Source organism: Vibrio sp. Vb1729 (genome assembly GCF_033338655.1).
GTDB lineage: Bacteria > Pseudomonadota > Gammaproteobacteria > Enterobacterales > Vibrionaceae > Vibrio > Vibrio alginolyticus.
Genome location: NZ_JAWOTB010000005.1, coordinates 57,672 through 111,376, shown reverse-complemented (window position 1 = coordinate 111,376; position 53,705 = coordinate 57,672). Strand labels below are relative to the sequence as shown.

The 53,705-nt window shown below is 44.9% G+C and carries 42 protein-coding genes and 1 other annotated feature (1 of these 43 only partly in view); of the genes, 23 read left to right on the top strand and 19 right to left on the bottom strand.

Translation table 11 applies throughout. The features are described 5' to 3' along the window. From R7E29_RS02735 to carB, 5 genes are all read left to right on the top strand, one after another. A partial coding sequence (locus R7E29_RS02735; protein ID WP_318082383.1) for an SEC-C metal-binding domain-containing protein occupies positions 1-1,413 on the top strand: 1,413 nt, incomplete at its 5' end. 155 nt (positions 1,414-1,568) lie between these two features. Next, positions 1,569-1,967 (top strand): 8-oxo-dGTP diphosphatase MutT, encoded by a 399-nt coding sequence (gene mutT / locus R7E29_RS02730; RefSeq protein ID WP_005387387.1) that lies wholly within the window; start codon positions 1,569-1,571, stop codon positions 1,965-1,967. Between the two features lie 110 nt (positions 1,968-2,077). Continuing rightward, the gene (gene dapB / locus R7E29_RS02725) at positions 2,078-2,887 is read left to right on the top strand and encodes a 4-hydroxy-tetrahydrodipicolinate reductase (RefSeq protein ID WP_005381860.1); all 810 of its coding nucleotides are present in this window, start codon (positions 2,078-2,080) and stop codon (positions 2,885-2,887) included. A 481-nt stretch (positions 2,888-3,368) separates the two neighbouring features. Further along, on the top strand, positions 3,369-4,508 hold the full coding sequence (gene carA, locus R7E29_RS02720; protein WP_017821483.1) for a glutamine-hydrolyzing carbamoyl-phosphate synthase small subunit: 1,140 nt from the start codon (positions 3,369-3,371) through the stop codon (positions 4,506-4,508). Between the two features lie 16 nt (positions 4,509-4,524). Continuing rightward, on the top strand, positions 4,525-7,758 hold the full coding sequence (gene carB, locus R7E29_RS02715) for a carbamoyl-phosphate synthase large subunit (protein ID WP_005381854.1): 3,234 nt from the start codon (positions 4,525-4,527) through the stop codon (positions 7,756-7,758). A gap of 322 nt (positions 7,759-8,080) precedes the next feature. Here carB and R7E29_RS02710 read toward each other — a convergent pair whose 3' ends face one another. Together R7E29_RS02710 and R7E29_RS02705 are read right to left on the bottom strand one after the other, a co-directional pair. Further along, positions 8,081-8,506: a hypothetical protein gene (locus R7E29_RS02710; protein ID WP_054576664.1), complete on the bottom strand. Its 426-nt coding sequence runs from the start codon at positions 8,504-8,506 to the stop codon at positions 8,081-8,083. Further along, on the bottom strand, positions 8,503-9,372 hold the full coding sequence (locus R7E29_RS02705; RefSeq protein ID WP_054576665.1) for a hypothetical protein: 870 nt from the start codon (positions 9,370-9,372) through the stop codon (positions 8,503-8,505). Before R7E29_RS02705 ends, R7E29_RS02710 begins: the two co-directional genes overlap by 4 nt. A gap of 304 nt (positions 9,373-9,676) precedes the next feature. Between R7E29_RS02705 and R7E29_RS02700 the strand changes: the two genes are divergently transcribed. Further along, positions 9,677-10,456: a TSUP family transporter gene (locus R7E29_RS02700; protein ID WP_017821480.1), complete on the top strand. Its 780-nt coding sequence runs from the start codon at positions 9,677-9,679 to the stop codon at positions 10,454-10,456. Here R7E29_RS02700 and R7E29_RS02695 read toward each other — a convergent pair. The 10 genes from R7E29_RS02695 to gltB (R7E29_RS02650) all read right to left on the bottom strand — a co-directional run bounded on the left by R7E29_RS02695 (position 10,398) and on the right by gltB (R7E29_RS02650) (position 27,500). Further along, the gene (locus R7E29_RS02695) at positions 10,398-11,252 is read right to left on the bottom strand and encodes a LysR family transcriptional regulator (protein ID WP_054576666.1); all 855 of its coding nucleotides are present in this window, start codon (positions 11,250-11,252) and stop codon (positions 10,398-10,400) included. The two genes, R7E29_RS02700 and R7E29_RS02695, sit on opposite strands and share 59 nt — an antisense overlap. Before the next feature lie 128 nt (positions 11,253-11,380). After that, on the bottom strand, positions 11,381-12,001 hold the full coding sequence (locus R7E29_RS02690) for a TRIC cation channel family protein (protein WP_005387377.1): 621 nt from the start codon (positions 11,999-12,001) through the stop codon (positions 11,381-11,383). A 69-nt stretch (positions 12,002-12,070) separates the two neighbouring features. After that, complete coding sequence (gene btuF, locus R7E29_RS02685) at positions 12,071-12,892, bottom strand: vitamin B12 ABC transporter substrate-binding protein BtuF (protein WP_017633625.1); 822 nt, start codon at positions 12,890-12,892, stop codon at positions 12,071-12,073. Then, positions 12,892-13,845, bottom strand: coding sequence for a cobalamin biosynthesis family protein (locus R7E29_RS02680; RefSeq protein WP_054576667.1), 954 nt, complete (start codon positions 13,843-13,845; stop codon positions 12,892-12,894). Before R7E29_RS02680 ends, btuF begins: the two co-directional genes overlap by 1 nt. An 11-nt stretch (positions 13,846-13,856) precedes the next feature. Continuing rightward, positions 13,857-14,552, bottom strand: a complete 696-nt coding sequence (gene mtnN, locus R7E29_RS02675; protein ID WP_005381837.1) for a 5'-methylthioadenosine/S-adenosylhomocysteine nucleosidase — start codon at positions 14,550-14,552, stop codon at positions 13,857-13,859. Positions 14,553-14,615: 63 nt separating this feature from the next. Next, complete coding sequence (locus R7E29_RS02670; protein WP_047102022.1) at positions 14,616-15,044, bottom strand: DUF1499 domain-containing protein; 429 nt, start codon at positions 15,042-15,044, stop codon at positions 14,616-14,618. 91 nt (positions 15,045-15,135) lie between these two features. After that, the gene (locus R7E29_RS02665) at positions 15,136-16,548 is read right to left on the bottom strand and encodes an FAD-dependent oxidoreductase (RefSeq protein ID WP_054576668.1); all 1,413 of its coding nucleotides are present in this window, start codon (positions 16,546-16,548) and stop codon (positions 15,136-15,138) included. Between the two features lie 20 nt (positions 16,549-16,568). Continuing rightward, positions 16,569-21,032, bottom strand: coding sequence for a glutamate synthase large subunit (gene gltB, locus R7E29_RS02660; RefSeq protein ID WP_033906097.1), 4,464 nt, complete (start codon positions 21,030-21,032; stop codon positions 16,569-16,571). A gap of 448 nt (positions 21,033-21,480) precedes the next feature. Beyond that, on the bottom strand, positions 21,481-22,950 hold the full coding sequence (locus tag R7E29_RS02655; protein ID WP_017633629.1) for a glutamate synthase subunit beta: 1,470 nt from the start codon (positions 22,948-22,950) through the stop codon (positions 21,481-21,483). Beyond that, on the bottom strand, positions 22,950-27,500 hold the full coding sequence (gltB, locus tag R7E29_RS02650) for a glutamate synthase large subunit (RefSeq protein ID WP_017633630.1): 4,551 nt from the start codon (positions 27,498-27,500) through the stop codon (positions 22,950-22,952). The genes R7E29_RS02655 and gltB (R7E29_RS02650) overlap by 1 nt, the downstream gene beginning before the upstream one ends. Before the next feature lie 551 nt (positions 27,501-28,051). Between gltB (R7E29_RS02650) and R7E29_RS02645 the strand changes: the two genes are divergently transcribed. The 4 genes from R7E29_RS02645 to R7E29_RS02630 all read left to right on the top strand — a co-directional run bounded on the left by R7E29_RS02645 (position 28,052) and on the right by R7E29_RS02630 (position 33,835). Then, on the top strand, positions 28,052-29,011 hold the full coding sequence (locus R7E29_RS02645; RefSeq protein ID WP_017633631.1) for a TIGR01212 family radical SAM protein: 960 nt from the start codon (positions 28,052-28,054) through the stop codon (positions 29,009-29,011). A gap of 35 nt (positions 29,012-29,046) precedes the next feature. Then, on the top strand, positions 29,047-30,792 hold the full coding sequence (locus R7E29_RS02640) for a GGDEF domain-containing protein (RefSeq protein WP_017633632.1): 1,746 nt from the start codon (positions 29,047-29,049) through the stop codon (positions 30,790-30,792). 237 nt (positions 30,793-31,029) lie between these two features. After that, positions 31,030-33,384: an aerobic respiration two-component sensor histidine kinase ArcB gene (gene arcB, locus R7E29_RS02635; protein WP_213906556.1), complete on the top strand. Its 2,355-nt coding sequence runs from the start codon at positions 31,030-31,032 to the stop codon at positions 33,382-33,384. 1 nt (position 33,385) lies between these two features. Next, a complete protein-coding gene (locus R7E29_RS02630) occupies positions 33,386-33,835 on the top strand; it encodes a hypothetical protein (protein ID WP_005381825.1) in 450 nt (149 codons plus the stop codon). An 85-nt stretch (positions 33,836-33,920) separates the two neighbouring features. Here R7E29_RS02630 and arcA read toward each other — a convergent pair whose 3' ends face one another. Continuing rightward, positions 33,921-34,637: a two-component system response regulator ArcA gene (arcA, locus tag R7E29_RS02625; RefSeq protein ID WP_005381824.1), complete on the bottom strand. Its 717-nt coding sequence runs from the start codon at positions 34,635-34,637 to the stop codon at positions 33,921-33,923. 361 nt (positions 34,638-34,998) lie between these two features. On the opposite strand from arcA, the gene R7E29_RS02620 reads away from it, so the two are divergent. Beyond that, positions 34,999-35,406 carry a DUF3293 domain-containing protein gene (locus R7E29_RS02620; RefSeq protein WP_005381823.1) on the top strand — a complete coding sequence of 136 codons (408 nt, stop codon included), beginning with the start codon at positions 34,999-35,001 and terminating at the stop codon, positions 35,404-35,406. A gap of 64 nt (positions 35,407-35,470) precedes the next feature. Beyond that, positions 35,471-35,953 carry a putative 4-hydroxy-4-methyl-2-oxoglutarate aldolase gene (locus R7E29_RS02615; protein ID WP_005381822.1) on the top strand — a complete coding sequence of 161 codons (483 nt, stop codon included), beginning with the start codon at positions 35,471-35,473 and terminating at the stop codon, positions 35,951-35,953. Here R7E29_RS02615 and R7E29_RS02610 read toward each other — a convergent pair. Further along, positions 35,950-36,420, bottom strand: a complete 471-nt coding sequence (locus R7E29_RS02610) for a hypothetical protein (protein ID WP_047102035.1) — start codon at positions 36,418-36,420, stop codon at positions 35,950-35,952. The genes R7E29_RS02615 and R7E29_RS02610 overlap by 4 nt on opposite strands. Before the next feature lie 423 nt (positions 36,421-36,843). Here R7E29_RS02610 and thrL point away from each other — a divergent pair, with 423 nt between their 5' ends. The 5 genes from thrL (at position 36,844) to R7E29_RS02585 (ending at position 42,543) form a co-directional block, all read left to right on the top strand. Next, a complete protein-coding gene (thrL, locus tag R7E29_RS02605; protein WP_074192076.1) occupies positions 36,844-36,921 on the top strand; it encodes a thr operon leader peptide in 78 nt (25 codons plus the stop codon). Further along, positions 36,857-36,976: a sequence feature (Thr leader region), on the top strand. (Overlaps the previous gene by 65 nt.) Positions 36,977-37,029: 53 nt before the next feature. Further along, the gene (gene thrA / locus R7E29_RS02600; protein WP_054576669.1) at positions 37,030-39,489 is read left to right on the top strand and encodes a bifunctional aspartate kinase/homoserine dehydrogenase I; all 2,460 of its coding nucleotides are present in this window, start codon (positions 37,030-37,032) and stop codon (positions 39,487-39,489) included. Between the two features lie 20 nt (positions 39,490-39,509). Continuing rightward, positions 39,510-40,466, top strand: coding sequence for a homoserine kinase (thrB, locus tag R7E29_RS02595; RefSeq protein ID WP_017635074.1), 957 nt, complete (start codon positions 39,510-39,512; stop codon positions 40,464-40,466). Next, positions 40,463-41,743 carry a threonine synthase gene (thrC, locus tag R7E29_RS02590; protein WP_054576670.1) on the top strand — a complete coding sequence of 427 codons (1,281 nt, stop codon included), beginning with the start codon at positions 40,463-40,465 and terminating at the stop codon, positions 41,741-41,743. Before thrB ends, thrC begins: the two co-directional genes overlap by 4 nt. A gap of 140 nt (positions 41,744-41,883) precedes the next feature. After that, entirely contained in the window at positions 41,884-42,543 is a 660-nt protein-coding gene (locus R7E29_RS02585; RefSeq protein WP_054576671.1) for an NADPH-dependent FMN reductase, read from the top strand. A 111-nt stretch (positions 42,544-42,654) separates the two neighbouring features. On the opposite strand, the gene grcA is transcribed toward R7E29_RS02585, so the two are convergent. Next, entirely contained in the window at positions 42,655-43,032 is a 378-nt protein-coding gene (grcA, locus tag R7E29_RS02580; RefSeq protein WP_005381814.1) for an autonomous glycyl radical cofactor GrcA, read from the bottom strand. Positions 43,033-43,358: 326 nt separating this feature from the next. On the opposite strand from grcA, the gene nfo reads away from it, so the two are divergent. The 3 genes from nfo to R7E29_RS02565 all read left to right on the top strand — a co-directional run bounded on the left by nfo (position 43,359) and on the right by R7E29_RS02565 (position 45,878). After that, entirely contained in the window at positions 43,359-44,243 is an 885-nt protein-coding gene (gene nfo, locus R7E29_RS02575) for a deoxyribonuclease IV (RefSeq protein WP_017821508.1), read from the top strand. Positions 44,244-44,532: 289 nt separating this feature from the next. Continuing rightward, positions 44,533-45,213 carry a uracil-DNA glycosylase gene (ung, locus tag R7E29_RS02570; protein ID WP_005382846.1) on the top strand — a complete coding sequence of 227 codons (681 nt, stop codon included), beginning with the start codon at positions 44,533-44,535 and terminating at the stop codon, positions 45,211-45,213. A gap of 113 nt (positions 45,214-45,326) precedes the next feature. Then, on the top strand, positions 45,327-45,878 hold the full coding sequence (locus tag R7E29_RS02565) for a hemerythrin domain-containing protein (RefSeq protein WP_017821507.1): 552 nt from the start codon (positions 45,327-45,329) through the stop codon (positions 45,876-45,878). A 236-nt stretch (positions 45,879-46,114) separates the two neighbouring features. Here R7E29_RS02565 and R7E29_RS02560 read toward each other — a convergent pair whose 3' ends face one another. Further along, complete coding sequence (locus tag R7E29_RS02560; protein ID WP_005381805.1) at positions 46,115-46,300, bottom strand: DUF3545 family protein; 186 nt, start codon at positions 46,298-46,300, stop codon at positions 46,115-46,117. Between the two features lie 721 nt (positions 46,301-47,021). Between R7E29_RS02560 and R7E29_RS02555 the strand changes: the two genes are divergently transcribed. Together R7E29_RS02555 and yaaA are read left to right on the top strand one after the other, a co-directional pair. Further along, positions 47,022-48,455, top strand: a complete 1,434-nt coding sequence (locus tag R7E29_RS02555; protein ID WP_005381800.1) for an alanine/glycine:cation symporter family protein — start codon at positions 47,022-47,024, stop codon at positions 48,453-48,455. 110 nt (positions 48,456-48,565) lie between these two features. Next, positions 48,566-49,342, top strand: a complete 777-nt coding sequence (yaaA, locus tag R7E29_RS02550; protein WP_005382848.1) for a peroxide stress protein YaaA — start codon at positions 48,566-48,568, stop codon at positions 49,340-49,342. A gap of 109 nt (positions 49,343-49,451) precedes the next feature. Here yaaA and srmB read toward each other — a convergent pair whose 3' ends face one another. Beyond that, the gene (srmB, locus tag R7E29_RS02545) at positions 49,452-50,675 is read right to left on the bottom strand and encodes an ATP-dependent RNA helicase SrmB (protein ID WP_005381797.1); all 1,224 of its coding nucleotides are present in this window, start codon (positions 50,673-50,675) and stop codon (positions 49,452-49,454) included. A gap of 107 nt (positions 50,676-50,782) precedes the next feature. Next, positions 50,783-51,502: a tRNA1(Val) (adenine(37)-N6)-methyltransferase gene (locus R7E29_RS02540; protein WP_017635070.1), complete on the bottom strand. Its 720-nt coding sequence runs from the start codon at positions 51,500-51,502 to the stop codon at positions 50,783-50,785. Between the two features lie 330 nt (positions 51,503-51,832). Between R7E29_RS02540 and brnQ the strand changes: the two genes are divergently transcribed. After that, on the top strand, positions 51,833-53,143 hold the full coding sequence (gene brnQ / locus R7E29_RS02535) for a branched-chain amino acid transport system II carrier protein (protein WP_005381792.1): 1,311 nt from the start codon (positions 51,833-51,835) through the stop codon (positions 53,141-53,143). Between the two features lie 85 nt (positions 53,144-53,228). Here the strand turns inward: brnQ and fldB are convergent, their stop codons facing one another. After that, a protein-coding gene (gene fldB, locus R7E29_RS02530; protein WP_005381790.1) for a flavodoxin FldB crosses the window boundary here: on the bottom strand, positions 53,229-53,705 show its 3' portion. It continues 42 nt past the right edge of the window; the window shows 477 of its 519 coding nt (coding positions 43-519); its start codon lies beyond the right edge, outside the window; the stop codon is at positions 53,229-53,231.

Sequence of the window (53,705 nt, the reverse complement as noted above, 5' to 3'; positions counted from 1 at the left end):
ATTGAAGATATCAAAGAGCGCGTTGCGAAAGGTCAGCCAACATTGGTTGGTACAGTATCGATTGAAAAATCAGAACTTCTTTCTAACGCATTGAAGAAAGCGAAGATCAAACACAACGTATTGAATGCGAAATTCCATGAAAAGGAAGCGGAAATTGTTGCTGAAGCGGGTATGCCTGGTGCGGTAACTATCGCGACCAACATGGCCGGTCGTGGTACGGACATTGTGCTTGGCGGTAGTTGGCAATCAAAAGTGGAAGCTTTGGAGAACCCAACTCAAGAACAAATCGATGTGATTAAAGCAGAGTGGAAAGTGGTACATGATCAAGTACTAGATGCTGGTGGTCTACACATCATTGGTACTGAGCGCCACGAATCTCGCCGTATTGATAACCAGCTACGTGGTCGTTCTGGTCGTCAAGGAGATGCGGGTTCATCTCGCTTCTACCTATCTATGGAAGACTCTTTGTTACGTATTTTCACTTCTGATCGTATGGCGAGCCTTATCCAAAGTGGTATGGAAGAAGGTGAAGCAATTGAATCGAAAATGCTTTCTCGCTCAATTGAAAAAGCACAGCGTAAAGTGGAAGGTCGTAACTTTGATATCCGTAAGCAGCTACTAGAATACGATGATGTGGCGAACGATCAGCGTAAGGTTGTCTACGAGCTGCGCGACGAATTGATGAACGTTGAAGACATCAGCGGTATGATCGAGCAAAACCGTGAAGATGTGCTAACAGCGGTTGTTGATGAGTACATCCCGCCACAATCACTAGAAGATATGTGGGACGTTGAAGGTCTGCAAGAGCGCCTGAAAGCAGACTTCGATCTTGATGCGCCAGTGAAGCAATGGCTTGAAGAAGACGATAAGCTTTACGAAGAGGCGCTACGCGAGAAGATCATCAATCTAGCCGTTGAAGTGTATAAAGAGAAAGAGGAAGTGGTGGGTGCGCAAGTGCTTCGTAACTTCGAGAAATCGGTTATGCTTCAAACTCTGGATACGCTTTGGAAAGAGCACTTGGCAGCAATGGATCACTTGCGTCAGGGTATTCACTTACGCGGCTATGCGCAGAAGAACCCGAAACAGGAATACAAGCGTGAATCGTTTGAACTGTTTGAAGGTCTACTAGAAGCGCTGAAAACTGATGTGATTACTGTTCTATCTCGCGTTCGAGTCCAGCAACAAGAAGAAGTTGAACGTATGGAAGAGCAACGTCGTGCGCAAGCTGAAGAGGCCGCTCGTCGTGCTCAAGCGCAACACGCAGCAGCACAAAACCCTCTTTCTGAAGGTGAAGAATCTGAAGAAGGTTCAAGTCAGCCAATGGTACGTGATGAACGTAAAGTAGGTCGCAATGAGCCTTGCCCTTGTGGTAGTGGTAAGAAGTATAAACAGTGCCACGGCAAGATCGACTAACGTATTAGTCAGATAATTTTTTAAAGAGTCGCCTAGGCGGCTCTTTTTTTAAGCAAATTCTGTGGCTGTCGAATTTCATAAGTTTTGATAGCATCGGATAGTTTTAGAGATGCAAAGACCGTTGAAGTGTAACGGCTTGAGAGTTAGGAACCCCTATGAAAAGAATTCACATAGTCGCGGCTATTATTTTTAACCAAGACAAATCAAAAATTTTTATTACAAAGCGTCCAGACGACAAGCATAAAGGCGGGTTTTGGGAGTTTCCCGGCGGGAAAGTCGAGTCAGGAGAAAGTATTGAACATGCTCTAGCAAGAGAACTTGAAGAAGAAGTAGGAATTGAAGTTACTGAGCAAGCCCTTTTCGAGCATTTGGAATATGACTATCCAGACAAATCACTTAAGTTTGATTTTATTACGGTATCTAAGTTCAGTAATGAGCCTTACGGCCGAGAAGGTCAAGAAGGTCGCTGGGTTGAGATAAGAGAATTGGGTAACTATGCCTTTCCTGAAGCGAACGTGCCTATCTTGGAGCGTGTCGTAAAAGAGTTCGCTTAAGCCTGATGAACTTGCTTGTGGTAACCACGGTATGTTGTTAGTTTAAACAGATTAAGCGAAACGAGAGAACGAGAGCAAACCTCGTTATCCAGAGAAGGAGAGAAAGCGCAATGGTTCGTATTGCAATCGCAGGAGCAGCAGGCCGAATGGGCCGTAATTTGGTTAAAGCTTCACACCTTAACCCAGAGGCGACAGTGAGCGCGGGATCAGAACGACCTGAGTCCTCACTTGTCGGTGTCGATATCGGTGAGCTTTGTGGTGAAGGTAAATTCGATGTGTTCTTAACGGATGATCTTGCTAAAGACGTCGATAATTTTGATGTAATCATCGATTTTACTGCCCCAGTAAGTACGTTGGCGAATCTTGAACTGTGTAAGAAGCATGGAAAGAGTATTGTGATTGGGACGACTGGTTTCAGTGATGCAGAGCGTGAACTGATTGACGAAGCCGCTAAGCAAGTGCCTGTTGTCATGGCTCCTAACTACTCTGTTGGTGTGAACCTAGTATTTAAGCTTCTTGAGAAAGCAGCCAAAGTGATGGGCGACTACTGTGATGTTGAGATTGTCGAAGCACATCATCGTCATAAAGTTGATGCTCCTTCTGGTACCGCTATCGGGATGGGCGAAGCCATTGCTGGTGCGATGGGCAACAAGCTGAATGATGTAGCTGTCTATGCGCGAGAAGGTATCACAGGTGAACGTACTAAAGATGAGATCGGCTTTGCTACAATTCGCGCTGGCGATATTGTCGGTGAGCACACAGCCATGTTTGCTGATATCGGGGAACGAGTGGAGATAACGCACAAAGCGACCGATCGTATGACGTTTGCTAATGGCGCCGTCAAGGCCGCTGTTTGGTTGAGTGCCAAACCAGCGGGCTTTTATACCATGACAGATGTTTTGGGATTGAATGAACTCTAAATACATAATTATTCGCCGGCGGTAGCCGGCTTTTTTATATCTATAGAATTAGTTGTAAATGAAATGATTCTAACAGAAAGTATTTTGGTGCTTACTTTTGTTGTTGTTTTGGTTGTTTTGTGGGTGTTTTGGGTTTTGATGTCTAAAAACTAATGTCTTTTTTGTTGTGTGAACGTTTGCGTGAAAAACTCATACTTTTTTGTGATCTCTAAAAAGTTCAAATTTGTAAAATTCATTAAACCTCTATGCCTCTCTATGTAATAGCATGTAAAAGTTATCTTTTTGGGCCTTACTGATTCAAAATGACCTTACTCGCTAGAAATTAATCATTTATTTTTGATTGTAGGTTGACAGGTTTCGAGTCCAACTTTAGAATACCGCCAATTTGTCTGAAATACCTATTTATGTAGATTTTATAGGTAAAGGAAGGCATGTTTGCAGTTTGATTTATTTTTTTTGCATTTTTATTCTGGAGGTTGTCTTGGGTAAATTAGCACTGTTGGTCCTAGAAGATGGGACAGTGTTCCGCGGAGTGTCCATAGGGGCAGATGGTCTTTCCGTTGGTGAAGTCGTTTTTAATACCTCGATGACGGGGTATCAAGAAATCCTCACTGATCCTTCCTATTCTCAGCAAATCGTCACTCTCACTTATCCTCACATTGGCAATACCGGAACCACTTCCGAAGATGAAGAATCCTCTTCCATTCATGCACAAGGCCTTGTGATTCGCGATCTTCCTCTAATCGCTTCTAACTTCCGTAACGAACAATCCCTCTCTGATTATCTTAAGTCTCAAAATATCGTTGGCATCGCTGATATCGATACTCGTAAGCTCACTCGTATCCTGCGTGAAAAAGGTGCTCAAAACGGCTGTATTGTTGCGGGCAATAACCTAGACGAAGCTTTGGCACTAGCGAAAGCAAAAGAATTCCCAGGCTTAAAAGGAATGGACCTTGCGAAAGAAGTTACAACAAAAGAAGCGTATCAGTGGAAACAAGGTTCGTGGACGCTTGAAGGTGGACTTCCAGAGGCGAAAGATGACAGCGAGCTGCCATACCACGTTGTCGCTTACGACTTCGGCGCAAAACGCAACATCTTACGAATGTTGGTTGACCGCGGCTGCCGCTTAACGGTTGTACCTGCAGAAACGTCAGCGGAAGAAGTTCTGGCACTAAATCCAGATGGCGTATTCTTATCGAACGGCCCTGGTGACCCAGAACCATGTACTTACGCGATTGAAGCAACCAAAGTGTTCCTAGAAAAAGGCCTGCCAATTTTTGGTATTTGTCTAGGTCACCAAATTCTGGCGCTAGCATCAGGTGCGCAAACGGTGAAAATGAAGTTTGGTCACCACGGTGCAAACCACCCAGTAAAAGATTTAGAGCGTAACGTTGTGATGATCACTTCGCAAAACCACGGCTTTGCGGCAGATGAAGCAACATTACCGGAAAACTTACGTGCTACTCACGTATCGCTATTTGATGGCTCTTTGCAAGGTATCCACCGCACAGACAAGCCAGCATTTAGCTTCCAAGGTCACCCAGAAGCGAGCCCTGGTCCACATGACGCGGCACCGCTATTTGACCACTTTATCGAACTAATCAAAAAACACAGCGCTTAATTCGGAGTAGTAGATAATGCCAAAACGTACTGACATTCAAAGTATTCTAATTCTTGGTGCTGGTCCGATTGTTATCGGTCAGGCATGTGAGTTTGACTACTCTGGCGCACAAGCGTGTAAAGCTCTTCGTGAAGAAGGCTACCGAGTTATCCTGGTTAACTCTAACCCAGCAACGATTATGACTGACCCAGAGATGGCAGATGCGACTTACATCGAGCCGATTCAGTGGGAAGTTGTACGCAAGATCATCGAGAAAGAACGTCCTGATGCAGTTCTGCCAACTATGGGTGGTCAGACAGCACTTAACTGTGCGTTAGATTTAGAGAAGCACGGCGTTCTCGCAGAGTTTGGCGTAGAGATGATTGGTGCAACGGCTGATGCAATCGACAAAGCGGAAGACCGTTCTCGTTTTGATAAAGCGATGAAGTCTATCGGCCTTGAGTGTCCTCGCGCAGATACAGCGAAGAGCATGGAAGAAGCTTACAAAGTTTTAGATATGGTTGGCTTCCCTTGTATCATTCGTCCATCGTTCACCATGGGTGGCACTGGTGGTGGTATCGCGTACAACAAAGAAGAGTTCGAAGAAATCTGTCGTCGCGGTCTGGACTTATCTCCGACCAACGAACTTCTTATCGATGAGTCACTAATCGGTTGGAAAGAGTACGAAATGGAAGTCGTTCGTGACAAAGCGGACAACTGTATCATCGTATGTTCAATCGAGAACTTTGACCCAATGGGCATCCATACGGGCGACTCAATCACGGTTGCTCCAGCACAAACACTGACTGACAAAGAATACCAGCTTATGCGTAATGCATCGCTAGCTGTTCTGCGTGAAATCGGTGTTGAAACAGGTGGTTCAAACGTACAGTTTGGTATCAACCCGAAAGATGGTCGTATGGTCATCATCGAGATGAACCCGCGTGTATCTCGCTCTTCTGCGCTAGCATCAAAAGCAACAGGCTTCCCAATTGCGAAAATTGCCGCGAAACTGGCTGTTGGCTTTACGCTAGACGAACTACAAAACGACATCACAGGTGGTGCAACACCCGCGTCATTTGAACCAACTATCGACTACGTCGTAACTAAGATCCCTCGCTTTAACTTCGAGAAATTTGCTGGTGCAAACGATCGTCTGACAACTCAGATGAAATCGGTTGGTGAGGTAATGGCGATTGGTCGTAACCAACAAGAATCTCTTCATAAAGCACTGCGTGGCCTAGAAGTTGGCGCAACTGGTTTTGATGAGATGGTCGATCTGGAAGCGCCAGATGCACTGACTAAGATTCGTCACGAACTTAAAGAAGCAGGTGCAGAGCGTATCTGGTACATCGCCGATGCATTCCGAGCGGGTATGTCAGTCGACGGTGTGTTCAACTTGACTCAAATCGACCGCTGGTTCCTGGTTCAAATCGAAGAAATTGTAAAACTCGAAGAACAAGTCAAGGCGGGCGGCTACGCAGGTTTGACCAAAGAAGTGCTTCGTCAGATGAAACGCAAAGGCTTCTCTGATGCTCGCTTGTCTAAATTGCTTGGTGTCGCTGAAAGTGAAATTCGCCGTGCTCGTGAGCAGTTTGATATTCATCCGGTTTACAAACGTGTGGATACATGTGCAGCAGAGTTTTCTTCTGACACGGCTTACATGTACTCATCTTACGATGAAGAATGTGAAGCAAACCCAACAGACAAAGATAAGATCATGGTTCTTGGTGGCGGTCCAAACCGTATCGGCCAAGGTATTGAATTCGATTACTGTTGTGTCCATGCATCACTTGCGCTGCGTGAAGACGGTTACGAAACCATTATGGTTAACTGTAACCCAGAAACGGTATCTACTGACTACGATACGTCTGATCGTCTGTACTTCGAGCCAGTAACTCTGGAAGATGTACTGTCTATCGCTCGCGTTGAAAAACCAAAAGGTGTGATTGTTCAGTACGGTGGTCAAACGCCACTTAAACTGGCTCGTGCTCTAGAAGCGGCTGGTGTGCCAATCATTGGTACTAGCCCAGATGCTATCGACCGTGCGGAAGACCGTGAACGCTTCCAAGCCGCTGTTGACCGTTTAGGTCTACTTCAGCCAGAAAACGCGACAGTAACAACGATGGAGCAAGCGGTTGAGAAATCGAAAGAAATTGGCTTCCCATTAGTTGTTCGTCCATCTTATGTACTCGGTGGTCGTGCGATGGAAATCGTGTACGACGAGCAAGACCTGCGTCGCTACTTCAACGAAGCAGTAAGCGTATCGAACGAGTCTCCAGTTCTGCTAGACCGTTTCTTGGATGATGCAACCGAAGTTGATATTGATGCTATCTGTGACGGTGAACGCGTCGTTATCGGCGGTATCATGGAGCACATCGAACAAGCGGGTGTTCACTCTGGTGACTCTGCATGTTCACTGCCTGCATACACGCTAAGTCAGGAAATTCAAGACAAGATGCGTGAGCAAGTTGAGAAGTTAGCATTCGAACTCGGTGTACGCGGTTTGATGAACACGCAGTTTGCTGTGAAAGATAACGACGTTTATCTAATTGAAGTGAACCCTCGTGCTGCTCGTACGGTACCATTCGTATCGAAAGCGACAGGCGCTCCTCTAGCGAAAATCGCTGCACGTGTAATGGCGGGTCAATCTCTAGAGTCACAAGGCTTTACTAAAGAGATTATCCCTCCTTACTACTCAGTGAAAGAAGTGGTTCTGCCGTTCAACAAATTCCCTGGTGTTGACCCTCTATTGGGCCCTGAAATGCGCTCAACAGGTGAAGTAATGGGTGTGGGTGCAACGTTCGCAGAAGCTTACGCTAAAGCAGAGCTAGGTTGTGGTGCGGTTTATCCTGAAGGTGGTCGTGCGCTACTGTCTGTACGTGAAGGTGATAAAGAGCGTGTTGTTGACCTAGCTTCTAAGTTAGTGAAACTGGGTTACCAGTTGGATGCGACACACGGTACTGCTGTAATTCTGGGCGAAGCGGGTATTAACCCACGTTTGGTAAACAAAGTACACGAAGGTCGTCCACACATTCTTGACCGCATCAAGAACAACGAATACACCTACATCGTAAACACGGCTGCTGGTCGTCAAGCGATTGAAGATTCGAAAGTTCTACGCCGTGGTGCACTGGCAGAAAAAGTGAACTACACAACGACACTGAATGCAGCGTTCGCTACATGTATGTCTCATACTGCAGACGCAAAAGCGTCAGTAACTTCGGTTCAAGAGTTACACGCTAAAGTGAAAGCGAGTCTAGACGCGTAACAGATAAAAATCAGTAAGCTCATTAATCAGGCTTACATGACAACCTCATTGCCCGCTCATTTGAGCGGGCTTTTTTATATCGAGGTTTTTCTAAAATGAAGAGCATTAAAGTGTGCTAGGAACGATTGGTATGCTTCGCTTTTGAAGATCATTAAGCTAATGATGGCAAGCAATGTACCCAAAGATGAAGAAATAGTACTACCATTTGCTACAACAAAATTAATGCTGTAGGACTGAGGTATTAAGCCGACCATAACTCTTTAAGCAGATAGGTAATTAGAAAAAGTTAAAATAAGCAGTGTCGAGCTTAAAAACATACTAACTATGGAGTGCTTCGATAGGTTCTTTTTTCTAAGACTAAGTTATAAGTTGATTCTTCAGTATCAAGAGAGTATCCGTTACTTTTTGCAAAAATATCTGCTGCTAGTAGCGAGGGATAAAGAAGAAAAAAACTAGTTACCGATATAGTTAGGAATATCTTACTAGAGCTTTTAAACTCACTTTTAGTTAGGAAATTATTTGATTTTAATGTTTTTACGGACATTCTAGAGCATTCAAATAAGATCAAACTAGAGCCTATAATCAAAATATCAGCCTGATCAAAAGATGAATAACTTTCATTATTATAGATGTTAAGATAAAAGTCTGATAATCCATCAAAACCATATATTAACAGTGATATTGCTGATGCTAATAAAATTATTAAATAAAAAAACACTTGCGTTCGGTCGTAACTCCCTTTTTTCATCGTAACAAACCTCGCTGTATTTCTTGCGAGAAAATCATACTTTGAGTTTTACGTTGAATCTCATTATATTCTTCTTTTGCTCTTCTCTTTGCTTCTATATCTCTTTGCTTTAAGTAAATATCTATAGAGGCTATTAACTTCTGTGTTAAACCTCGTTTATCATTTTCTCTATTCAATAAAAGACCTACAGCCGAGCTTATCAAAATAGCCCCTAATAATGGGCCAGCACTTAAAGTTACAACACTGCCACCCACTGCTGCGGCAAAGTTTACAAATATAGCTGCTGCAGCTGACGATAACCCGATAGTGATTATATCACTAGCTAAAGTACCAAATAGTTTGGCTAAGGTTTGACGGTCATTGAGGAAAAAGTCAATCACTCTGTATGTGGATATTAAGATAATTGTTATTATGCCCCCACTTCTAATGGATTGTAATGCCCCTTCTGGTCCAACAGCGAACTTTGCCACAGTTGGAGTGGGAAGAAATTTTCCTAATCCAGAAAGCTTTGAGTGCATAGCAGGGGAGCCTGTGAGTATGATATGTGGAGCTCCAGAATAATTTTTAACGATAACAGAGCTATTATTTCCGTACAAATAGTTTGATAAGTTGGTTATAAAAACTAAGTCCTGTCCTGTAGCATAATAGTTTGCTGTATTTTCAAACATTCCCTTTATCTTTTCCCAACGTTCTAATTTCGCTTTATCTTTTACATTGTTCTTGACAACGATATCGAAGCTATCGATAGATAAGATAATGGTTTCTTGATTTCGATGTTGATGATTTGATTTATAAAGTGGGTAGGTGCTTATACTACCACTATTTTTTGAGGATTGATGTCGTGATAAAGGGTAGTTGCTAGTCATGTATTTTCCTCAGATATCGGGCCTTGAGCGCTGACAATGTAAACTCTACATGCTGAACAGATCTTTCATATTCGTCTAGTTTTATATTTAAAGGTAAGCGTTTGATCTCATTATCAGGAATAGATTTGTGACAGTGATTCAATTCTTTCTGACAACTAAATTTTATATAAAAGTTTGGAGTCAAGTTTAAGCATTAATTCTATGAAAATTAGGAATAGATTGGTGTCTTGACTTTCCATTGGTAGTTTTGTGAATAAATGCTACCGTTTCTTCCTCTTTGATACCTCTTCAAAAAGGAAGTGTAGTGGAAATCACGGTTGAAATTTTGTTGGCCTTATTTTTGGTTGCGACTGCCGCAGGCTTTATTGATGCGATGGCTGGTGGGGGAGGGCTCATTACGCTCCCTGCGCTTTTGGCTGCGGGGTTGAGTCCGACTCAAGCTCTAGCAACCAATAAGTTACAAAGTTCGTTTGGCAGTTTCTCTGCTAGCTGGTATTTCGTGCGTAACGGTATTGTTAGCTTAAAGGAAATGCGTTTTGCGATACTCTGCACTTTTATAGGCGCTGCAATCGGTGCCGAGGCTGTGCAGTTTATTGATGCTAGCGTACTCACCAGTTTGATCCCCGTTCTTTTGATAGCCATTTCCCTCTATTTTTTACTCGCGCCAAGTACGCGAAAAATCGATGGAGAACCAAAGTTATCTGAAGCGATGTTTGCGCTATGCATTGGTGGCGGGATCGGTTTCTATGATGGCTTTTTTGGCCCTGGGACTGGATCTATTTTTACTGTTTGTTTTGTTGCACTAGGTCACTTTTCTTTGGTCGAAGCCACTGCTAGAACCAAAATCCTCAATTTCACGTCAAACATTGCGGCACTACTCTTTTTTATCTTAGCTGGGTTGCCAGTGTGGAAGCTTGGCTTAACAATGGCTGTTGGCGGTTTTCTTGGTGCTCAGTTAGGGGCGAAGGTCGTGGTAAGTAAAGGGCAAAAATGGATTCGTCCTCTAGTTATAGTGATGTCGATGCTCATGGCAACGAAACTTCTTTGGCAACAACACCAGCAATGGATTCTGTCAGTGCTTTAACTCGTTCGCTACGATATGTGCTGTGACGTAAGCAGATATGTATTGGTCGAACTAACTGATCTAGCTCTTCAAAGTCATAGCAGAACTTAGATGTGATATTAAGTGTCGTTAGGATAGATTTAGGGATTAAAGCGGGAGCCATACCTCCCAAAGCCAGTTGTGCTGCCGCAGTATACGAATCCATTTCCATCAAAGGTTCGATTCCGTGTTTGGATAAAATAGCTTGTTGATATGTGTTGGCAGGGTTAGTTAGGTCATTGGTCAAAATAGCTTTAGGTAGTTGTGAAAGTGAATGTCGACTGACAATTGAGAAAGGTTCATCGGCGAGGTGAAGGCTCATTAATCCATGATGAGGTGGTAGATAGCCAGCGCAAAATCCCAATGTTGCTTTGCCTGATTTCACATTCTCAATAATGCGTGGCGTATGATTGGTCGATATTCGTATGTACTGATCATGGGCAAAGTGTTCTGCCATGATCATGCTGAGGTATCCCGCCACTAAGGTTTCAGAGCAGTCCATTTTGATTAAAGAAGTATCTTCTATTTGTTGTTGATCGTGGATTTTTCCTCTTAACTCATTGAACGTGGGTTCTATTGTGTTTATGAGGGCAAGGCCATCGGAGGTCAGCTTTATGTGCCGACCATTTGGCTCTATCAATTTTTTTCCTAACTTCTTCTCTAGATTTGAAATACGTTTACTCACGGCAGATTGACTAATATAGAGTTGACTGCCTGTGCGGCTCATGGTTTTTTCTTTACTGAGGACAAGTAACGTTTCAATACCTTCAAGCAACATAATGATTAATGAAAGTTAGGAATGGTTGAGATAATTTAGCGAATTGCCCAAGAATTGGCGAATCAAATGAGCATAAATGAGAGGAGCCGACACTTGGTCGACTCCATAATGAGTGATGTTGTTGGTGTTTAACGGTTAATGGCGAAAGTTGGCAGGGATAGATGCCAACGAATCGCACCGAGACGTATAATGAGCGTTGAGATTACACCAGCGAGTAAAGCCGTTGAGTGGTCATAACCCATGTTTACCGCCATCGTATGGAAGATGCCGCCAATAATACATGCCGTAGCATAGACTTCACTTCTTAATACCATAGGAACTTCGCGAGCCAGCACGTCTCGTATAATGCCACCGCCACAGCCAGTAATAACCCCCATTATCACCGCGACCATCCCAGATGCATTGTAGGCGAGTGCCTTTTCTACTCCTATTCCCACAAATACAGCGAGACCGATGGCATCACAAACGGGTAATACCCACCATGAGAGTCGCTTGGGTCTTCGAATAACAAGCATGGTTAGTAGACACGTAACAAATATCACCCATAAGTAAGTCGTATCTGTTATCCAAAATACGGGAGTGGCACCAAGCGCCATGTCTCGGATTGTTCCGCCACCTATAGCAGTCACACTGCCGAGCACGATAACGCCGAATGGATCCATTTTTAAACGGCCCGCCAGTAATACGCCAGAGATAGCGAAAACAGCGGTACCGAACAAATCGATCATATAAAGCAGCATGGAGTCCATGTTACTTAGTACCTTTAAATAGTGTGAGAAAAAATGGGCGGAAATTGTACGGTATTTGCCACGAAATCGTTAGCGTTTTTGACGAACGCTTTTAAAGTGCTCACACACTTCCTTGATCGCGTTCAATGTGCGTGGTGTCGGACGGTTAATCCAATCAGAGTTTAGGGACCAGATGTGTTTGTTTTTAAGAGCAAGAAGCTCATTACTCCACTCAGCCCACATACCATCGTTACTCATTGCGTGACGAGAAGTAAAAATAACCTCTGGCTGGCGAGTAATGACTTGCTCGATGCTAACTTGAGGATAAGGCGCGCTGGATGCGGCGAAAATGTTCTCACCACCGCAAAAAGTAAAGACTTCACTTGGCCAGTTCTTTCCAGCGACAGTGATGATAGGCTTTTCACTCAACTGATAAAAGTAACTAACTTTCTCGTTCGTGTTGTACTGTTCTTTTAGTGTACTCAGCTGCGTTCTAAAATCTTCAGCGGCCTTTTTTCCTACTTGTGGAGTTTCGCTGTATTGGCTGAGTTGCTCAATATTATTGGCGATATCTTCTAATGAACCTGTAGTGGAGTAATAGATAGGAATACCGAACTGTTTAATTTTCTCCAACTCTTTAGCGGGGTTTCCGGCTGGCCAAGCAATCACTAAGTCCGGCTGAAGAGCAATAATGCGCTCTAATTTAATTCCTTGATAATTTGAGACTCTTTCTAGCTGCTTTGCCTGTTCTGGATAATCGCTCATTTCGCTGACAGCAACAAGCTGCTCTCCTAGCCCTGCTGCAAAGGCAATTTCGGTGGCATGTGGAGCTAAACTTATAATGCGTTGAGCGGGTTGAGCGAAGGTCGCTGTCGAAACAAACAGCGTTAATGCGAAGCATAATTTATTCATCATAATCCTTGATAAATTATTCCTAAAAGCAAACTTTGGATTGCGATCCAAGCCAGGACGCGCCAAACGAGCAGCGTATGTATTTGTGAAAGGTGAATAGCCGATGGCGCAATGCGCCCACCGATTTTTGCGCGCTCTGCACGCACACCTTGATAGATAGCAGGGCCGCATAAAGACAGTTGTAGTTTGTGTCCGATAGTACATAACACCCAGCTAGGTCCTGGTAAGGGCCAAGACTTCGCTTGCTGTTGTATTCCAGAGAGCACATTACTTGTATTCTTTCCGGCAGCTAAAAGTATGGCAAAGAGACGAAGTGGAATAATATCCAGAGTAGCAACCAGTTGAATCACAGGTTTACCAAAGGGCAAATATTGGCGTCGGCTAGGGGACCACACTCGCGCTAATTCTGTTGTGAGTCGATACATTAACGCACCAATACCACCTGTTAGTGCGTACCAAAATAGCACGCCGATCACGTTGCGGCTGTATCCCATAATCAGGGTTTCTGAGCCAGCTTTACCTATGCCAACGATCGAGAGGCTACCAGTGTCGCGATTAAGATATGGTTGCAGTAATGCTCGACATTGGGCTTTGTCTTCCGAAGAGATACTTGTGACGAGCTGTTTCGTTAACGTTTCGCTGTTGCGCCAGTCTAGCGCAATGATCAATAGAACCAGTTCATATAAAGGGATTTGCCAAACAAATGGCTTTACTGCAATCAGTAATATCAAGCAAGGAAACAGCATCAAGCCTAATGCAAGACTGCCTGAGATTACACTCTGTGAGTAATTGTGATTATTGTTCACTTTGTTGGCTAGCTGTTCTGCTAGCTTTCGCCATAAAGTGATGGGGTGCGCTGAATGGGGGATTGGCACTAGAAGGTGCAAGATCAGTGCGCCCCACATTATAAGGAGCGCACCGTTGGCATAAAATGACTGAAAAACTTCTTCCATGAATGAGTCGTTTACTTAATGAGTTCCAGCATTTTGAATACCATTTCGGAAGAGCTTTTTGCTGCTAGAGGTAGGAACTCATCAAAGCTCATTGGTGATTCTTTATCAGCGACATCAGAGATTGCACGCACAACAACAAACGGAGTGTTGAATTGATGACAAGTTTGAGCGATAGCAGATGCTTCCATTTCTACAGCGATAACTGACGGGAAGTGTTTACGAATAAACTCTTGACGCTCAGCAGTACAAACAAACGCATCGCCAGTACAAATTAGGCCGCGAACCGCATGAGTGTTTTCCATTTGTGCTAGGGCTTTTTCGGCTAAGTCCATTAGCTTGTCATCCGCTTTGAATGCAGCTGGTTGACCGGCCATTTGGCCAATTTCATAACCAAAAGCGGTTACGTCTGCATCGTGATGACGAACTTCTGTAGAGATAACTACATCGCCAAGGTTTAAGCTTGAATCGAAACCGCCAGCAGAGCCTGTGTTAATCACAACGTCTGGTTGGTATTCATCAAGAAGGATTGTCGTGCCCACTGCCGCTGCAACTTTACCGATGCCCGATTGTAGTACGACGACTTCGACATCGTTAATTTGACCAGAGAAAAACGTACAACCTGCTTTATTTACAGTTTTGCAGTTTGTAATTGCTTGCTTCAGGATGGTCACTTCTTGTTCCATCGCACCGATGATACCAACTTTCATAACACTCTCTTTAGGTAAATATTTTAGTTGGCCGAGAGTATAGCACTCCCCGTTGGCAGTTTTCTATTTGATGAGCTTAGCTTGAGTGAGCTTTTGTCGTAATTGATCGGCGCGCTTTCTGTTTACGCCAAAGTCAGAGTAGCCCACACGAGATTCCGAGCGCACAATCAGTTGGTCTCCTGCTATTTTTAGTTCGAGGTCATCCACGAAGCGCATGATTTTAGATGTGCACTCGATACGAAGGTAGTTGCTTTCTTTCACCGCGGTTTTCGCGCCTGGCAGTTCAAGCGCAACTTGCTCAATAGCGTCGATGTTCGCTGAATCCACTAAGATGAATGGCGTTAGGTTGTATTTTTCTCGCGTGTCTTGGGTGGAGACGCAGTTTGGTTTGTCACCACAAGGTGATTGAGAACGATCCGTCATGGTTTTGACTCCTTGGCTACAAGCGGTTAAGCCGAGCAAAGTAATGGAAAGGAGAGCGGCTTTTTTCATTGGTTTTATCCCTTATCATAGGAATTTAATTATATGTAATAAAAGAAAAAAGGATCCAATAGTAGGATCCTTTTTGAGACGTTAACAGTGATTAAACTTCGAGGTAATCGAGAATGCCTTCTGCCGCTTTTCGTCCTTCATCAATTGCGGTTACGACAAGATCAGAACCTCGTACCGCATCGCCACCCGCGAAGATCTTTTCGTTGCTGGTCTGGAACTGGAACTCTTGCTTCGCTGGGGCTTTGATACGACCCCATTGATCCAAATCGACATCAAACGGTGCTAACCAGTCCATTTTGTGCGGCTGGAAACCAAACGCCATGATAACAACGTCTGCTGGTAGAACGTGCTCGCTGCCTTCAACGGGCTCTGGACGTCGGCGACCCGCTTCATCAGGTTCACCAAGTGCGGTTTTCACCACTTTGACCCCCGAGACTTTGCCTGACGCATCCACTTCAACTCCCAAAGGCTGAAGGTTGAACATGAACTTCACGCCTTCTTCCTTTGCGTTTTTTACCTCGCGACGAGAGCCTGGCATGTTGGCCTCATCACGACGATAAGCACAAACTACGTTGGAGGCACCTTGGCGAATTGAGGTACGAACGCAGTCCATTGCGGTATCACCACCACCCAGTACGACGACTTTCTTTCCTGCCATATCGATAAAGGGTTGGTTACTCTCAAGACCCATGACTTTGTAGGTGTTCGAAACTAAAAATGGCAGCGCGTCATACACACCCGGCGCATCTTCATTATCTAGACCTGCACGCATGTATTTATAGGTGCCAACGCCCAAGAAAACAGCATCGTATTCATCAAGTAGCTCTTGCATTTGGACATCTTTGCCTACTTCCATGTTCATGCGGAACTCGACGCCCATTTCAGTGAACACACGGCGGCGGTTTTCCATCACGCCTTTTTCAAGCTTGAAGGAAGGAATACCGAAGGTCAGAAGGCCTCCAATTTCAGGGTAGCGGTCAAACACGACTGGCTTAACGCCATTGCGCACTAGGATATCCGCGGCAGCCAAGCCAGCTGGGCCTGCTCCAATGATTGCGACCTTTTTATCGGTCCACTCCACATTGGACATATCTGGCTTCCAGCCCATTTCAAACGCTTTGTCGGTAATGTACTTTTCTATGTTACCGATGGTGACGGCACCAAAGTCATCATTAAGCGTGCATGAACCTTCACATAGGCGGTCTTGAGGACAAACGCGCCCACATACTTCCGGTAGGCTGTTGGTTTGATGCGATAGTTCAACCGCTTCAAGAATACGACCTTCATTGGCAAGTTTTAACCATTGAGGGATGTAGTTGTGGACTGGGCATTTCCATTCACAATATGGGTTGCCACAATCTAAGCAGCGATCCGCTTGTGCAGTCGCCTGTTGTTTAGTGAACGGTTCATAGATTTCAACGAACTCGATCTTACGAACTTTGATAGGCTTTTTCGCAGGATCTACACGCTGCACATCGATAAATTGATAAACGTTCTGGCTCATGATTCAAACATCCTCCATGATTACTGTGCTTGAACACGCAGCTCTGCGGCACTGCGGCTCTGGTGACCAAGTAGCGTGCGAAGATCTGCCGCTTGTGGTTTCACCAAATAGAACTTTGGAATCCATTCATCAAAGTTCGCCAAAATATTTTCAGCATGACTCGACCCTGTTTCTTCAAGGTGTTCCGCAATTAGGCCACGCAAATGTTCTTGGTGGATGTAAAGATCGGACAATGAGATGGCTTCGACAGACTCAGTATTAACTCGACCTTCAAAGCTTTGGTTCTCATCCAGAACATAGGCAAAGCCTCCAGTCATACCCGCGCCAAAGTTCACACCTGTCGCACCAAGAATGGCAACAATACCGCCAGTCATGTACTCACAAGCGTTATCGCCAGCACCTTCAATGACGGCTATCGTACCTGAGTTTCGTACGCCGAAACGCTCACCTGCTTTACCGGCTGCAAATAGTTTACCGCCGGTCGCGCCGTACAGACAGGTGTTACCAATGATGGTTGCTTCATTACACTTAAATGCAGTGCCAAGGTGAGGTTTGATAACCACTTTACCACCCGCCATGCCTTTGCCCACGTAGTCGTTCGCATCGCCCGTGAGGTAAAGCTCTACACCACCTGCGTTCCAAACACCAAAGGACTGGCCTGCGGTGCCGTCAAGATAGATTTTGATAGGGGAAGCCGCCAACCCTTGGTTGCCATAGCGTTTTGCTATTTCGCCAGATAAGCGTGCACCAACAGAACGATCAGTGTTGATGACATTGTAGAAGAAACTTGCCGATTGACTGTTTTCGACCGCATGCATGGCATCATCAACGATCTTTTGGTTGAGCTCAGCTTTATCAAACGGTTTGTTTGGCTCTGTCCAAAATAGCGGATGGCCCTCAGGTGATACTGGAGCTTCTAGAATATTGGATAGATCCAGCTTGGTCTGTTTCGCTGTAAATCCCTCTACTGCCTCAAGTAAATCGGTACGACCAATCAAGTCCGTCAGCTTTTCAACGCCAAGTTCGGCGAGTAATCCGCGCACTTCGTCTGCCAGGCCGATGAAGTAATTCATCACCATTTCTGGTAGACCTTTGAAGTATTCTTTACGCAGTGTCTCGTCTTGAGTCGCAACCCCAGTTGCACAGTTGTTGAGGTGACAAATTCGTAGGAACTTACAACCCATAGCGACCATTGGCGCAGTACCAAAACCGAAGCTTTCTGCACCTAAAATTGCGGCTTTAACTACGTCTAAACCAGTCTTTAGACCACCGTCTACCTGTAGGCGGATCTTATGACGCAGACCATTAGCAACCAGAGCTTGTTGTGTCTCTGCCAACCCCAACTCCCAAGGGCTACCAGCGTATTTTACCGAAGTTAATGGGCTTGCTGCGGTACCACCGTCGTAACCCGAAATGGTAATAAGATCAGCGTAAGCCTTGGCTACACCCGTTGCGATGGTGCCGACACCTGGCTCGGAGACGAGTTTTACCGAAACCAGCGCATTCGGGTTGACTTGTTTAAGGTCGAAGATCAGCTGGGCCAAATCTTCAATCGAATAGATATCGTGATGCGGAGGAGGGGAGATCAGAGTCACGCCTTGTACCGAATAACGCAGTTTTGCGATTTCTGCGGTGACTTTGTGTCCTGGTAGCTGTCCACCTTCACCCGGTTTCGCACCTTGTGCCACCTTGATTTGCAGTACATCCGCATTAGTCAGGTAATGCGGCGTTACACCAAATCGGCCAGAAGCAATCTGTTTGATACGTGAGTTACGCTCAGTACCGAAACGGCGAGGATCTTCACCGCCTTCACCCGAGTTAGAGTAACCACCAAGACGGTTCATCGCCGTTGCAAGTGCTTCATGCGCTTCTGGGCTAAGTGCGCCAATGGACATTGCCGCTGAGTCAAAGCGTTTGAACAGTTCAGTGCGTGGTTCTATTTGCTCAAGTGGCAGCGGTGAGTCTGATTTTTTCAGCGACATTAAGTCACGCAGCATGGCAACAGGGCGTTGGTTTACCTGCTTAGCAAAGCTCTGATAGTCGTTACTTTCGCCAGATTTAACGGCCTGTTGCAGCGTGCCGACAACATCCGGGTTGTAAGCATGATACTCACCTCCATGGACGTACTTTAACAAGCCGCCATGATCAATCGATTTGCGTTTCGCCCATGCTTTACGAGATAAGTTTGTAAGATCTTGCTGGAAGTCGTCAAAATTCGCGCCTTCAATTCGAGTTGTGACGCCTTTAAAACACAGATCGACCACATCTTGGCTCAAGCCAACTGCTTCAAATAGTTGTGAGCAGCGGTAAGAGGCGATGGTTGAGATCCCCATTTTCGACATGATCTTGTACAGGCCTTTGTTGATGCCGTATTGGTAGTTTTGCATCACATCGCGGTAGTCTTTCTCTAGCGCTTTATCATCAATCAGTTTACCTAACGCTTCATAAGCAAGGTATGGGTAAACCGCAGTGGCACCAAAACCAAGCAAGACGGCAAATTGGTGTGGATCACGGGCTGTTGCGGTTTCGACAACAATGTTGGCATCGCAACGCAAGTTCGCGTCAATCAGACGAGTTTGAACGGCGCCGACTGCCATTGCTGCCGGAATTGGCAACTTACCTTTGACCAAGGCTCTGTCCGAAAGCACCACTAAAACCGTGCCTTCACGAACGACTTGCTCTGCTTGCTCACACAGATCATTAATGGCTTGTTTAAGATCTTTTTGTTGTGGGTCGTAATTGATATCGAGAATGGTATTACGGTAGTGATCGTCACTCAGCTCTAGTAGTTGCTGCATGTCTGAATAGAGCAGTACTGGAGAATCAAAGGTTACACGATGCGCGTGGCCATCGGTTTCACAGAAGACATTCATTTCCTGACCGATGCTGGTCGCCAGCGACATGACGTGTTTCTCACGCAGTGGATCGATTGGTGGGTTGGTGACCTGCGCGAACTTCTGACGGAAGTAATCAGTCACCAAGCGCTCTTTCGAAGAAAGAACCGCCATCGGGGTGTCATCACCCATCGAACCGACGGCTTCTTGCCCCATATCACCTAGGACACGCAATACTTGATCGACTTCTTCATTGCTCATGGCAAACTGCTTTTGATAAGTCTTAAGCAAGTCTTCATCAAAGCTACGCTCACCTACTTGATCTTCAGGCAGCTGAGAGAACGGCGTTAGTTTGCGAACGTTGTTCTCCATCCATTCGCGATAAGGGTGACGAGATTTCAGATCATTATCGATCTCGCTAGATTGCCAAAGCTTACCTTTACGAGTGTCGATGACGAGCAATTCCCCCGGACCTACACGACCTTTTTTGGCAACTTCATCTGGGGCGTAATTCCAAATCCCTACCTCAGATGCCAGAGTGATCAGCTTGTCTTTGGTAATTACATAACGCGCAGGACGTAGACCGTTTCGGTCTAGGTTACAAGCAGCATAACGACCATCGGACAGTACGATACCTGCTGGGCCATCCCATGGTTCCATGTGTTTGGAGTTGAAATCGTAAAACGCACGCAAATCCGGATCCATATCCGGGTGGTTTTGCCATGCTGGCGGTACGAGCATACGCATGGCACGGAAGATATCCATGCCGCCAGCTAAGAAGAGATCTAGCATATTATCTAAGCTAGACGAGTCTGAGCCTGTCTCGTTCACAAACGGTGCTGCAGTTTGTAGGTCAGGCAGCAGTGGTGACGAGAACTTATAAGCACGAGCGCGTGCCCATTGTCGGTTACCTTCAATGGTATTGATCTCACCATTATGAGCAAGGTAGCGGAACGGTTGAGCTAATGGCCAACGCGGTTGAGTGTTGGTAGAAAAACGCTGGTGGAACAGACAGATAGCAGATTCCATACGTAGATCGGCAAGATCAAGATAAAAGCGCGGTAAGTCCGCAGGCATGCATAGGCCTTTGTACACCAAAACTTGAGTCGACAAGCTACAGATGTAGAAATCCGGATCTTCGGTGATTTGTTTCTCGATGCGACGGCGTGCGATGTAGAGACGACGTTCAATGTCACGCTCGCGCCAACCTGCCGGTGCAGAGATAAAGACTTGCTGAATATTTGGAAGCGAGTTGGCCGCAATTGGACCGAGTACTTCTGAATTAGTTGGTACTTCACGCCAACCAGCCACAGTTAGCGTCTCTTGCGCCAGTTCTTTGTTGACGATGTCTTTAGCGAGTTGAGCTTTGACTGGATCTTGGTTGAAGAAAATCATCCCTACGGCGTATTGCTTGCCAAGGTTGAAACCATTTTCTTCGGCAATAAGACGTAAATAGGAATCGGGCTTTTGTAATAGAAGACCACAACCATCACCAGTTTTACCATCGGCGGCGATACCACCACGGTGAGTCATGCGGTCAAGTGCAGAAATTGCTGTACGTACCAGCTTGTGGCTTTGTTCGCCTTCCATATGCGCGATCAAGCCAAATCCACAGTTGTCTTTCTCAAGACTTGGATCATAAAGAGCCATTGCAATTCTCCCTTTGCTTATCCGTCATCCCGACAGATATATCAACACTGCTTACGTTGATATCGATGACTAACTATGCGTCATCTTTATAGCTTTATGTATAATTATTCAGTAAAAGTTGTGAAATATTTAACATTTTTTGAGTGTTTTATTTTCATCAACTTCACAAGCTATAGCTTATTGTAAAAAAGGTCAAGTTATTAGTGGATCATCACGTGAATATACGATTTACCATTTAATAAGCTAAAATAGTTTAATAATTTCAAATAGATAGAAAATTGATTGTTACAAAAAAGTAACATTTGATTCTGTGGGAGATAAAAAAGACCAGCATAAAATGCTGGTCAAAATAGAAAGATTGGAAGGAATTGTTTTCTTTCTTCACCGATAGCCATCGATATTGCTGATGGCTATTAGGCAATTGAAAGAGCGAAGCATGACTGCTTCGTTAAGCAGAAAGCATCAGTGAATCTGCTTTTGCTTCTAGGTTTGTTCCACCCATTAGGTAATCATCGATAGCACGGGCACATTCGCGGCCTTCATTGATACAACGAACCACCAAAGATTGGCCTGTTCGCATATCACCAGCAGCAAATACACCTTCTTGGTTTGTAGCAAAACCTTGAGTTGCTACGTTACCACGATCATCTAGCGCGATATCCAGTTGAGCAAGTACGCCTGTTGGTTCAGGGTGTAGGAAGCCCATCGCTAGAAATGCCATATCACATGGAATCACACGCTCGCTGCCTTCTGCTTCTTTGAAGCTTGGGCGCTCGCCTGGTTTTGCATCTTGCCAAACGATATCAGCAAGACGAAGGCCTGTGACTTCACCTTTGTCATTTCCGATGAACTCTTTGGTCAGGATGTTCCAGTGACGATCGACACCTTCTTCATGAGAGGTCGAAGTACGCAAGATCATCGGGTACTGTGGCCAAGGCATATTGGCAGGACGCTTTTCTGGTGGAATCGGCATGATTTCCACTTGAGTTACACTTGCTGCGCCGTGACGGTTTGATGTTCCCACACAGTCTGAACCCGTATCACCACCACCGATAACCACAACATGTTTACCCGCAGCGTGAATTTCTTCCGTTTTCAGGTCCATGTTATTGGCGCGACGGTTGTTTTGACCTAGGAATTCCATCGCGAAGTGAACGCCTTTTAGTTCACGACCCGGAACGGGCAAATCACGTGGAACCGTTGAGCCACCGGTTAGTAGAACCACATCGAACTCTTGACGCAATTGTTGAGCATTTACATCAACACCGACGTGTTGGTTTACTTTAAACTCAATGCCAGCTTCTGCCATTAGATTGATCTTGCGATCAATGACTTCCATGCTCAGTTTAAAGTCTGGGATACCAAAACGTAGTAGACCGCCCACTTTCTCGTCTCGCTCGAATACCGTCACAGTATGACCTGCGCTGTTTAGCTGCTCAGCAGCTGCAAGGCCAGCAGGACCTGAACCAATGATCGCAACGGTTTTGCCAGTGCGAGAGCGTGGTGTTTTTGGTTTGGCGTACCCTTCACGATACGCCGTTTCTACGATGGTTTTTTCGATATTACAGATAGTGATTGGGTCTTGGTTGATACCAAGAACACAAGCACTTTCACATGGAGCAGGGCAAACACGACCAGTAAACTCTGGGAAGTTGTTCGTCGAGCTTAGGATGTTCCAAGCTTCTTCCCAGCTATCACGATAAACCGCGTCGTTAAATTCTGGGATGATGTTACCGATAGGGCAGCCGTTATGACAAAACGGCACGCCACAATCCATACAACGAGAAGCTTGAGTATTGATCTTGTCACCAAACTCCTCGTTCAGAACGAACTCTTTGTTGTTCTTGATGCGTTCAGCTGGGTCAATCTTCTGTGGTAGTTCACGACCATGCTCTAAAAATCCAGTAGGCTTACCCATTATACGGCCTCCACTTGAGTTTCGTTTCCTTGAGACAGTGCTTCAGCTTTGCGTTTTTGAAGAACCGCTTTGTAGTCACGCGGCATTACCTTAGCCATAGAGGCTAGGCTAGCTTCAAAATTGTCTAGGAAAGACTGAGCGACTTCACTTCCTGTGAATTGAACATGCTTAGTTAGCATGTCGAGTAATAGATCTCTGTCTTCTTGCTCGATTGGATCTAGGTCTACTAGCTCTGGGTTCAGTTTCGACTCAAAGTCACCTGATTTATCCCATACGTATGCCACGCCGCCACTCATACCTGCGGCAAAGTTACGACCTGTTGAACCTAGGATAATTGCTGCACCGCCCGTCATGTATTCACAACCGTGGTCACCGACGCCTTCTACTACTACTTTCGCGCCTGAGTTACGAACACAGAAACGTTCACCAGCCATACCGCGAATGAAAGACTCACCCGAAGTTGCACCGTAGAAACACACGTTACCAACCACGATGTTGTCTTCCGCGACAATACTTGATTTTGCATCTGGGTAAAGTACTAACGTACCGCCAGATAAGCCTTTACCCCAGTAGTCGTTCGCGTCGCCTTCCACTTCGAACTTCACGCCCTTAGCTAGGAATGCACCGAATGACTGACCCGCAGAACCTTTGAACTTCACGTTCATTGGCTGAGGTAGACCCGCATCTTTGTACACTTTCGAGATTTCGTTCGACAACATGGTACCTGCAGAGCGGTCCGTGTTGACGATAGGGAACTCGGCATTCACCGCTTCGCCTTTCTCTAGTGCAGGAATCGCTGCTTGAATCAGCTTACGGTCTAGCACTTCTTCTAGGTTGTGGTTCTGTTGAGCTTGGTTGAATACACCATCAGCTTCACGTGGTTGCTCAACGTGGAGAACAGGAGACAGATCTAGGTTCTTGTATTTCCAGTGAGAAATGTCTTGGCGGATCTTCAGTTTCTGACCTTGACCGACCATTTCATCGATAGTGCGGAAGCCAAGCTCAGCCATGATTTCACGTAGACCTTGTGCCATGTATTGGAAGAAGGTAACGACGTCTTCTACGCGGCCATCAAAGCGCTCGCGAAGCGTCTTGTTCTGAGTCGCGATACCAACAGGACAAGTGTTCTTATGACACTTACGCATCATGATACAACCTTCAACCACTAATGCTGCGGTTGCTACGCCCCATTCTTCTGCACCAAGTAGTGTTGCCACTGCAAGGTCGCGAGGTGTCTTCATCTGACCATCTGCTTGAACCACGATACGGTTACGTAGACCGTTCTTCAGTAGCGTTTGGTGCGTTTCTGCCAAGCCAAGTTCCCAAGGAAGACCGGTATGGCGGATTGAAGACATTGGTGATGCACCTGTACCGCCGTCGAAACCTGCGATTAGTACAACGTCCGCTTTCGCTTTCGCTACACCAGAAGCGATCGTACCTACGCCTGCTTCTGATACCAGCTTCACGTTTACACGGCCTGCGCGGTTCGCGTTCTTCAAGTCGTAGATAAGCTGAGCCAAATCTTCGATTGAGTAGATATCGTGGTGTGGTGGTGGAGAGATAAGGCCAACGCCCGGAGTCGAGTGACGCGTTGCACCGATCCAGTCATCTACTTTATCGCCTGGTAGCTGACCACCTTCACCTGGCTTCGCACCTTGAGCCATTTTGATTTGCAGCTCTTCAGCGTTAGTTAGGTAGTAAGAGGTTACGCCGAAACGACCTGAAGCCACCTGCTTGATTGCAGAGCGTTCCCAATCGCCGTTCTCTTTGCGCTCGAAACGCATTGGGTCTTCACCACCTTCACCAGAGTTCGATTTCGCGCCAAGACGGTTCATCGCAACAGCTAGTGTGGAGTGTGCTTCGTAAGAAATAGAACCGAATGACATAGCGCCCGTCGCGAAGCGTTTCACGATGCTTTCAATTGGCTCGACGTCGTCGATAGAGATAGAACCAGCGGGGTTCTTAATGAACTCAAGTTGGCTACGCAGGGTTACCGCGTTGTCACCTTGCTTATCTACAGCAGTCGCGTATTGCTTGAACTGATCGTAGTTCTTGTTGCGCGTAGACTCTTGCAGTAGAGAAATGGTTTCTGGGTTGAATAGGTGCTTCTCACCACGCTGTTTCCATTGGTAAACACCACCAACATCCAGCATTTGAATTGGGATTTCGCGTTGTGGGTAACCGATGCGGTGACGGATAAGTACTTCTTTGGCGATATCATCAAGGGTTAGACCTTGGATACGAGAAACCGTCCCTGTGAAGTATTTGTCGACCACGGATTTGTGGATACCCAATGCTTCGAAGATTTGCGCACCATGGTACGACTGTAGCGTAGAGATGCCCATCTTCGAGAAGATCTTCAGAAGACCGCCATTGATCGCTTTACGGTAGTTGTTGAACAGATCGCGAGGGTTCGCTTCTGGATCCAACTTCTTCGTACGTTGAAGTTCAATGATGGTTTCAATCACTAGGTAAGGATTAACCGCATTCGCACCGTAACCAAGTAGCGTTGCAAAGTGGTGCGTTTCACGCGCGTCACCAGTTTCAACCACGATGTCACACTTCGCACGTAGACCTTTACGGATCAAGTGGTGGTGTACTGCGCCAACTGCCAGCATTGCTGGGATCGCTGCGTGGTTTGAATTCACTGCGCGGTCAGTGAGTAGGATGATTGAATAACCATCGATAACCGCGTCTTCTGCGTATTGGCAGATACGTTTTAATGCACGCTCAAGTTTGCCTTGATCTTCACTAGCTTGGAATACGATATCCAACGTTTTCGCTTGTAGGTGCTCGTTATCGATCGCACGCAATTTTTCAAGCTCAGAGTTGGCTAGAACAGGCGATTCCAATTCTACTTTCTGACAGTGAAGTGGTGTTTCAGTCAGAAGGTTTTGGTCTTTACCCAAGTAAGTGTTCAGCGACATAACCATGCGCTCACGGATCGGGTCGATCGGTGGGTTAGTTACTTGTGCAAACAGCTGCTTGAAGTAGTTTGAAAGGTGCTGAGATTGATGAGATAGAACCGCAAGAGGCCAGTCGGCACCCATTGCTGATAATGGTTCTTTCGCGTCATTCGCCATTGGAACGATGATTTCGTTCACTTCTTCAGTGCTTACGCCAAACGCTTGTTGGCGGTGTAGAAGGTGTTCTGGCTTAGGTTGGCTGAACTGGTTGCTCGCATCTGGCAGCTTCTTCAAGCTCAGTAGGTTTTCTTCTACCCACTTCTCGTAAGGCTGTGCCGTTGCGATGGTGTCTTTCACTTCTTCATCAGAGATGATTCGACCTTGTTCTAGGTCTGCAACGAAGATACGACCTGGCTGTAGGCGACCACGGAACTCAACGTTTTCTGGTTCTATATCCACAACACCAGATTCAGATGCCATCACTAGGAAGTTATCTTTGGTCACTGTGTAGCGAGAAGGGCGCAAACCGTTACGGTCTAGTGTCGCACCAACTTGAACACCATCAGTAAAACATACGGAAGCCGGGCCATCCCATGGTTCCATGATGTTCGCATGGTACTGATAGAACGCGCGACGTTTAGGATCCATGTTTTTGTTTTCTTGCCATGCTTCAGGAATCATCATCATCAATGCGTGTGGCAGGCTGCGACCAGACAGAACTAGGAGCTCAAGTGCCATGTCAAAGTTAGATGAATCCGAGCTGCCTTCCTGACAGATTGGAAGAAGCATGTCGATTTCAGCCTGAGTGAACAGGTCTGATTCTAGGATTGCTTCACGGGCTTTCATCCAGTTCAAGTTACCGCGAACTGTATTGATTTCGCCGTTGTGGGCAATGTAACGGAAAGGCTGTGCAAGACGCCATTTCGGGAAGGTGTTGGTAGAGAAACGAGAGTGTACCAGTGCCAGTGCAGTCACCATGGTCGGGTTTTGCAGATCGAGGAAGTACTGAGGTACTTGCTCAGTCGTTAACTGACCTTTGTACACTAATGTCTTGTAAGACATGGAGTTAATGTAGAAGTCGTCACCAATGTTCGAAACGCTTTCTAGGCAAACGCGTACGGTGTAATTACGAAGTACGTACAGTTTGCGTTCTAGCTCTTCAGGCGTGATGCCAGGGCCGCCGGAGATAAACACGTGCTCAAATTGAGGCTCTGTGCTTAGAGGGTCGGCACCAATCATGGAGTTGTCGGTTGGTAATACGCGGTAGCCGATAACTTCAAGGTCTAGACGCTGTGCGTTGCGTTCTAGAATGTCACGGCATTGTTCGCGTTTGTATTCGTCTTTCGGGAAAAGAACGACACCAACACCATACTTTTCAAACGAAGGCAGTTTAATGCCTAGCTTAACGGCTTCTTCTAATAGGAATTCATGAGGTTTTTGTAGCAAGATACCCGCACCGTCACCGCTGCATGGGTCACAACCTTGACCACCACGGTGTTCCATGCGAGCCAGCATATCCAATGCTTGAGTCACTACTTCATGAGATTTACGGTTTTTAAGGTGAGCAACAAAACCGATACCACAAGCGTCATGCTCCAGTTCCGGAGTGTACAGACCCTGTGGATTTTGCTCTCTATCTACCATAGATACATCCTTCCAGTTCAATGTCGACGCAAAAGTACCGGGCAGCAAATACTACCTAGACTATTGATTACGTCTTGTCCTTTATATTTATTATCGCCACCGATCTAGGTTGACCGGTCTTGATTCCTTTCCGTATCTCGCAGGAAAAGTTTTGCGAGAAAAACAATCCTTGGTGGTATCCCTTTATTTATTATCACTATCTAGTGATTTATATAGGTAGGAGTGGGATAACACCGACAAATCCCGCAGTGTGCTTTGTAATAAAAGTCACAAAAATAACGGGGTTGTGTAAGTATCCTACAATTTTGTCACTTCAGAATGCAATGAAAAAGTCGGCGTTGTGACCCAATTTTTTCGTTTAATTATGCATTTTTAGTTTAACATTTACGCAACATGAACGATTTTTGTCTTTAATTATGCAAGTTTATTGATTTTGACCTGCATGGTGGGTGTTTGAATTGATTAATATTGTGTGTTTTTTCTTGCAGGGATGTAATTTATTTACACAGATCGTAGTGAGATTGATTACGATTTATTGTTGGTGAGAATTTATGCAGTTACATGAGTTGGTCAATACAATCGGCCAAGATCTTCAGCGTCGATACGGTGAAAAGGTTCATAAGTTAACATTGCACGGTGGATTTAGTTGCCCTAACCGCGATGGCACGATTGGGCGGGGAGGATGTACATTTTGCAATGTGGCTTCGTTTGCAGATGAAGAAGTCCAGATAAAAAGCATTCACGAACAGTTAAAAGATCGCGCAGGTGAAATTCACAGAGCGAAGAAGTATCTCGCTTATTTTCAGGCCTACACCAGTACCTATGCAGAAGTACAAGTTCTCAAAAACATGTATGAGGAAGCACTAAAGGCTGCAGACATGGTTGGTCTTTGTGTGGGGACGCGTCCTGATTGCGTCCCTGATGCGGTATTGGATTTACTGTCGGGCTATGTACAGCAAGGTTATGAAATTTGGCTAGAACTAGGTCTTCAAACCGCCAACAACGACACCCTCAAACGTATCAATCGTGGTCATGACTTTGAGTGTTATGCCGAAATCACTAAGCGTGCTCGAACACTCGGAATCAAGGTTTGTACTCACTTAATTGTGGGTTTACCCAAAGAAACCCGCGCCGAAAATATTGAAACGCTGCAAAAAGTGTTGGCCGTGGGAACGGATGGCATCAAGTTACATGGCTTGCATATTGTCGAAGGTAGCACCATGGCGAAAGCTTGGCGTGCTGGAAAGCTAGAAGCCCCTGAATTAGAAGAATATGTTGCGATCGCCAGTGAAATGATTCGTATGACACCACCAGATGTGATTTATCATCGCGTTTCATCAGCAGCCAGGAGGCCCACGTTATTATCGCCTCTGTGGTGTGAAAACCGTTGGCTAGCGATGACGGAAATTGGTCGAGATCTCAGTGCTCATGGTGCTCAAGGGAGTCTTACGGGGAATACCTTTATCTATACTAAACCGGAATTAATAGCAGATCGCTCAATAAATAACTGATATATTTTAACCAGTGTTCTTTGAAGGTTTAAACGATGGATCAGTTACTCAATTGGCTTTGGGGTGGTCAAGGCGGTTATGGCTATGTCGTCTTGTTGTTAATCGCAGGCGTGTGCGCGTTAGCACTGATCTATTTGCACTTTCAGACGTCACTTAAGCAACTAGTAACGGATTCTCCCTATCCAGTCATAGTGGTGGACACTAGCCATGCTCAGCTCTTGCTATCTAACCAGGCTGCGATGCAGTTATTAGGCATTCGCTCTTTGGGAACGGGGTATTTGTATCCTGCTTTATTCGATATTCATGAGCTTGAGCAGTTTCTCGATCGCTTCTCTAGTAGTCATTTTCGTCAGCAGGCTTTTGACTGGCGACTATCTGATAGTGAATCTATTAAAGTGGAGCTGTCAGGCAGAAAGAGTTTATTGCGCAATCATCGAGTTTGGATTCTTTATGCTCAGCCATATCAAGCCACTCACCAAGAGCAGCAACAAGAACTTGCACAATTAATCATCGCACGTTCGGCATTAGACTCACTTTCAGAGCTGATTTGTACCCAAGACCGCCAAGGCAATCTGTTAACGACCAATCGAGCATTTGATCAATTCTGGCAAGGGCGAAGGGAAGAAGCTTGCGCATCCAAGACCTTGGGTGAGATGACCAGAAAAAGCGAACGTAAATGGACAACGGATCCACAAGGTCGAAGTTGCTTACTGGAAGTCAATCAAAACTCTCTTGTTTCGCCGAGTGGTGAGCTTATCGGTACGCTGTCTATTAGTCATGACGTGACTGAATGGCACAAGATGCAACAGAATCTGCGAGATGAAATGGAGCGTCGCAAAGATACAGAGGTGGCGCTAGCGCAAAGAGATACTATCTTACAAACGATTCTGGATGCCAGTCCGGACTCTATTGGTATTTTCAATGAGAACATGGTCTATCAAGCGTGTAATCAGCCTTTTGTTAAGGCGTTAGGAATTTCAAAAATTTCTGATTTGATAGGTAAGCGCCTCCAAGACGTGATTCCTAAAGAGATGTACGCGCGCTTAGCAGACAGTGACTTAGAAGCATTACGCCAGTTAGAGCCAGTTCGATACATAGATAAAGTCGTGAGTAGTGATGGTAAAAGTACGTGGTTTGATGTGGTGAAATCGCCTTTTAAAGATAAAGCATCAGGAACGAATGGTGTGCTGATCATGGCGCGTGATATTTCTGAGCGTTATCTTGCAGAACAAAAGTTGGAAAAAGCCAACCTAGAGTTAGAAAAATTGAGCTTTATGGATAGCTTAACTCAAGTATCGAACCGACGCCGTTTCGATGAACAACTGCAGGTATTGTGGTACCACCATGCTAGAGAAAAGCTGCCGCTCACCATCATGTTATGTGACATCGACTTTTTCAAAGATTACAACGACTGTTACGGTCACCAACAAGGTGATGAAGCGTTAGTCAGTGTTGCTACCGTGTTTACACAAGTCATCAATCGTTCTTCGGATTGTGTTGCGCGTTATGGTGGCGAGGAGTTTGGTTTTATCTTGCCGAATACCACCACGGAAGGTGCGCGCAACGTAGCACAGCGTATTCATGAGAAAATTCTACAGCTTGATATGGAACACGACAGTTCAGAAGCATCTGAACGCCTTACCGTCAGTATCGGTCTGGTCTCTTACATTCCTCAGCATGGTGATGAACCCGAAATGGGCATCGCTATGGCTGACAGTGCGTTATATCAAGCTAAAGCTGATGGACGTAATCGCACTTGTATTCACCCCAGTTCTTGCTAACGCTTTGTGACCGCTTGCTCTAAGTTGATAGCTGATTGTTTAAATCACCGTATTAAACACGTTAAACTTACACAAGCCTGTGCGCTCGTTGGTTTATCTTTTTATCTCGTATCACAAGAGCAGATCGCACCGTGTGTTTTTCACTAATCAAACAGACCTAAATTGCGTTAGGTCGAGTGCATTTACCTGTTTTTCATCATCGAATGGCGCTATCTAGCCACCACCATGGAGTAGTTAATGAAACCCATGAAAAATCTCGCCCAGTATTATGTCGACTTGCTAGTCAAACTGGGGATTGTTCGCTTCTCTATTTTGCTAGCCCTTGCGCTGGTGGCATTAGCTGTTGTGGTGCAGGTAGGGATTACTTTAGCTCTCAAAGGGCGAGTAGATGATATCGACATTGTCCGTTCGGTGTTTTTTGGTCTATTGATCACCCCTTGGGCGGTTTACTTCCTCTCTGTGGTTGTCGATCAACTAGAAGAGTCTCGCCAGCGTTTAACTAAGCTGGTGTCCAAACTGAAGGACATGCGTTCGCGAGATCAAGAGCTGAATTACCAACTTCAACAAAACATTGAAAAGCTTAACCAAGAAATTGAAGAGCGTATTAAAGCGGAAGAAGCACGTGAAGAGGCGATGCAAGACCTCGAAAATGAGGTGTTCCAACGCGAACGTACTCAATTAGAGTTGGCAGAACGTACCGCATTACTGCGTTCATTTATTGATGCCTCACCAGACTTAATTTACTACCGCAATGCGGATGGTGTTTTCTCTGGCTGTAACCGCGCGATGGAAGAGCTAACGGGCAAGAAAGAGCACCAGTTAGTCGGATTAAGCCCTTGGGATGTGTATAGCAAAGAAATCGCCGAGCATATCGTTGATACTGACCAAAAGGTTTTTGCCGATAATCAAGCAATTACTTACGAGCAATGGCTCGAATACCCAGATGGTCGCAAGCATTACTTTGAGCTGCGTAAAGTGCCATTTTACAGCAAAGATGGCCGCCACCTTGGTCTCGTTGGGTTCGGTCGTGATATCACTGAACGTAAGCGCCATGAAGAGTCGTTAGAGAAAGCAAGCCGCGACAAAACTACCTTCATCTCAACCATCAGTCATGAGCTGCGAACGCCGCTGAATGGCATTGTAGGCTTAAGTCGTATGCTTCTAGATAGTCCGTTGACAGAAGAGCAGCGTAAACACATGCAGACCATCAATGTGAGTGCGATTACTCTAGGTAACATCTTCAACGATATTATCGATATGGATAAATTTGATCGCCGTAAGTTAGAACTATTACCTGCGCCACTTAACTTCGAAGACTTCGTCGCAGAGATTGAGAGTATCTCAGCTCTGATGGCGGAACAAAAAGGGTTACGCTTTGACTTAGAACGTTTAAGCGACTTGCCAAAAGCAATTGAAGTGGATGCAACCCGTCTACGTCAGGTGATTTGGAACTTGGTCAGCAACGCAATGAAGTTCACCAAGGAAGGTGGCGTTGTGATGACAGTGAGCGCGGATGTCGAAGACGATTTTGCGACCATTATTATGGAAGTGGAAGACACAGGTATTGGTATCCCAGACGAAGAGCTAGATAAGATCTTTGCGATGTACTACCAAGTGAAATCAGGCAAGGACAACCTGCATGCGGTCGGTACAGGTATTGGTTTGGCGGTATCTAAGCAACTGATCAATATGATGGATGGTGACATTACGGTTACCAGTGAGGAAGGCTTTGGTAGCACTTTTACTGTATCGATCCACGTTCCGATTGTTGAACTAGCTGAGCCAGTCATTGATGCGAAACGCGACAATGTGCGCCTCAACATATTTATGGTCGAAGACATCGAGCTTAACGTAACTGTGGCTAAATCGTTACTAGAGAGCCTAGGGCACTCTGTCACCGTGGCAATGACGGGCCAAGAAGCGTTAGTGAACTTTGTGCCAGAAAAATACGACTTAGCGTTGTTGGATATCCAACTGCCTGATATGACAGGCTTTGATGTCGCCAATTATTACCGCAAGCATTATAACAATCTTCCTCCATTGGTCGCCTTAACTGCTAATGTAATGAAAGATCGTCGTGAATACTTAGATAACGGCATGGATGATGCGATCAGTAAGCCGCTGGCAGTGAATGCTATTCAGTCAGTGATTGATAAATTCTTCGCTCACCAGTTAGAACAACCTAAGGAAGTGGTGAGCGGTCCCGAAGCAGTGGAAGAGCCAGTGCCTTCTCCTGTGATTGAGACACATTTGCTCGATATGGATATGTTAGAGTCTTACGTCGACATTGTTGGTGCAAAACCTGTCTACGACAGCATAAAAATGTTTGAAGATATGATGCCAGACTATATCGATGTCTTAGATTCGAACATGACAGCGAAAGATCAAGATGGGATTGTTTCTGAAGCGCATAAAATCAAAGGTGCTGCAGGTTCAATTGGCCTGAAACGTATCCAAAGTGTGGCGCAAAAAGCGCAATCGCCCGATATGCCAGCATGGTGGGAAAACATTTCAGACTGGGTTGAAGAGATCAAAAATGAATACCAAAACGATATTCAAGTCCTCAAAAGTTGGTTGGAACAAAGGAAATAACATGAAAAGAATCGCACCATTGGCATTAGCCATGGCATTGATGGCAGGCTGTAGTTCCGTTCCAAATGTGAATTGGCAACAAAACAGTCAGATTACGATTAATGAGGTTAATGTTGAGCTCAAAAGTAATTTATGGGTGAACCTCATGCCGAATATTGGGGACGTGGAAGAGCAAAGTATTCAAGGTGCACTTTACCTCGAAGGAGATCAGTTACTTCCTGCAAATCTAACGGCAGAAGCTCTTATTATTAAACAGGGGCAAAAAGAGTGGTTGGTGGACAGTGCGTCTTTAGATACTCGAACGCACAGTGAAAGCCGATGGGAGGTGGCGTTCTCGTCTCACATTGATGTGAACACAGAAAAATCGGTTGATATCGCAGTGCTTCTAGACGATGCGGGTAAACAGCGTTGGTTAGTCGAAAAGTACGTGAAGATTAACAAGGTTTATTAACCGCAATGATGTTGCATTAGTCGTTAGACCTAAAACAAAAAGGGCTTGCTCAATGAGCAAGCCCTTTGCATATTAGCGGTTAAATCTAGTCTTCTAGATCGCCACAGAAGCGGTAACCTTCGCCGTGGATAGTGGCGATGATTTCTGGCGTACCTGAAACAGACTCAAAGTGCTTACGGATACGACGAATCGTTACGTCTACAGTACGGTCGTGTGGCTTAAGTTCACGACCAGTCATCTTCTTAAGAAGATCTGCACGAGTTTGAATCTTACCCGGGTTCTCACAGAAGTGCAGTAATGCGCGGAACTCAGAGCGAGGTAGCTTGTAGCTATCACCAGCAGGGCTTACTAGAGAGCGGCTGTTGATGTCTAGTACCCAACCGTTGAATTCATACTTTTCTACCGAGCGCTTCTCTTCTTGCACCGCGTTAGAGCTCATTGAGCGACTAAGTAGGTTACGTGCACGAATAGTTAGTTCACGTGGGTTGAATGGTTTAGTGATGTAGTCATCTGCACCAATCTCAAGACCTAGGATCTTGTCTACTTCATTGTCACGGCCTGTCAGGAACATTAAAGCAATGTTCGCTTGCTCGCGTAATTCACGCGCTAGTAGAAGGCCATTCTTGCCTGGAAGATTAATGTCCATAATAACCAAGTTGACTGAGTTATCAGACAACACTTGGTGCATCTCTTCACCGTCACTGGCTTCAAAAACAGCGTATCCCTCTGCTTCAAAAATACTCTTAAGAGTGTTACGAGTTACTTGCTCATCTTCAACGATAAGAATCTGCGGGGTTTGCATTGGCGGTACCTAAATTTGTGACAAAATTGTGCTAATAGAATAAATTCTAGGCAAAAATATAACATACAGGTAATGTGATTTTGATAATAAATCAAGTTGATCAAAAAAACACTTCTTTCAGTTATCCGCCCTCCATGGAATTTTGCCAACTCACCAGTATCCAATGGCGACGTTTATTCTAAAGGGCTTGTTTACCTTTCATTTCCTGCTTTCAGTGGGGCCTGAAACGTAAACACCCTAAGATATTGAGCGGATTTTATATTGTTAACAGCATGCTAACAATGCTCAAATGTTAATTCCATTCAGTTTGTTGATTTATATCAATTGATGAAATGTAACTGTTATTAATCGTTTAAGACTTATGATAGAAAAAAGTAATAAGAACATAGACGCATCGTTATGGAATGCTTATTCAGAATCTTTTTTCAGATTCGAAGCCGAGTGGCGTGTTTCAAACTATGCTGTGATAACCGCTTGGAACCCATACAGTAACTTGAGGTCCAAAGAAGAGAACAGCATAAACAATCACGCGTTAGAAAAACAGCTACAGCACGTTAATTACGCGCCTGTCACGGTAGGTGATAGCGCTTTTACATGGTATGAGGAAAGCTTTGCCGTCGAGTTGTCGCCAGAGGTAGCCGTTGAATTGGCGAGTGACTTTCAACAAAACGCGATTTATTACGTCATTAATGACCAACTTTATCTTATTGCGTGCTCGCAGCCGAAAGTTTTTCATACGTTAGGCTCCATTAAACCTCGGCTCGTATAGAAGGTATAGAAAAGGATACTGCTCACTGAAGCACCGCTTGGGTGAGAAAATTCACGGAGGAAATATGAGAGACATTACACCCGATATTTGTGACCAATTTGAAGACCAAGTGAGCTTGCTTACTTTACCATTGCAGAACTTTGGTCAACGTAGCGCTTTTTACGGTGAAATCGTTACGGTGCGCTGCTATCACGATAACTCGAAAGTGCGTGAAGTACTGGGCGAAGATGGAACGGGTAAAGTATTGATTGTTGACGGACATGGATCGTGTCAGAGAGCATTACTCGGCGATCAATTAGCGATACTCGGAATAGAAAATGGGTGGGAAGGTATCATTGTCTATGGTGCAATACGCGACGTAGCACAAATATCTCAAATGGACATTGGCGTTCAAGCTCTTGGAACTAACCCGTTTAAAACAGAGAAACGCGGGATAGGAGAGGTAAACGTAACCTTAACGATGCAAAACCAAATCGTTCAACCTAAGCACTACGTTTACGCGGACTGGAACGGTGTGTTGATTTCTAAGCAAAAGCTGGACTTCTAAAAACGAAAGCCTAAACCAACCTCAAAGCCTTGTTGCCAATCTTGGTAATCAAGAGTCGCGTGAAGATCCAGTTTATCGGTAATTTTTACGCGACTTGATACTTCAGCCGCGAGGCTACTGTCGTCTTGTCGAATACCTTCCGCTGTTTCATTCTTGTAAGAGCGAACTGTACTTTTCAGCGTGACACGATCATTAAAGTGATAGCTGATCCCACTCAAAAAACCACTTTGATTTTGGGTAGGAGAGTTATTGACTCGCGCACCGACATAAACGTCTACCGAATCAAAAAGTTCGTAGGCGTAACCCGTATCGATATTCCAAACATCAAAACTGTCAGACTGATAACTGTCGCTGGAAATGAATAGTTTATGAGGAGAAGGGGATGTTTTACCTGGAAGCGGCGGAAGCTCGTTGGCTAGACAAACACCAGGCACAAAAAACAGCAACAGAAAAAGCCATCTTTTCATGTTCACCACTCCTTGTGTCAACTTTTTTATTAGTATGCGCCCAAAGCTTCTCACTATTAAAGCATAGAATATGAAAGCTAGCTCACCTATTTTCTAAATAATTAGATCCTATGAACATAAGTCACAGTTAAGTTGTTGTTATGTGTCACAACCCTCTCGAATTATTTGATCGTACGTTTTATGGCAAAGATTAGACTAGTTATTAGATAAAAAACCGAACTGGTGATGATAGTTAAGTCCTTTACAAAAACTAACTGTAGATTTCCAAATGATCAATAATGTGTAATTAACTATAAATATCAATGACATTGCTTAGCAGAAATCTCTGAAAGATGGAAAAACAAACAATTTTTTGTTGACTATGTATCAGAAACTCGGTAAACGTAGAGTTAAGCAAACACAATTAACGTTGAATATTTATTTATGCCATCTAACAGCCTAGTAGTAATGACCACGACCATTATTATTACCGACACGACACATGTTGGGGCAGGCTGCTGAGCGAAAGAAATTCACAAAAAAGGCCTGTATCCAACAAGATACAGGCCTTTTTTTATGCTTTTTTATCCAGAATTTAGACAAATTTAAGAAGATATACCGGAGGAAGGGATGCGAGTATTGAAGTTTGGCGGATCATCACTAGCTGATGCAGATCGCTTTTTGAGAGCGGCAGACATTATTGCCAATAACGCTCAACAAGAAGAAGTAGCGGTTGTTCTTTCCGCTCCTGGTAAAACAACAAACAAATTGGTTGCGGTCATTGAAGGCGCATTGCGCAATGGTGAAGCAGAACTACAAATCAAAGAGTTGGAGGAGTCGTTTAAAACGCTCTTCACTCAAATCCAAGCAGTACTACCCAATATCGATGGTTCAGCTTTCGATAACCAAGTGAAAACTTCTCTCTCTCAATTACGCCAGTTCGTTCATGGCATCAACCTTCTTGGCATGTGCCCAAATAACGTCAATGCACGCATCATCAGCAAAGGCGAACGCGTTTCAATTCAATTGATGAAGGCAGTGCTTGAAGCGAAAGGCCAACCTGCGCATCTTATCGACCCAGTCGAGTATCTATACGCAAAAGGCGATCACCTAGAAGCCATGGTCGATGTTGAAGTTTCGACTCAGAACTTCCGCCAGAATCCTCTTCCTCAAGGTCATGTGAACATCATGCCTGGTTTTACTGCCGGTAACGAGAAAGGTGAACTAGTTACACTAGGTCGTAATGGTTCAGACTACTCAGCGGCGGTTCTTGCGGCGTGTCTGCGCGCAGATTGTTGTGAGATCTGGACTGACGTAGACGGTGTATACAACTGTGACCCTCGTTTAGTAGAAGATGCTCGCCTGCTTAAATCTCTTAGCTACCAAGAAGCGATGGAGCTTTCTTACTTCGGTGCTTCCGTTTTGCATCCGAAAACCATTGCTCCTATCGCGCAGTTCCACATCCCATGTCTGATCAAAAACAGCTTTAACCCACAAGGTGCAGGAACTCTGATTGGGCAAGACACTGGTGAAGACAATCTGGCGATCAAAGGTATCACGACGCTAAACGACCTAACCATGGTTAACGTTTCCGGCCCAGGTATGAAGGGTATGGTTGGCATGGCAAGCCGCGTATTTGGCGCAATGTCTTCCGCTGGTGTGTCTATTGTTCTTATTACTCAGTCTTCTTCTGAGTACAGCATTAGCTTCTGTATTGAGGCAGAAGATAAAGCAAAAGCGCAACAAGTACTGGCCGATGCGTTTGAGTTGGAACTGAAAGATAGCTTATTAGAGCCGGTCGAGTTTATTGATAATGTTTCAATCATAACGTTGGTTGGTGACGGCATGCGTACATCGCGCGGTGTTGCATCTCGCTTCTTCTCATCTCTTGCTGAAGTGAACGTAAACATTGTAGCCATCGCACAGGGCTCATCTGAGCGCGCTATCTCAGCCGTGATTCCTGAAGATAAAATCTCTGAAGCGATCAAAGCGTGTCACGAAAACCTATTCAACTCTAAGCACTTCTTAGACGTATTCGTGGTTGGTATTGGCGGCGTTGGTGGTGAGCTGGTGGATCAGATCGAGCGTCAACAGGCGAAGCTTGCGGAAAAAGGCATCGTGATCCGCGTGTGTGGCTTGGCAAACAGCAAAGGTCTTCTGCTTGATAGTGAAGGTCTTCCACTCGATCATTGGCGTGATCGTATGTCGGCAGCGACAGAAGAGTTCAGCCTAGCGCGTTTGATTTCTTTGGTTCAACGTAACCACATCATCAACCCAGTATTGGTTGACTGTACATCAAGTGAAGATATCGCGAATCAATACGCTGATTTCTTAGCTGCTGGTTTCCATGTCGTTACACCAAATAAAAAAGCAAACACAGCAAGCATGGCTTACTACCATCAGCTTCGCGATGTTGCGCGCAGCTCTCGTCGCAAGCTGATGTACGAAACAACTGTGGGGGCGGGTCTACCGGTAATCGAAAACCTGCAAAACCTAATCTCAGCGGGTGATGAGCTAGAGCGCTTTAGCGGTATTCTTTCTGGCTCTCTGTCATACATCTTCGGTAAGTTAGATGAAGGTATGAGCCTAAGTGAAGCAACTAATATCGCAAAAGAAAATGGTTTTACTGAACCGGATCCTCGTGATGATCTTTCTGGTATGGATGTCGCGCGTAAGCTTCTGATCCTAGCTCGTGAAGCAGGCATGTCTCTAGAACTAGAAGACGTTGTGGTTGATCAAGCACTGCCACCAGGTTTTGATGATTCTGGTAGCGTTGATGAATTTATGGCGCGTTTACCTGAAGCAGACGCCTACTTTAAAGAATTATCTGCAAGGGCAGCGGAAGAGGGCAAAGTACTGCGCTACGTTGGTGAAATTAATGAGGGCAAGTGCACAGTAAGCATCGCAGCGGTGGATGAAAACGATCCAATGTATAAAATCAAGGACGGTGAAAACGCACTGGCATTTTACAGCCGTTACTATCAGCCAATCCCACTAGTGTTACGTGGCTATGGTGCAGGCACCGAAGTAACGGCTGCGGGTGTATTTTCTGACGTGATGCGTACTTTAGGTTGGAAACTAGGGGTATAACAATAATGAGTTCAAGTGATATGGATGTAGTGGTTTATGCCCCAGCATCAATTGGTAATGTAAGCGTTGGCTTTGATGTGCTGGGGGCTGCCGTGTCTCCAGTGGATGGCACACTATTGGGTGACCGTGTATTGGTGAAATCTGGGGCTGATCCGTTCAGCCTTAAAACGGCGGGTGATTTTGTTGAGAAATTGCCAACTGAACCAAAAGAGAACATCGTCTACGACTGTTGGCTCGTGTTTGCTCGTGAGTTAGACAAAAAAGGCGTTGAGCTAAAACCACTTGAGATGACGCTAGAAAAGAACATGCCAATTGGCTCTGGTTTAGGCTCAAGTGCATGTTCTATCGTTGCTGCATTAGATGCATTGAACCGATTCCATGGACAGCCACTTAACGAGACAGAATTACTAGCGCTGATGGGAGAGATGGAAGGCAAGATCTCCGGTGGTATTCACTACGACAACGTTGCGCCATGTTATCTTGGTGGTGTGCAACTGATGCTTGAAGAGTTGGGTATCATCAGTCAAGAAGTGCCTTGCTTTGATGATTGGTACTGGGTGATGGCGTATCCGGGTATCAAGGTATCAACGGCGGAAGCGCGTGAGATCCTACCATCTCAATACCGCCGACAAGATATCATCGCTCATGGTCGCCACCTTGCGGGCTTTATTCATGCGTGTCATTCTGGTCAGCCAGAACTTGCTGCAAAAATGATCAAAGACGTGATCGCAGAACCGTATCGTGAGAAACTGCTTCCAGGTTTTGCGAATGCACGTCAATACGCAGCGTCTGCGGGTGCATTGGCAACCGGTATTTCTGGCAGTGGTCCGACACTGTTCAGTATTTGCAAAGAGAAAGATGTCGCTGAGCGAGTTGCTCGCTGGTTAGAACAAAACTACGTACAAAACGAAGAAGGATTCGTCCACGTTTGTCGTCTAGATAAGCAGGGTTCGAAAGTAACAGGAAGTGAGCTATGAAGCTTTACAATATAAAAGAAAATGATGAACAAGTTTCCTTTGGCCAAGCCGTTCGCCAAGGGTTAGGCCGTAACCAAGGTCTATTTTTCCCATCGGAATTACCAAAATTTGAAGATATCGATGCGCTGCTTGCAGAAGACTTTGTCTCTCGTAGTACGAAAATCCTATCAGCGCTGATTGGTGATGAACTAGCGGAAGAGCAAGTTAACGCATTGGTTGATGCTGCATTCCAATTCCCTGCGCCAATTAATCAGGTCAAAGACGGTGTTTACGCTCTGGAGCTGTTCCATGGCCCAACGCTTGCATTTAAAGACTTTGGTGGTCGCTTTATGGCGCAATCTCTCGCTGCGGTTTCGGACGGCGGCAAGATCACCATTCTGACTGCAACTTCTGGCGATACTGGCGCAGCCGTTGCGCATGCTTTCTACGGTATGGAAGACATCAACGTTGTGATTCTTTACCCGAAAGGCAAGATCAGTCCACTGCAAGAGAAGCTATTCTGTACGCTTGGCAAGAATATCCATACTGTCGCGATCGATGGCGACTTCGATGCGTGTCAGGCACTGGTTAAGCAAGCTTTTGATGATTCAGCACTGCGTGAAGAGATCGGTCTGAACTCTGCAAACTCAATCAACATCAGCCGTTTGATGGCGCAAATCTGTTACTACTTTGAAGCAGCTGCGCAAATGAGCAAGCAAGAGCGTGAAAACCTAGTGGTATCAGTACCAAGCGGTAACTTCGGTAACCTAACTGCTGGTCTACTGGCAAAAGCACTGGGTCTACCTATTAAGCGCTTCATCGCTGCAACGAATGCCAATGACACTGTGCCACGCTACCTAGAAACAGGTAAGTGGGAGCCAAAACCAACAGTCGCAACAACATCGAACGCGATGGACGTGAGCCAACCAAACAACTGGCCTCGTATTGAAGAGCTGTGCCGCGTGAAAGAGTGGGGCTTGGAGACGCTAGGTAAAGGTGCAGTATCTGATGAGCAAAGCGCACAGTCAGTGAAAGACTTACATGCTCTAGGCTATCTATGCGAACCGCACGGTGCGATTGCTTACCGCGTTCTTGAAGAGCAACTGCAAGACGGTGAAACCGGTCTGTTCCTATGTACTGCTCACCCTGCGAAGTTCAAAGAAGTGGTGGATGATATTCTAGAATCAGATATCGAGCTTCCTGCGCCACTAGCGAAGCACGCGGCGATGGAGCTGCTATCGGAAGAGCTCGACGCAGACTTTGACGCATTGAAACAAGTACTGCGCCGCGTGCAGTAAGCTTCAAAAATACAGTCAGTATCAAAAACACAAATAACGAGAGGTGAATGAGCAATCATTCACCTTTTTTATTGCCGGTAAGTTTTAACTCTCTTTATGATTGAGAAACGAACTTAACTAAATGAGATAGAAAGAGAAGCATGCATTTTTTGATTTTTCTTGGCTCAGTGAGAAACAGCACGCCACCACGACCAGCCCGTTTAGGAATGCGAGTCAGTAAAGCGTGTGAAAAACTCATCGCGAGTCAACATTCGCAACATACGGTCGAAATCATCGACCCTTTGAATTACGACTTTGGCGATGTGTTTAAGCCCGAGTTTGCTTATCACCGCTCTAAAGTTCCGCAGCACCTAAGTGAGCTGGCAGACAAAATCAAACATGCGGATGGGTATGTGATGGTTAGCCCGGAATATAACCATTCGATGAGTCCTGCTTTGGCGAACATGCTTAACCATTTCGGCAGTTCGCTGTTTTCTTACAAGCCGAGTGCTATCGTGACCTATTCTGCCGGACAATGGGGTGGTGTTAGAGCTGCTGTTTCTATGCGTACTTTCTTATCTGAACTTGGATGTCTACCTGTCTCTGCGATGATCCACATTCCGAAAGCGCAAGAAGTCTTTGATGAACAGGGCGTTGCTACGGATGAGTCGGAGCAGACGCAGTGGGACAACTATATGAATCGTACGATGCATCAATTGATTTGGTGGGCAGAAGGGGCGTCACTGCAAAGAGATAGGCTTGATCCAACCTCTGTAGCGCAAGCGTTTCAGAAAGATCCTTCGCAAAGAAATGCACCTTAGAGGCGAGTTGCTTTCCACTATAGAAAGGGGTTAGAAGGATTCTGAAACAAAAAAAGCTTGGTCATTGCTGACCAAGCTTTTTAAATTCTAGCGAGCTAGTTTACTGAGAGATTATAGAGTCTCAGTAAAAGTACGAGCGATTACATCACGTTGTTGCTCTGGAGTTAGCGAGTTAAAACGTACTGCGTAACCAGAAACACGAATAGTTAGTTGTGGGTATTTCTCTGGGTGTGCAACTGCATCTTCTAGTGTTTCGCGTTTAAGCACGTTCACGTTTAGGTGTTGGCCGCCTTCGATACGAGGAGCAGTTTCGATTGCAACTTCACGGCTTTCGTATTCACCTAGGTCGCTGATTGCGATAACTTGGTCTGCTTCGTAGCCAGCAGTTGCAGCAACACAACGAGCTTCATTTTTTTCGCTATCTAATAGCCAGATAGAGTTTAGTAGGTCGTCGTTTGCCGCTTTTGTAATTTGGATACCTTGGATCATCACTATCTCCTAGACCACTTACGTGGTGATTATTGGTGTTAATTTTCGAATTTTCGTTGAGCTGAGTATTATATAGCTAATATCCACTATTTTAATATTGACTTAAGTCAAAAAACAACCAAAAACATCATTTTTATTAAGGTAATTTTATTGAGTTAAATCAATAAAACCTTTGAAAACAAACTAATTACAATTTATTTGATAATATAAAAAATATTTAATAACTAGTTTTGTTGTAAATTTACTACAAGTTGAGATTAAAGTTTAAACTGGTTAACGCAACTATCTGTATTTAGGTAGCAATACTGAAAGTCTAAAGTGATTAAATGACAAACATGAAAAACAAGCTTGGGAATAAACTCATTGGTGCACATGTCTCTGCTGCTGGTGGGGTCGATCAAGCTCCGTTGAGAGCTCGTGAAATTGGCGCGAATGCATTCGCACTATTTACAAAAAACCAACGCCAGTGGGTGGCGAAGCCTTTAGAAGCAAAAACCATCAGTGCGTTTAAAGCGAACTGTAAAATGCTGGGTTTCGGAGCAGAGCATATTCTTCCCCATGATTCTTATCTGATTAACTTGGGTGCGCCGGAAGAAGAAAAGCTGAATAAATCCCGCGCGGCATTTATTGATGAAATGGAGCGTTGTAATCAGTTGGGGCTGACTTTGCTTAACTTCCACCCGGGTAGTCACCTAAAGAAAGTCTCTGAACAGGAGTGCCTCGCAACGATCGCCGAGTCGATCAATCTTGCGCATAAAGCGGTGCCGAATGTGATCGCTGTTATCGAGAATACGGCAGGTCAAGGCACTAACTTAGGCTGGAAGTTTGAGCACCTTGCTGAAATCATCGAGCAAGTGGAAGATAAAGATCGTGTCGGCGTTTGTATTGATACCTGCCATACCTTTACGGCTGGTTATGACTTACGTACAAAAGAAGATTGCGAGCGCACCTTTGCAGAGTTCGACCGTATCGTAGGTATGCACTATTTAAGAGCAATGCATCTAAATGATTCAAAAGTAGAGTTTGCCAGCAAAGTAGATCGCCACCATTCTCTAGGTAAAGGAGAGATCGGGTGGGATTGCTTTGAGTACATCGCGAAAGACCCTCGTTTTGATGGTATCCCTCTGATTTTGGAAACAATTGATCCAGATATTTGGCAGCAAGAGATCAACACGTTGCGTCAATTCCATTTAGCGGCCATTGACAGTTAATGGCGTAACCACAAAGTTGGCACCTTTCTTTCTTAGTCATTGAACATCAATCTCTGAATTAGCAAAGAAGGATGCCAACATGTCTCGACCATTCTCTTTTACTCCTTATACTTACACTCGTCGTGTGCTTCGCTTACCGATGCCTAATCGTCACATTACCGGACAGGGGCATTTTCGAACGCCACAGAAGCATTAGTCTTTTATTACTTGTCTCAAGTTCGTGGTAAGTTTTTGTTTGTTTGAGTTTCGCTCGTTAGAATGGAAGCAAAATTTAGGACAGGAACTTTCCATGAATCAGTCACCCACTTGGCACGATGTGATCGGCGAAGAGAAAAAGCAGAGCTACTTTGTAGACACCTTGAATTTTGTTGAAGCCGAACGCGCCGCAGGCAAAGCTATTTTTCCTCCCGCAAAAGATGTCTTTAACGCGTTTCGTTTTACCGAGTTCAAAGACGTTAAGGTCGTGATTCTAGGACAAGACCCATACCACGGCCCAAATCAGGCGCATGGCCTGTGTTTCTCTGTACTTCCTGGCATTAAAACGCCACCGTCACTGGTTAATATGTATAAAGAGCTGGCGCAAGATATTGAAGGTTTCCAAATCCCTCAGCATGGTTTTTTGCAAAGCTGGGCTGAACAAGGCGTATTGTTACTCAATACGGTATTAACGGTGGAGCAAGGTAAAGCGCATTCACATTCAAAGACAGGTTGGGAAACGTTTACTGATCGAGTGATTGAAGCCATTAATCAGCATCAAGAAGGTGTAGTGTTCTTGCTGTGGGGTTCACATGCACAGAAGAAAGGTCGTTTTATCGATCGCAATAAGCACCATGTGTTAGCTGCCCCACACCCATCGCCACTTTCTGCACATCGAGGCTTTTTCGGTTGTAAGCATTTCTCTCAAGCAAACCAGTTGCTTACATCACAAGAAAAAGCACCAATTAACTGGCATTTGCCATTAACGGTATAAATGAAGAGACAGCGATCATGGATGCTATGATCGCTGTTTTTTTGAGCATGCTCGAGGCTGATAGTAAATTTCTCATGTACACTTACTAAAAGTAGGTGTTAAGGAGAGACGCTATGATGATCGAAAGAATTCGACGCGAACATGGTTATATGGTTCGTCTGTTGGCGATACTGCGCCATAAGCTTAATGAGATAAAAAAAGAACGTGTAATCAACTATGCGTTAGTAAGCGAGATTGTTGATTACCTCTCTAATCATTCGGAGAAAGTACACCACCCGAAAGAAGATATCCTCTATCACCACTTTCTTGAACACTATGGTAAGCAACAAACCATGGAAAATTTAGAGAAAGAACATCTAGAGTTAGCTAGTAAAACCAGAGAGTTTTCATCCGTGATAGAGATGATCCTTCAGGATGCTGTTGTGCCACAAGACATGTTCGTCGCTCACCTAGAAGATTTCATTGAATCGCAAAGGCGCCACTTGGAGCTAGAAGAGCGAAAAATTTTGCCTCTCATTGAAGAGTTATTTACCACAGAAGATTGGCAGCATGTCGAGAGCTTATGGAGCGTCAGTGAGGATGATCCTGTGTTTGGTGACACGATTGCTGATCGTTATAAGCAGTTGGCCGAACGTGTTCGTCAAAGTGATACTGAGTATGTTTAAGCCTGAGTGATGAAACCTGAGCGAGCGAAAGCCGTCTCTCGGGTTTGTGAGATACATTTCTTATTTATTGGGAATCAACCGAAAATTTAGTGTGCATATTTCTCGGCAAAAAGTACGGAAGATTCTCATTGAGTAATAATGGTATTCATACTTAAACCTTGGTACATAAACTCACGGTGTTTACGGTCACTGTAAACAAAAAACAAAAGGCACCTGTAAGGTGCCTTTTGTTTGAATTAGAGTTTAATGTCTTCCAAGTTATAATCGGTACAGACATCAAGTTCGCGCAGCTCTTTAAGCAAATTGCGTCTGTCGTTCATCTCTTCTATTTCACGCCACTTTCGCTTTACTGGTTTGGCACGAGATTTGGTTGTTGAGGTAGTATCCAGATTAAAAATGTCATCTAGTTGAAAGCCTTCCATAAGCCACCTTTACCTTTCTTAAGCTAAACTGTTGTAACCAGTCCTTGTGGAGTTTTTTAAGTACCACAATAGCCGTGAGAATAACCATGATATATTTCGCATTTGTGTCGGTAGCATGACATTTTCGTGCAAAAATATTCTCAAAATCACACTTTTTATTGCAACGATGTGGATAAAAAATGCACAAACGATCTCAAGAAAACGATTAAATAGAGAGATTTTCTATGTTAATTCGATTTGATGAATGGGTGCACTGCGCAAAGGTTAAAGTTGCATAAAATCAGTTTGATGAAATAGTGTTCAACTAGATGGTAAGTCACTAGCGTAAATTTATGTAACACCTTGTGAATACTAGCTTGTTCTTGTTTATACGGTTTGCCATTCCATTTAATGAAGAATAATTATTTATGTTGGTGTTTGGTAATTGAAATGTTGCGCAGTTTGAGTGTTAAGTCTTCTATTTATGTTATTTTTTGGTGACTTTATAGTGAAAAATAACAATGTTATTCTTATTATTGCATATTGATTTTTGCGCTCCTAGGTTGCATTATCCGCCCGTCAAAAAATACGCTGGTACGTAAAATGGATGCATGAAGCGACGTTTACGATTCTAGATTGCCCATAAACATTACTTAAAAAGCTAAGCACACTTTGACACTTAGCAGGCAATTTGGTGGATGGCTAGGACGCATAGACTGGCGCAACTCACTTTGAGGTACACATGACAGACTTAATCAATTTGATGAACGATCTCCTCTGGGGCTCGATTCTGGTTTATCTTCTTGTTGGTGTTGGTATTTACTTCACCGTTCGATTAGGGTTCATTCAGTTCCGCCATTTCGGCCACATGTTCTCTGTTCTTAAGAACAGCCGTAAAGCAGACAAAGCTGGTATTTCTTCTTTCCAAGCGCTTTGTACTAGTCTTGCTGCACGTGTTGGTACAGGTAACATGGCGGGCGTTGCAGTGGCATTGACTGCGGGTGGTCCTGGTGCGATCTTCTGGATGTGGCTGATTGCAATGCTTGGTATGGCAACATCGTTTGCTGAGAGCACACTGGCGCAGCTATACAAAACCAAAGATGATGATGGCAACTACCGTGGTGGCCCTGCCTACTACATGGAAAAAGGCTTGGGCATGCGTTGGATGGGCGTGTTGTTCTCAGTTTTCCTAATCATCGCTTTTGGTTTGGTATTCAACGCCGTACAAGCTAACTCAATTGCCAATGCAATGAGCAACGCATTTGGTTGGAATAACCTGTATGTCGGTATTGCCGTTGTTCTACTGTCTGCAATTGTTATTTTCGGTGGCATCAAGCGTATCGCAAGAGTTGCTGAGATGATCGTTCCGATCATGGCACTACTTTATCTAGCCCTAGCGCTGTTCATCATGTTCTCTAACCTAGAGAAATTACCTGATGTATTGATGCTTATCTTTAAGAGTGCATTTGGTCTGCAAGAAGCAGCAGCAGGTGGTCTTGGCTACGCAATTGCACAGGCAATGATTAACGGTATCAAGCGCGGTCTATTCTCGAATGAAGCAGGTATGGGTTCTGCACCTAACGCGGCAGCTTCAGCAACACCTTACCCACCACACCCAGCGTCTCAAGGTTACGTACAGATGCTAGGCGTGTTCATGGATACGATCGTTATCTGTTCTGCAACAGTGGCTATCATCCTGATGTCTGGTGAGTATGTCGGTCAAGCAACAGAAGTGACGGGTATCGAGCTAACTCAGCGTGCATTGAGCTCACAAGTTGGCGATTGGGGCGGCATCTTTGTTGCTGTGGCAATCTTCTTCTTTGCGTTTACTTCAATCATTGCAAACTACTCGTACGCTGAAACGAACTTAATCTTCCTAGAGCACAATCATAAAGCGGGCTTAAGCATTTTCCGCGTTATTGTTCTTGGTATGGTGATGTTTGGTGCACTAGCTTCGTTACCAGTCGTATGGTCGCTTGCTGACGTCTCTATGGGTCTGATGGCGATAGTCAACTTAGTGGCGATCATCTTGCTATCTGGCATCGTGATTAAACTGGCAAAAGATTACAACCGCCAGCTTGGTGAAGGCAAAGTGCCAACATTTGATGCGAATGACTTCCCGGAGCTGAAATCTCAGCTTGAAGAAGGCATTTGGTACAACGATAAAAAAGACTAAGTGAGCTATCACTCATAGTTGAAAGCTATTAGTACGATGTAAAAAGCCATGCAGACAATGCATGGCTTTTTTTGTACCCTATTAAAAACAAAATTAGAGAAGGGAAAGTCATGCTTATCGTAGTTTCTCCAGCGAAGACTCTTGATTACGAGTCTCCGTTAGCGACAGAAAAATTTACTCAACCTGAGTTGGTCGAATACTCAAAAGAGCTTATCGATGTTTGCCGCAAACTGACTCCTGCTGATGTTGCCTCTTTAATGAAAGTGAGCGACAAGATTGCCGATTTAAATGTGGGCCGATTCCAAGAGTGGAGTGAAACGTTTACCACGGAAAACTCACGACAAGCCATTCTTGCATTTAAAGGTGACGTTTACACAGGGCTAGACGCCGAAAGTTTATCTGAAGCGGACTTCGAATATGCTCAAGATCATCTGCGTATGCTATCGGGTCTTTATGGTTTACTAAAACCACTTGATTTGATGCAGCCATACCGTCTTGAAATGGGTACCAAGCTTGCAAACGACAAGGGTACGAACTTGTACCAGTTTTGGGGCAATGTAATTACGGACAAGCTTAACGAAGCGATTTCTGCTCAAGGTGATAATGTCCTTATCAACCTTGCATCAAATGAATACTTTAAAGCGGTTAAGCCAAAGAATTTAGATGCGCAAGTGATCACGCCAGTATTCAAAGATTGTAAGAATGGTCAATACAAGGTCATCAGTTTTTACGCGAAGAAAGCGCGCGGTATGATGGCGCGTTACATCATTGAAAACCGTGTTGAGAGCGTTGCAGACCTGACTAAGTTTGATACGGCGGGTTACTACTTTGTGGAAGATGAATCGACGCCAACAGAGTTAGTATTTAAACGCGAAGAGCAAAAATAAAGCTGATTGAGACGTAGTCTACGTTAATCTCTATCAGCACAAACGAAAAAGGGTTGGCATTGCCAACCCTTTGTTATTTTCTAGCTTGAGCTACTTGGCCCCAACAAGATTACTTCTTCTTAGCGGTTTTCTTTTTCGCTACTTTTTTCTTGTCGTCTTTTTTCTTTTTCTTCTTAAACACAGGCTTTTTGTGTTTAGGACGCATCTCTTTCACGAAACGCTCTTTGATGTCTTCTTTCACGTAACGTGCAACGCGATCCATCATTGGTTGGTCGTGTGCTTCTACGATTGAGATAGCGTTACCTTTCTTACCTGCGCGAGCCGTACGGCCGATACGGTGAAGGTAAACATCAGCCGTGCGCGGCATGTCGTAGTTGATAACGTGTGATACATCCGGAAGATCGATACCACGCGCAGCAACGTCCGTCGCGAGCAGCACGTTCACAGTTCCATCGCGGAAGCGAGAAATCGCATTGTTACGACGATCTTGCGGCATTTCACCTTGAATCCAAGAACATGGAATCTGTGCACTTTCAAGCTGCGCTCGTAGCTCAGCCAAACGCTCACGAGTCTTTAAAAAGACGATAGTGCGCTCAGCTTGCTGAGTAATAATGTGTTTTAGTAATTCCAGTTTGTGTTCAGCATCATCAGCTCGGTGGTACCACTGAGCAATTTTCTTACGCTCACGCAGCGGCGATTTTGCGTCGATCTCTGCTGGGTCATTCAACAGATCAGCGGTAAAGCCTTCTACGCCTTTCCCTTCTAACGTTGCTGAGAACAGAAGGGTTTGCTTACGCCAGCGACATTCGTTAGATAGGCGATCGACTGTAGGAGCAAAACCCATATCTAGCATACGGTCTGCTTCATCAAGGATTAACCATTCGATTGCACGACAATCAAAACGTTCTGCATCAATGTATTCTTTTAAACGGCCAGGTGTCGCAACCACAATGTCTTGTGTTGTTGCAAGGATGTCGGCGTGCTCTTGGTACTGAACACCACCAGTGATGGTGAAAATGTTGAGTTTGGTATTTTTTGCCAAAGCACGTGCTTGATCGGCAATTTGCATCGCCAGTTCGCGAGTAGGCGTTAGGATCAAAATACGCGCAGGTCCAGGCTTACGACGAGGGAAGTCTTGCAAGTATTGCAATGCTGGCAGGACGAAGGCGGCCGTTTTACCAGTTCCTGTTGGCGCTGACGCTAGAATGTCACGACCGTCCAACGCTTGTGGAATCGCTTCTGCCTGAATTTTTGTTGGGCGTTCGTAACCCATCTCTTCAATGGCTTCAAGTAGGTTTTGGTCTAGATCAAGTTCAGCAAAGGTTCTGATCACAATGAGTTCTCCACAAGCAAAGCTTGGTTAATGGTTCGCCACAACAGCATAGAATACAAAAAGGTCGCACATTATAAAGTGATTGGTGATAAGGATCACATGTTATTTCACATCTTAAGATAAAACTCGCGGGTTAACTGGATGAAATCATCACTATAGCCGTCATTTGAACGGATAATTAAATGTGACGTCTGCAAATCGCAAGGTCGTTTTGACAGTTCAAATAACAGTCGGTGTACTGGTTTCTTTTCTGATGGTTGCACACGACAGATCCGCGATAGATACCAACTTTGGTTTAATGCTAGCTCAATGAACTGCTCGCCTTCGGTGATTGGCAACACAAAACTAGCTCTCCCTTCGTCATCAAGCAAATGATAGCAACGCTGTAGCAATGCGTTATGGCCTAGCGTATCAGTGTGCCTCGCGGTTGCACGTTGACTGTGTTTCGATTGCTCGCCGCTGTTGAAGTAGGGCGGGTTACAAATGATGCGTTGGAATGGATGTGTCGGCGTAAAGTGCAGTATGTCGGTGTGATGCACACTTACACGATCTGACCAAGGAGACTGGGCCATATTTTTTTGCGCGGCAGCAACGGCTGTTAATTCGATATCGACCGCGGTTATTTGAGCTTCTGTAAAGCGTTGAGCACACATCAGGGCAAGCAGGCCAGTGCCAGTGCCAATATCGAGAATTTTAGCGTCGTTAGGGCTTTGAATCCAAGCACCAAGCATTACCCCATCTGTGCTGACTGGCATACCACTCTCGCCGCCCTCAATACAAAATTGCTTAAAATTGAAGCCTTTAGTTTTCAGTTTTTTGTTCTTCATGATTGTTTTATATTTGCTCAATAATTAAGTGGATTGCTCTATTGTTTATTAATTGTATAGATTGTTGTTTTGTTGGTTACTAAATTGTATTGTTAATTGATCGAGATAAAGAACTGGTCTGTTATTTGGATCTGGTTATATCCACTGCTTTTAAGTTTGAAAACTAAATTAATATGGTGTTTTTTTCTTAAAGGTTGCCAAATGATGAGTCTTTCGTCATTATGCGGCGAAAATTTTATAGATTGAACCACGTGTACTTATTGACTTTAGGTATACAAAAAGTGGTCTAAGCATACACAACATTCATTAATTAAAAGACAAGGGTTATCTGTGAAGCAGACGTTAAAACTAACAGATATTATCGCAGTAGGCTTTATGCTATTTGCGTTCTTTTTAGGTGCGGGCAATATTATCTTTCCACCTCTAGCGGGTCAGTTAGCGGGTGAAAACTTAATGCCAGCTATGTTTGGTTTCTTGCTAACAGCGGTAGGTCTACCTCTTATTACTATCGTTGCTATTGCTGTTGCTGGTGGTTCTTGGGATCACTTGACGCAAGATCTTCCGAAAAAAGCGGCAGTTCTTATGGCTGCACTGATTTTCATCATCATTGGTCCTGCGTTTGCAGCGCCTCGTACTGGCCTAGTGGCTTACGAGATGGCGGTGAAACCTTTCTTCCTTGAGGCGTCACAAACGCATCTGACAGCGTTCTCAGTGATCTTCTTTATCGCAGCAATGATGTTCTCATGGTTCCAAGGCCGTTTGATCGATCTCATCGGTAAAGTACTGACACCAGCATTGTTCGTTGGTTTGATCATTCTTGCTGTCGCTGTCTTCCTTGATCCTCAGGGCGATATGATTGGCGCGCACGGTGAATACCTAACGCAGCCTCTGACCAAAGGCTTCTTAGAAGGCTACAACACAATGGATACGTTCGCGTCATTGATGTTTGGCATGCTGATGGTTGATGCACTGCGCGGTAAAGGCATTACTGAGCGCTCTGCAACTACTAAATATCTGATCTATGCAGGTTGTATTGCTGCTGCTGGTCTTGCGTTTGTTTACATCTCACTATTTTACTTAGGTGCGACGAGTGCAACGGTTGCTGCTGGTGCTGATAATGGTGGCCTAGTGCTTAGCCAATACGTTCAAGCGTTGTTTGGTCCATACGGTCAAATCGTTCTGTCTGTCATCGTATTGCTAGCGTGTCTGACAACCGCGATTGGCTTGATTTCTGCGTGTTCAGATTTCTTCAGCTCGAAAACACCACTGTCATACAAGCAATGGGTACTGATTAATGGTTCTGTTTGTGCATTGGTTGCAAACGTTGGTCTTGCGCAGCTGATTTCTCTGTCAGTGCCAGTATTGTTTGCGCTGTACCCTGTGGCGATTGCGTTGGTTGCACTAACATTTGTGCGCAGCAAACTGCCGAATCCACGCTTTGCTTACCGTGCAGTACTGCTTGTATCTCTGCTGTTTGCGTTGGTTGATGCGGCAAAAGTATCGGGTATTGATGTTTCTGCGTTTAACATGTTGCCATTATTCGAAGTCGGCATGGGTTGGGTGCTTCCAACATTTGCGGCTATCGTGTGCATGTTCTTCATCGCGAAACCTCGCCCAGAGCTAGCACAAGAAACCGCGTAATCACTTCGCGTTATCAAGATAATAAAAAGCCCGATGAATTACTTCATCGGGCTTTTTACTTTTTAATGATGACGTGTTTGCGCTATTAAAGCGTGTCGTGGAATTCCACAAGAACTTGTTCACACCATTTTTCGATGCGTTCATCACTCAGTTCGTACTGTGAGTCTTCATCTAACGCAAGTCCAACAAACTTGCTGCCATCTTCGATCAATGCTTTCGATGCTTCAAATTCGTAGCCTTCATTTGGCCAGTAACCGATAAAGGTTGCGCCTGTGGCTTGCAATTCATCGTGAAGTAAGCCCATCGCATCTAAATACCACTCTCCGTAACCTTCTTGGTCACCCAGACCAAACAGCGCTACAACTTTGCCTTTCAGTGGTGTGGTCGCGATGTCTTGCCAAATCGCGTTCCAATCTTCTTGAATTTCACCAAAATCCCAAGTTGAGATGCCAAGGAGTAATAAGTCGTAGTCCGCCATTAGTGATAACGGTGTCTCTTTCACATTGTGAATGTCGACAAGGTCTTCACCAATAAGGGTACGAATTTTCTCTGCTGCCATTTC

Coding starts and splice junctions, on each gene's coding strand:
- mutT (WP_005387387.1), top strand. CDS start 1,569: ATGAAAAGAATTCACATAGTCGCGGCTATTATTTTTAACCAAGACAAA.
- dapB (WP_005381860.1), top strand. CDS start 2,078: ATGGTTCGTATTGCAATCGCAGGAGCAGCAGGCCGAATGGGCCGTAAT.
- carB (WP_005381854.1), top strand. CDS start 4,525: ATGCCAAAACGTACTGACATTCAAAGTATTCTAATTCTTGGTGCTGGT.
- R7E29_RS02710 (WP_054576664.1), bottom strand. CDS start 8,506: ATGAAAAAAGGGAGTTACGACCGAACGCAAGTGTTTTTTTATTTAATA.
- R7E29_RS02705 (WP_054576665.1), bottom strand. CDS start 9,372: ATGACTAGCAACTACCCTTTATCACGACATCAATCCTCAAAAAATAGT.
- R7E29_RS02695 (WP_054576666.1), bottom strand. CDS start 11,252: ATGTTGCTTGAAGGTATTGAAACGTTACTTGTCCTCAGTAAAGAAAAA.
- R7E29_RS02690 (WP_005387377.1), bottom strand. CDS start 12,001: ATGGACTCCATGCTGCTTTATATGATCGATTTGTTCGGTACCGCTGTT.
- btuF (WP_017633625.1), bottom strand. CDS start 12,892: ATGAATAAATTATGCTTCGCATTAACGCTGTTTGTTTCGACAGCGACC.
- R7E29_RS02680 (WP_054576667.1), bottom strand. CDS start 13,845: ATGGAAGAAGTTTTTCAGTCATTTTATGCCAACGGTGCGCTCCTTATA.
- mtnN (WP_005381837.1), bottom strand. CDS start 14,552: ATGAAAGTTGGTATCATCGGTGCGATGGAACAAGAAGTGACCATCCTG.
- R7E29_RS02670 (WP_047102022.1), bottom strand. CDS start 15,044: ATGAAAAAAGCCGCTCTCCTTTCCATTACTTTGCTCGGCTTAACCGCT.
- R7E29_RS02665 (WP_054576668.1), bottom strand. CDS start 16,548: ATGAGCCAGAACGTTTATCAATTTATCGATGTGCAGCGTGTAGATCCT.
- gltB (WP_033906097.1), bottom strand. CDS start 21,032: ATGGCTCTTTATGATCCAAGTCTTGAGAAAGACAACTGTGGATTTGGC.
- R7E29_RS02655 (WP_017633629.1), bottom strand. CDS start 22,950: ATGGGTAAGCCTACTGGATTTTTAGAGCATGGTCGTGAACTACCACAG.
- gltB (WP_017633630.1), bottom strand. CDS start 27,500: ATGGTAGATAGAGAGCAAAATCCACAGGGTCTGTACACTCCGGAACTG.
- R7E29_RS02645 (WP_017633631.1), top strand. CDS start 28,052: ATGCAGTTACATGAGTTGGTCAATACAATCGGCCAAGATCTTCAGCGT.
- R7E29_RS02640 (WP_017633632.1), top strand. CDS start 29,047: ATGGATCAGTTACTCAATTGGCTTTGGGGTGGTCAAGGCGGTTATGGC.
- arcB (WP_213906556.1), top strand. CDS start 31,030: ATGAAACCCATGAAAAATCTCGCCCAGTATTATGTCGACTTGCTAGTC.
- R7E29_RS02630 (WP_005381825.1), top strand. CDS start 33,386: ATGAAAAGAATCGCACCATTGGCATTAGCCATGGCATTGATGGCAGGC.
- arcA (WP_005381824.1), bottom strand. CDS start 34,637: ATGCAAACCCCGCAGATTCTTATCGTTGAAGATGAGCAAGTAACTCGT.
- R7E29_RS02620 (WP_005381823.1), top strand. CDS start 34,999: ATGATAGAAAAAAGTAATAAGAACATAGACGCATCGTTATGGAATGCT.
- R7E29_RS02615 (WP_005381822.1), top strand. CDS start 35,471: ATGAGAGACATTACACCCGATATTTGTGACCAATTTGAAGACCAAGTG.
- R7E29_RS02610 (WP_047102035.1), bottom strand. CDS start 36,420: ATGAAAAGATGGCTTTTTCTGTTGCTGTTTTTTGTGCCTGGTGTTTGT.
- thrL (WP_074192076.1), top strand. CDS start 36,844: ATGCCATCTAACAGCCTAGTAGTAATGACCACGACCATTATTATTACC.
- thrA (WP_054576669.1), top strand. CDS start 37,030: ATGCGAGTATTGAAGTTTGGCGGATCATCACTAGCTGATGCAGATCGC.
- thrB (WP_017635074.1), top strand. CDS start 39,510: ATGGATGTAGTGGTTTATGCCCCAGCATCAATTGGTAATGTAAGCGTT.
- thrC (WP_054576670.1), top strand. CDS start 40,463: ATGAAGCTTTACAATATAAAAGAAAATGATGAACAAGTTTCCTTTGGC.
- R7E29_RS02585 (WP_054576671.1), top strand. CDS start 41,884: ATGCATTTTTTGATTTTTCTTGGCTCAGTGAGAAACAGCACGCCACCA.
- grcA (WP_005381814.1), bottom strand. CDS start 43,032: ATGATCCAAGGTATCCAAATTACAAAAGCGGCAAACGACGACCTACTA.
- nfo (WP_017821508.1), top strand. CDS start 43,359: ATGACAAACATGAAAAACAAGCTTGGGAATAAACTCATTGGTGCACAT.
- ung (WP_005382846.1), top strand. CDS start 44,533: ATGAATCAGTCACCCACTTGGCACGATGTGATCGGCGAAGAGAAAAAG.
- R7E29_RS02565 (WP_017821507.1), top strand. CDS start 45,327: ATGATGATCGAAAGAATTCGACGCGAACATGGTTATATGGTTCGTCTG.
- R7E29_RS02560 (WP_005381805.1), bottom strand. CDS start 46,300: ATGGAAGGCTTTCAACTAGATGACATTTTTAATCTGGATACTACCTCA.
- R7E29_RS02555 (WP_005381800.1), top strand. CDS start 47,022: ATGACAGACTTAATCAATTTGATGAACGATCTCCTCTGGGGCTCGATT.
- yaaA (WP_005382848.1), top strand. CDS start 48,566: ATGCTTATCGTAGTTTCTCCAGCGAAGACTCTTGATTACGAGTCTCCG.
- R7E29_RS02540 (WP_017635070.1), bottom strand. CDS start 51,502: ATGAAGAACAAAAAACTGAAAACTAAAGGCTTCAATTTTAAGCAATTT.